The sequence below is a fragment of the Mesorhizobium sp. M0676 genome (genome assembly GCF_040320535.1).
Classification (GTDB): domain Bacteria; phylum Pseudomonadota; class Alphaproteobacteria; order Rhizobiales; family Rhizobiaceae; genus Mesorhizobium.
The window spans coordinates 157501-215171 of sequence record NZ_JAMYPU010000001.1 but is presented as its reverse complement, the minus strand read 5'-3'; the positions used below and the strand labels follow the sequence as shown (position 1 = coordinate 215171).

Sequence of the window (57671 nt, the reverse complement as noted above, 5' to 3'; positions counted from 1 at the left end):
ATCAGCCACACCGAAAAGGACAGGTTGAAGGCGGTATAAAGGATGATCAGCCCGATATGGGAATCGTTGAGGCCGACGGCCCGGTACATCAGGAACATCGGGATCGCGACCACCACCGGCGGCAGCATGCGCGTCGACAGGATGAAGAAGAGCAGATCCGCCTCCCCCTTCACCTTGAAGCGCGAGAAGCCGTAGGCGGTGAAGGTACCCATGCCGACAGCCAGCACCGTCGAGGTGATGGCAATGATCAGCGAGTTCATGAAGCGGCTCGGATAGCCGGACCATTGCACCTGGCCCTTGCCGTCGCGCACGATCTTTTCACCGCCGTCGAACACGACACGTTCCCACCAGGGTGCCGCCGCATACTCTTCCGGCGACGGCGGGTTGCGCATCTGCGAGCGCTTGGTGAACAGCTTGACGAACGGTGATATCTCGGGCTGGAACACCACCGTCGGCGGGATGGTCGTGGCAAGATTGCGCGGCTTGAACGCCGTCGAGGCGATCCAGTAGATCGGCGCCAGGAAGATGATCGTCACCAAAAGGACGGCGACGATGGCGACGCGATTGAAGCCTATTTCGGAAGAAGTGCGGACGGCGGCCATCTCAGCGCTCCTTCACCTTGTTGAGGTACTTGACGTAGATGTTGGTGATGGCCAGCACCATGATCAGCACGATGTAGGCGAGCGCGCAGGAGCGCCCGGTCTGCCATTCCTGGAACGCCATCTTGTACAGCCGGATAGAGATCAGCTCGGCCGTCGGCTGGCTGGTCAGGATATAGGCGAGGTCGAAGGTCTTGAACGCTTCCATGGTGCGGAAGATGACCGCGATCATCAGGATCGGCGCGACCAGCGGCAGCGTGATGCGGAAGAAGGTGTAGAACGGTCCGGCGCGGTCGATCGCCGCTGCTTCGTAGAGATGCTTCGGCACCGCCGAAAGGCCGGCCAGCGACAAAAGCATGACGAAGGGCGACCACATCCAGATGTCGGTCAGCGCAACCGCATAGAGCGCCATCTTGGGATCCGCCAGCCACTCGAAATTGCCGAGGCCAAGCGCATAGTTGATGACCCCCCATGACGGATCATAGAGCAGTTTCCAGAACAGACCGACGACGGCCATCGACAGCATCATCGGCAGCAGCAGCAGCGTTGTGATGAGACCCTTGAGGGGAATATCCCGGTTGAGCAGCATGGCCACGCCGAAGCCGACGAGCAGCTGACCCGCGACCGAGATGATGACGTACTTCGCGGTGATGGCGAAGTTGGACCAGACATAGGGATCGTTGAGCAGGTCGCGATAATTCTGCAGCCCGACGAAATTTGCCGGCGCGTTGGTCGACGCGCGGAAATCGGTGAAGGAATAGCCCAGCGAATAGATCAGCGGGAAAATGTTGAAGACGATCAGGAACAGGATCGTCGGGATTATGAAGAGGTTGCGGATCGACATGTCGCTCAAGCCGCGTGCAGCGGCCCGCGAGGAAGTGTCCAGCGTGGTGATCATCGTGGTCGCCAAGACCCTGCTCCCGTTTCGGAAAAAAGAACGGAGGAGGCACGGATGCCTCCTCCGCGAGAAAAGCTGCTTATTGGCCGCGGCCGTATTTCTTGAACGTCGCGTTCCAGTCGCCTGCGAGCGCGTCCAGCGTTTCCTTGGCGGTGCCTTCGCCGCCGATCATGTAGGGATAGACGCGCTGGTTGAGCTGCTGCAGCAGCTCGGCATATTCCGGCACCGCCCAGAAGTCCTTCACCTTGAACATGGTCTCGTAGAAGGCCTTGTTGTACGGCGTGGCGTTCTGGAACTCCTCCGACTTGAGCACGGCGGCACTGCAGGTGTAGCCGCCGAGCGCCGCCCACTTCTTCTGGGTCTCGTCCTTGATGAACCATTCAAGGAACTTCGTCGCCTCTTCCTGCTTCTTGGAGTAGGAAACGATGGAGATGCCCTGACCGCCGAGTGCGGCGAACTGATCGCCGTTCGGGCCTGGAGGATTGGCGAAGAAGCCGGTGTTCTTGGCGTTCGGGTTCGACGCCTCGTTGATCAGCGAGGGGAAGAACGCGAAGTAGTTCATGCTCATCGCGGCCAGGTTTTCGGTGATCGCCTGATTGTCCTCCACGAAGAACGACTTGGCCCAGCCCGGAGGCGTGAACGTGTAGAGTTCCTTGTAGGCGTCGAGTGCGGCGATTGCCTTGTCGGAGTTGATGAAGCCGTCGACCTTGTAGGTCTTGTAGTCACCCAGTTCGCCGCCGAAGGAGAACAGCGCGTTTTCGAAGCCCATCGCCATCGCGTCATAGGAATTGTCGGTGTAGATGGCGATGCCGTATCGCTTCTGATCCGGCCGGTAGAAGAACTCCGCGATGTCGCGCAGCGCCTTGAAATCCTTCGGCACGTCGAGATCGTAGCCGTACTTGGCCTTGAAGGCTTCCTTTTCCTTCGGGTCCTCGAACCAGTCCTTGCGATAGGACCAGCCGACAGCGTCGCCTTCGAGCGGGATCGCCCAGTACTTGCTGCTGCCGCCCGGATACTCGGCGTAATATTTCACCGTTGCCGGCGCCATCACTTCGCCAAGCTTGTGCTTGTTGAAGAAGTCGGTCAGGTCGACATAGTGGCCGCCGGTCGAGCCGGCGCCGAGCCATTGCGAGTCGCCGACGACCATATCATAGGCGTCGCCATGGGCGTTGAACTCGGTGAAAGCCTTGGTCTGGAAGTCGGACCAGGGCGTGGTTTCTACCGTGATCTTGACGCCGGTTTCCTTCTCGTACTCGTTGCCGAGTTCCTGCAGATAATTGGCCGGATCCCATTCCGCCCAAAAGATGGTGAGTTCCTTGTCCTGCGCGTAGACGGACGTTCCGCAGGCAAGTACTAAGCCGATACCAGCAAGCAGGCTGGTCATTGTCTTGCGCATAATGATTTCCTCCCTTGTGCGCATTCTACCTTGTCATGCGAGCCGGCGGTGAAGCCGGCCCTGGTAGTTCCTCCCGAGATCGCACCTTTCCGGTTCCAAGCCTCCTCGCTTTGCCGGAAAATGGATCGCAGCTCTCACTTTTGATCCGCTTTTTCTGTCCTGATCTGGTATTACCAATTTTGGATAGCCGTCAAGCTCTTTCTTGGATCACCACCGGACCTTGTATAACCGGATTTTTCATGTATCCGACTGTTTTCCCTGAATTTTCCTACTCGTTGATATAGGAGAGCCTTGTTTCGGCACTGCCATCCCGGTTAACATCAATAGTGGGCATCCAAATCTGGTCGAACCAGATTGGCGCTATTTCGCCAATGCCGCTGTCGGGGCCGCATCGATTTCAGCCGTTGATTCCGCCACCGCGGCGCGCACAAGGGCGCCCGCCGCCCATTGCGCGACCGACCGCATGCCGCGGCTATCGAGCCCCCATATATCCTTCAGCACGATCAGCACTTCGACGCCGAACATCATCGACAGCGCCTGCGCCAGGCGCTTGAACTCGCGCGGCGGCAGCCGGCCCTTGAGCGGTGCGATGGCATCCTTCAGCAGCTGGACGCGATGTCCGCGCGTGAATTGCGGCTCGCCGCCCAGCGTGCCCGCCTGCCGCTGCGCCCACTGGTCGAGCGACAGTTTCAGCGCTGCCTTGAAAGTTGCCTCGAAAGCTTCGATGCGCGGCATGGCGGTATCGAACAATTCGGCAACGCGGCGCCCGGCATCGGTGGACGTCGATTGCCAGGTCAGGATCGGCCCAAGCCCCTCGTCAACCACCGCCTGCACCAGGGCTGCCTGGCTGGGGAAATAGCGATAGGCGGTGGCGCGCGACACTTGCGCCGCCTCCGCGACTTCGCTGACCGACGGGGTGACGCCCGCCTGCATCAGCCGCGTCGCCGTCTTCAGCATCAGCCGTTTTGTGCGGGCCCGTGGGCCGCGTTCGGCAGCCTCGTTGGCGTCGTCGCTCCCAGCGGCTTGTTGACGTGAGACATCCATGTCAATACGATACGCGCGTCTCAAAAAATTGCAATGACCTTTGCCCACCGAAAGGCCGGCAAAGGGCGACAGGCGGTCCGGCGCCGGTCGGCCGGTGACGGGAGAAACGCGATGAAGCGCATCTACGTGGTGGGCACAGCCGACACCAAGGGCGAGGAACTTGCCTTCCTGGCCGATGCTATTGCCGCCACCGGCAGTTCGGTTGCCCGCGTCGACATCGGAACGCGCGGTGCCACGGTGCCGGTCGATATCCCGGCCAGCGAGGTCGCGGCGCATCATCCGGGTGGAGCCAGTGGCGTGCTCGGCATCGATGATCGCGGCACGGCAGTGGCCGGCATGGGCGCCGCCTTCACCGGTTTCATTCAGTCGCGCGACGACATATCAGGCGTGATCGGCATTGGGGGCGGCGGCGGCACGTCGATCATCACTGCTGGCATGCGCGCGCTGCCGCTTGGGCTGCCCAAGATCATGGTCTCGACGCTCGCCTCCGGCGACACCGCGCCCTATGTCGACGTCTCCGACATCATCATGATGCCATCGGTCACCGATATGGCGGGACTGAACCGGCTCTCCCGCACGGTGCTGCACAACGCGGCGCAAGCGATCGCCGGCATGGCCGCAAAGCCGGCGCCGACTGCCACCGGCAAGCCGGCACTCGGGCTCACCATGTTCGGCGTCACCACGCCTTGCGTGACCGCCATCGCGGATCAGTTGCGCGCCAACTATGACTGCATGGTTTTCCACGCCACCGGCACCGGCGGCCGCTCGATGGAGAAGCTCGCGGACTCGGGCCTGCTCGCCGGCGTCATCGACATCACCACGACGGAAGTCTGCGACCTGTTGTTCGGCGGCGTGCTGCCGGCGACGGAAGACCGCTTCGGCGCTATCGCCCGCACCAAGCTGCCCTATGTCGGCTCGGTCGGCGCGCTGGACATGGTCAATTTCTGGGCGCCGCCGACCATTCCCGAGAAGTTTAGGGGCCGGCTGTTCTACGAGCACAATCCCAACGTCACGCTTATGCGCACCACGGCGAATGAATGCCGCGGCATAGGCGAGTGGATCGGCACCAGGCTCGCTCGCTGCGAGGGCCCTGTGCATTTCCTGATCCCCGAAAAAGGCGTCTCGGCACTCGACATCGAGGGCGGCGCCTTCTTCGACCTCGAAGCCGACGCCGTGCTGTTCGATGCCATCGAGCGCACCATCAGGCCGAGCGCCACGCGCCGCGTCACACGCCTGCCGTTGCACATCAACGATCCGGAATTTGCCAAAGCCGCAACCGCGGCCTTCCTCGACATCGCCAGATAGTGAGAGCCAACAAATGCCCGCAATACCGCGCAAAGACATATTGAAGAAGTTCAAGGCGATGATCGCCGACGGCGTGCCCATCGTCGGGGGCGGCGCCGGCACCGGCCTGTCGGCCAAGGCCGAGGAAGCCGGCGGCATCGACCTCATCATCATCTACAATTCCGGCCGCTACCGCATGGCCGGGCGCGGCTCGGCTGCCGGCCTGCTCGCCTATGGCAACGCCAACGAGATCGTCAAGGAAATGGCCTACGAGGTGCTGCCGGTGGTCAAAAAGACGCCGGTGCTGGCCGGTGTCAACGGCACCGATCCCTTCGTCATCATGCCGCTGCTGCTTGCCGAGCTGAAGACGATGGGCTTTTCCGGCGTGCAGAATTTCCCGACCATCGGCCTGTTCGATGGCAGCATGCGCCAGAGTTTTGAGGAAACCGGCATGGGCTTCGGGCTGGAGGTCGACATGATCGCCGAGGCGCACAAGCTCGATCTTCTGACCACGCCCTATGTCTTCAACCCCGACGAGGCGCGCGCCATGACAAAAGCCGGCGCCGACATCGTCGTTGCCCATATGGGGGTGACGACCGGCGGCTCGATCGGAGCCACGTCGGCCAAGTCGCTCGACGACTGCGTGGTCGAGATCGACGCCATCGCCAACGCGGCGCGCTCGGTGCGCAAGGATGTCATCCTGCTTTGCCATGGCGGGCCGATCTCGATGCCGGATGATGCCCGCTACATCCTCGACCGCTGCAAGGGCCTGCATGGCTTTTATGGCGCGAGTTCGATGGAACGGCTGCCGGCTGAAGCCGCGATCGCCAGGCAGACGGCGGATTTCAAGGCCGTCACGCTGCACGACCAGAAGAAAAAGAAGGGATGAGATCAATGACCGACAAGAGCAAGGTGTTCGTATACCCGAAGGACGTGAGCGCCTTCGGCTTTGACTGGGGCAAGCTGTCGCTGACAGTCGCGCCGGAAGTAAATGGCGCGACGCGCTTTTCCGGCGGCGTCGTCGACCTGCCGTCAGGCAAGGGCCACTCGCGCCACAACCATCCCGGCGCGGAAGAGATCATCTTCGTCATCTCAGGCAATGGCGAGCAGATGGTGGAGGACGAGGAGGGCAATCCGGTCGTCGCCAAGGTCGGCCCCGGCTGCACCATCTATGTGCCGGAAAGCCGTTTCCATTCGACACTGAACACGGGCGATGGGCCGATGCAGCTCTTCGTCGTCTATTCGCCGGCCGGACCCGAACTGGTGCTGCGGGAGTTGCCGGATTTCAGGTTGATCCCGGCGGGGAAGTAATCGCGAAAGGCCCCCTTCATCCGGCCGCTTCGCGGCCACTTTCTCCCCGAGGGGGAGAAGAGGCAGAAGCCAGCGCCGGCGCAAACTCCTCTCCCCTCGGGGAGAGGTCGGATAGCCCCGAATTGCCCTTCGCAATTCGGATGGCAATCCGGGTGAGGGGGTAGCGCCGAGCTAGGCTATCCCACCTCTATTCCACCCCCGTGCCCGATCCCCAAACATCACATACCCCGCATCCGTCACCGCCAGTGTATCCTCCAGCTTGATGAACCCCCGCGTCGGGTGAAGCATGGTCGTCTCCACCGACAGCACCATGTTCGTCTCCAGCGGCTTGGCCGAATAAGTGCCTTCATAGGTGACCGGGTGGTTGGTCATCAGGAACGGCGCTTCATGGGTGATCAGGCCCATGCCATGGGCGAAGAAATCCGTATAGGGCGCGACCTTCGACGCCTTCAGCACGCCCTCCGCGTGCGAAATCATATCGCCGCCGATGGTGCCTGCCCTCACCTTCGAGAACGCCGCCTGCTGCACCGTCTCGACCTCGGCCAACAGATCTTCCAGCTCGGCATCCGGTTCGCCCAGAATGCCCATGCGGCAGAGATCGCCGATATAGCCGTGATAATTGCCGCCGGAATCGATCGACAGCACCTCGCCCTTTTTCCAAGCCTGCGGTGACGCCGCACGGTTGTGGCTGGAGCCCAGCGTCAGCAGGCAATATTCGAAATGCGCGCCGCGATTGGTCTCCTCGCGCCTGAGCTGCTCGATCATCTCGGCCTTGGTCGTGCCTTCGCGCGCCCACTGGATAGTCGCCAACATGGAATCGGTGATCAGCTCGGAGGCGATGCGCAGCTTCTCCAGCTCGGCGTCTGTCTTGATGGCGCGCATGCGCTCCAGCATGTCGGTCGCGTCGATCAGCTTCGCGTCCGGCAACGCCTTGCGGATCAGCGCATAGGCATCGGACGGCAGGAAGGCCGGCTCGATGCCGATGCGGGCGCCTGCCTTGCCGATCTTGCTGACATGCTCGACCGCAAGATTGGCGGCGTCGAGCGTACCCCAGCAGGCGGCATGCAGCGTCGGCGTCCAGAACGGGTTGTTCTGGTGCTCGGCGCCTTCCATGCGGTTGCCGATATAGGCGGCATGATCCGGCCCGCCCTTCTCATAGACGACGACAGGCAGATAGCGGCTGTGGCCAATCGCATCCATGGCGGCGAAGAAGATGAATTTGTAGCCACCGAGCAGATATTGCGTGTTGTGCTTGGACGTCGCCAGCAGCACATCGATGCCGGCTTCCTCCATCAGCCGGTCGACCCTTGCCTGGTCGAACGGGATATTGCTGACGGCATTCTTGCCCGGGGCAATGTTCATTGTTCTCTCCCTGATTTCCGTGGGATCGCCGGCCGCGCTGCGCCCGATTCCCTTGGCTGTCGTCAAATCTGCATCATTGTCCACTCTGGTCCAGCCAGAAATAGGGTCAAATTGCTTCAGCGGGCGGTCGCCAAGTCGTCTTTGCTGAATATCAAGGCAATCTGGTCCTACCAGAATATCAGAATAAAAGCGCCACCTCTAAACTGGTCCAGCGGACGAAAATTTCAAAGCCAAGCAAGGATGCGCCAATTCCGTCTCTGGCGAAACCCTTGGCAAGGGCCATAATCGCCGCGAGGATGCTGGCGGGTGCCGCCAGCTTCGAGGGGTGCGCCCATCTGGTCGCGGAGAGGACGGAGTTCGGTCATGTCAGATATTTCCAGACGCACGCTGCTTGGCGGCTCAGCTTTGCTGCTGGCCTCCACCGCCCTGCCCACATTCAGCTGGGCGCAGACGCCGAAGAAAGGTGGCCGGCTGGTGCTCGCCGCCGATTCCGAGCCGCGCAATCTCAACCCGGCAATCGTCGCCTCCAACGGCGTTTTCTTCATCTCCAGCAAGATTGTCGAGACGCTGGCCGAAGCCTCGTTCGACGGCAAGGACGGGCTCGAGCCCCGCTTGGCGCTCTCCTGGGAAGGTGCTGCCGACGGGCTCTCGGTAACCTTCAAACTGCGCGATGGCGTCAAATGGCATGACGGCAAGCCGTTCACCTCGGCCGACGTCGCCTTCTCGGCGCTGCAGATATGGAAGCCGCTGCAGAATCTCGGCCGCACCGTGTTCAAGGATCTGGCCAGCGTCGACACCCCCGACGATCTCACCGCCGTGTTCAAATTCGCCAAACCGACCCCGTTCCAGCTGATACGCAATGCCTTGCCGGCGCTGAGCAGCGTGGTGCCGAAACATATCTACGAAGTCGGCAAGATCGAGGACAACCCGGCCAACAATGCCCCCATCGGCACCGGCCCGTTCAAGTTCGGCGAGTACAAGGCCGGCCAATATTACAAGCTGACAAGGAATGCGAACTATTGGGGCAAGGACGAGCCCTATCTCGACGAGATCATCTATCAGGTGCTGCCGGACCGCACGTCCGCCGCGGCCGCACTCGAGGCCGAAGAGATCCAGCTCGCCGCCTTCTCCGCCGTGCCACTGGCCGACCTCGACCGCATCTCGAAAGTGCCGGGCCTGAAGGTCATCTCCAAGGGCTATGAGGGGCTGACCTATCAACTCGTCGTCGAGATCAACCATCGCCGCAAGGAACTGGCCGACGTGAAGGTGCGCCAGGCGATCGCGCATGCCATCGACAAGGATTTCGTCGTCAAGACGGTGTTCCTCGGCTATGCCGCCACCGCTACCGGTCCGGTGCCGAAGAACGACCCGCAATTCTACACCGCCGACGTGCCGACCTATCCCTTCGACGTCGCCAAGGCCAACGCCCTGCTCGATGAGGCCGGCTACACCAAGGCCGATGATGGCAGGCGGTTTGCGCTCAAGCTTTTGCCGGCACCCTATTTCAACGAAACAAAACAGTTCGGCGACTATCTGCGCCAGGCGCTGGCGGCAATCGGCATCGACGCCGTGATCGTCAACAACGACTCGGCCGCGCACATCAAGGCCGTCTACACCGACCACGCCTTCGACCTCGCCGTCGGCCCGCCGGTGTTCCGCGGCGACCCGGCGATCTCGACCACCATCCTGGTGCAGAGCGGCATTCCCGACGGCGTGCCGTTCTCCAACCAGGGCGGCTACAAGAACGCCGCGCTCGACGCGCTGATCGCCAAGGCTTCGGAGACGCTGGATACGTCAGCGCGCACCGACCTCTACAAGGAATTCCAGAAACAGGTCGCGGCGGACCTGCCGCTGATCAACGTCGCCGAATGGAGCTTCATCAGCGTCGCGCGCGATACCGTGGGCAACATCGCCAACAACCCGCGATGGGCGGTGTCGAACTGGGCGGACACCTATCTGGAATCGTGACACATTTGCGCGGATGAAAGTTCGCAAAGAAATTGGTGTGAAGGCATGGCGTAGGGCCGCGTTTCGTCACACCGCACCTCTCCCGACTGGCGCAGCGCTATGCCTTTCCCATGACCCGCGCCCTCACCCTCATCCGCCGTCGCCTCGTCGGCAGCATCTTCGTGCTGCTGATCGTCATCATCGGCACATTCCTCCTCCTGGAAGCTGCCCCCGGTGACGCGGTCGACGCCTACATCGTCTCGACCGGCGGCGACGCCGGCATGATCGAATTGCTGCGTCATCGCTGGGGCCTCGACCAGTCCGAGCTGACACGGCTCGCGAACTATCTCTGGGCGCTGCTGCATTTCGACCTCGGCCAGTCCGTTACCTTCTCGCGGCCAATTCGCGATGTTATCCTGGAACGCCTGCCGACGACACTGCTCCTGATGGTGACCGCCACCGCGCTCTCCTTCGGTTTGGGCTCGGCGCTCGGCATCTACGCCGGCGCCAGACCCGGCAGCTTTCGCGACCGCTTCCTGTCGATCGGCTCGCTGGCGCTTTATGCCGTGCCGGGTTTCTGGCTTGGCCTGGTGCAGATCGTCGTCTTTGCCGTCGACCTGCGCTGGCTGCCGATCGGCGGCATCGAGAGCCTGGCCTCGGACAAGACCGGTTTTGACCGCGCCACCGACATCGCCGTCCACCTCGTCCTGCCGGTTTCCGCGCTCGGCTTCATCTATCTCGCGCTCTATCTGCGCATGATGCGCGCCGGCATGGCCGAGGCGTGGCGGCAGGATTTTGTGCTCGCCGCCCGCGCCAGGGGGCTGTCACGCCGCCGCATCGTGCTCGCCCATGTCGCCCGCAACGCGCTCTTGCCGCTGGTCACCATGCTCGGCCTGCAATCGGCGCAGATGCTGGGCGGCAGCGTCGTCATCGAAAGCGTCTTTGCCGTGCCCGGGCTCGGCCGGCTGGCGCAGGAAGCGGTCGCTTCGCGCGACACGCCGCTGCTGCTCGGCATCATCCTCACCAGCGCCGTCCTCGTCATTGCCGTCAACCTTGCCGTCGACATCGCCTACGCCTTCCTCGACCCGCGCGTCGGCACCGGCGAGGCCAGCACGTGAGCGCGCTGCCGCGGTTCCTGCGCCGGCCGGAAGCGGTCGCCGGCGCGATCATCCTGGCGCTTCTGTTCGCCATGGCGCTGTTTGCGTCGCTGCTCTTCCCCGGCGACCCGCAGGCCATTGCCGGACCAGCACTGCTGCCGCCGTTCCAGGACTGGTCGCTGCCGCTCGGCACCGACCGGCTCGGCCGTGACGTGCTGGCCGAACTGTTCCACGGCGCCCGCACCTCGCTGGCGGTCGGCCTGGCGGCGGCAGCGGCGGCACTCTTCATCGGCGCGGTCGTCGGCACGCTGGCCGGCTTTGCCGGCGGCCTTGTGGACGAGGGGCTGATGCGCATCACCGATGCCTTCCAGACCGTGCCGAGTTTTCTCCTGGCGCTGGCCTTCGTCAGCGTCGTCGGGCCGTCGCTCGGCGTCGTCGTCACGGCAATAGCGCTTGGCGCCTGGACCGGGCCGGCGCGTGTAGCGCGCGCCGAAGTGCTGTCGATCCGCGAGCGCGATTACGTCGCCGGCGCCCGCGTCATCGGCATGCATCCGCTTGAGATCGCTTTTCGCGAGGTGTTGCCCAACGCGTTGCCGCCGGTGCTGGCCTTGTCCTCGGTGATCGTGGCCGCCGCGATCCTCACCGAGGCAGCGCTGTCCTTCCTCGGTCTCGGCGACCCCAATCGCGTCACTTGGGGCGGCATGATTGCCGAGGGCCGCACTGTGCTGCGAACCGCGCCCTTTCTGTCGATCGTTCCGGGCATCGCCTTGGTGCTGACCGTGCTCGGTATCTATCTCGCCGGCGAAGGCGTGGTGGAGACGACGGCGGTGCGGAGGAGCCTGTCGTGACCGCACTGGCTGAGATACGCGATCTGTCAGTGCGCTATCGGCGAGATGGCAGCGAGGTGACGGCGCTGAAGGGGGTCAGCCTGGATGTTATTGCCGGCGAGCGGCTGGCGATCATTGGCGAAAGCGGTTCGGGCAAGAGCACGCTGGCGCTGGCGGTGGCTGGACTGCTGCCGGCGAGCGCCAAGATTGAAGGGCATGTCAAGTGGCAATTTCAGGCGCCGCGATCCTTCCCACCCCCCTCTGTCCTGCCGGACATCTCCCCCGCAAGGGGGGAGATCAGCAGCTTTGCCGACGGCTTCCCTTCTGCAACGTTCGTGGTTGGCGAAGGCGGAGATGAGAGAGCAATCTCCCCCCTTGCGGGGGAGATGTCCGGCAGGACAGAGGGGGGTGTGACGGAACGCCGACCTCTCAAATTAACCGAGCCCAGCACGCTCCCCCTTCCCGGCCGCGACATTGGTTTCGTCTTCCAGGACCCCTCCGCCAGCCTCGACCCCGTCATGACCGTCGGCAAACAGATCGCCGAAGTCGCCTGCACCCACCTCGGCCTCGACTGGCCGCAAGCCTACGCCAAAGCCAAAACCCTGCTCCAACGTGTCCGGCTGCCCGACCCACAAACCGCCATGCGTGCTTTCCCGCACCAGCTCTCCGGCGGCCAGAAGCAGCGCGTTGCTATTGCCGCGGCCCTTGCAGCCGGTCCGAAACTGCTGATCGCCGATGAGGCGACCAGCGCGCTGGACACCATTGTGCAAGCCGAAATCGTCAGCCTCATTCGGCAACTGGTGGCGGAGGACGGCATGACGCTGCTGTTCATCAGCCACGACATCGCGCTGGCCGCCGAACTCGCAGAGCGTATCGCTGTATTCCGGAACGCCGAACTGATCGAACTCGGCCCGACGGAGCAAATCATAAACGCCCCGCGCCATGCCTATACGCGAACGCTGCTCGACGCCCATCTCGGCCTCGACGCCGATCCGCTGCTACGACGGGCGCCGGCATGAACTTGCTCACCGTCTCCGGTCTTACCAAGCGATACCGTCGTGGCGGCAAGGCCATCGCGGCCGTCGACGGTGTCTCCTTCGCCATCGAACCCGGCGAGACGCTGGCGCTGGCCGGGCCCTCCGGCAGCGGCAAGTCGACGATCGCGCGGCTGGTGCTTAGGTTGATCGAGCCCGACGCCGGCACCGTCCAGTTCGAAGGCGATGACTTTCTGCTCTTGAAGGGTGCGGCCCTGCGCACCAAGCGCGCGCGCCTGCAAATGGTGTTCCAGGATCCGCTCGCCGCGTTCAACCCGCGCGCCACGGTGGCTCGCGTGCTTGACGATCCCTTGCGCATCCATGCCATCGCTTCCCGCGCCGAGAGGCCGGCCCGCATTGCTGCCTTGCTGGATCGCGTCGGGCTGGCAGCCGATCTCGCCCCGCGCGCCATTCACGAAATCTCCGGCGGCCAGCGCCAGCGGGTCGCCATCGCCCGAGCCATCGCGACCAAACCGTCGCTGATCGTGCTCGACGAGGCGGTGTCGGCGCTCGACGTTTCGGTCCGCGGACAGATCCTTGAGTTGCTGCTCGACCTGCAAGCCAGGGAACGGATCGCCTATCTCTTCATTTCGCATGATCTCGGCGTCGTACGGGCCATCGCCCACCGCGTCGTTCTTCTCGACGCCGGGCGGATCGCCGAGAGCGGCGACGCCCGCAACGTTATCGACGCGCCGCAGTCGGCAATCGGCAAGGCGCTGGTTGCGGCGGCGCCAAGATTGGACAGAAGCAGCAGGCAAGTACCATGACCGAACCAGAAGCCAGAGCCGAAAAACTCTCGCGCGAACTCGATTCCGCCTTCCGAAACCGCGCCGATCTCTACCGTCTGTTTCTCGACGAGCTGACCGGCGAACTCGGCGCGGAAAAGGCCGAGGCGATCATGATCCGCACCATCGAGCAGCGCGGCAAGGAGGTGGCGGCGGCCGCCTTCGCCCGTTTCGGACCTAACGACGCGCCGGCCATCGGCGAGGCATTTTTGGCCGTCAGCCCGGATGGCGGCCTGATGTATCCGACCGATGTCGAGCGCGGGCCGGACCACATCGCCTTCAAGGTGAAGCGTTGTCCGCTGAAGGACGCCTGGGTCGAGGCCGGTGTCGGTGATGAAAAACTCGCCACGCTCTGCCGCATCGCCGGCGCTTTCGACCGTGGTCTGTTCGAGGCAACGGGCGTGCGCTTCGACAATGTCACCTGGACGCCGGGCCACGGCCCCGGCTGCTGCCACATCGCGCTGACCAACCGGGATGCCGCCGAATAAGCAGTTGCTGATCAGCCGGCGGCAAACACATGCAGCTCCGTGCCCGCCTGTTCGGCAGCAGTGCGCAGGTCGGCCTTCGGTTCGCTGTCGGTGACGATATCGGCAATGTCATCGAGCCCGCAGATGCGTTCGAGACTGCTGCGGCCAAACTTGTCGTGGGTCACCACCAGCACCGTCGACAATGAACGCGATATCATCGCGCGTTTAACGGCTGCGGCGCCCGAGATCATGTCGCTCGGACCATCGGCGCTTATCCCCGATGCCCCGATAATGGCGACGTCGGCATTGTAGCGGCGCAGGAACTCGACGGTGTCTTCGCCCAACACGCTGCCTTCCCGGCTATCATAGGTCCCGGGGCAGAGCAGCACCCGAAAGGTCGGATTGGCGCCGGCCACAGAGGCCACTCCGGTGGAATTGGTGATGATGGTCAGGTCGCGCTTCAGCTGCGAAAGGTTGCGCGCCACCTCATAGGTGGTCGAACCGCCGTCGATCATCACGATCTGGCCCTTCTCGATAAGGCTTGCCGCGCCGCGGCCGATGCGGGCGCGCTCCTCGATCAGGGTCAGGCCACGCTCGGAAATCACCGGTTCTGATGTCACCAGCGAGATCGTCGCACCGCCATAGGTGCGGTTGATCAGTCCGGCATCGCCGAGTTCGATGAGATCGCGGCGGATGGTCTCGCCGGCGACGCCGATGCGCCGTGCGAGCTTGGAGATGCGTATCGACGCCGACCGGCGCACTTCCGAAAGGATAAGCGCGTGCCGCTCCTTCTTCGTCAGTCGGCCTTGGTCCATGACTATTCCATTCCCTTTTCAGCAATCAGCGCGTCGCCAAGCTCGGCAAATCCCTCCGCGCCGCGCCCGCTTGTGACGAAGGCGGGAGACGCAGGAAGCTCGCCGGCGAAGTCCAACACATTAGCGACGCCGACGCTGTTGGGGAAGAAGCCGAACATTGGTGCATCGTTTGGACTATCGCCGACGAAGACAATGCTGTCCTTGTCGTGGTCGATATCTATACCGAAACAGTCCCGCAAGAATAGCCGGCTTGTCGACAGTTTGTCGTATTTGCCGAACCAGCCATTGACGTGGATGGACGAGATTTTCGCCGTCGCGCCATAGCGCTGGAAGATGCCGACGATCTTCAGAACCTCGGTTTTGGGCAGCGGCGCCACGTCCTCGCAAAAATCGATCGCCAGATCGGCCTCGCGATAGGCCTGGTCGGCCGCGACCGCCGCACCCGGAACTTCGCTCAGAACGGTTTGCTCGATCTCCTTGAGGCGTGCGGCATCGGCCTGCCGTTCGGCAGCGCTCTTGGCGTAGTGGCGAACAATCCGCTTTTTGGCCTCGTCGTAGCGGAAATAGAAGGCGCCGTTCTCGCCGATCACGCCGTCCACCGGCCATTGCCGGGCGATCAGGTCGCACCAGCCGGCAGGGCGGCCGGTAACCGGCGCGACAATGAAGCCGGCCTGCTTCAGCCGCTCGAGCGCCGCATAGGCTTTTGCCGGCAACCGCCCCTTGTCGGTCAAGGTGTCGTCTATGTCGGTCAGCACGACAGCGATGTTGCGCCGGTCCGGCGCGGTGAAGTCGGTGAGCGGACGCAGCACCCGCTCAGGCTCCCGCCGCAACCGTTTCGAGCGAGGCAGCAGCGACGTCGAGCATGGTGAACCTGTCGCGGATCAGCCGCGCATTGGCGACCGCCTCGTCGTAGAAGCCAGCCGGTATGGCGACCTCCTGCGGCGTGGTTGGGGCGCCGGCGGCACGCAGTGCTGCCGCGATCTCGCGCGCCGGGCGCGCCACCCGCAGCAGCCTTTCGCGATGCGAGCGCCACTGCCTGGCCAGCATGGTGTTGACAGCGTCCGCCCGTTCGCGGTCCAGCAGCTTGGGCTTGAATGCCGCCCAGCAGGAACGTCCGAGCGTTTCGCCGAAGATTTCGATGAAGCGGTCTGGCGTATCGGCGGACGGCGCGAGCTGCAGCTCCCGCAGCGCCAGCACGCGTTCCTGCAGCCGCGCCATCGTCAACGTCGTCACCGCTATGTGCTCGCCGTGATGCGCCTCGGGCAATCCCTGGCCCCGCATGTCGATATAGTGGGCGATGAGATGTTCGCCCTGACTGGCCGGATAGGAGCCGCCGCACAAAGTCATGCCAAGGCCCGACATGACCAGCGTGCGCACCAGCACTTCCATCGCCTCAAGGTCGCCGGTCCCGAGTTCGCCGGCTTTGGCGATAAGCGCCTCCTCGTCCTCGGCCAGAAGCATGAACGGCGCCTCCCGGTAGGGCGTGCCGAGCAACAGATGCGCCATCAGCCAATCGGTCTGCGCGGTCGGCCGCGCCATCGAATCGCCGAAGCCGGCAGCGATCAGCCGGTGCGGCGCTCGCGCCATGACATCGAGATCGAGGAAGACACCGACCGGCAGGCTCGCCGTCAGCGATTTCTTCAGGCCGTCCTCTGTGATTGCCGCAGACACCGAGGTGTAGCCGTTCATCGACGGCGCGGTGCCGAACACCGCATAGGGCTTTTGGGTCAGATGGGCAGCATATTTGGTGATGTCGTTGATCGAGCCAGATCCGACCGCGACCAGGCCGCTGGCGTCTTTCGTGCGTGCGATCACCGATCGCACCGCGTCCATGTCCGGATGCGGATGGCGCGGCAGGATGATCTTGTCGACATCGCTGCTGCCACGCAGTGCGATCGACACCCTCTCACCCAGCGCCAGCCTTGTGTCGGGATCCATGACCACGGCGAGCTTGCGGCCGAGCGGCAGCGGCTTGACCAGCGCATCGGCCTCGTCGCCGAGACCGCGCCCTATGACGATGGTCTTCAGCGGCACCGACAGCATTCCCTGGCTGTCCGGGTCAGGCAGCGTGCCGGCAATAAGGCGATCGAGCATTTGTCTGGACATAGGATGCAGTCCGGTCAGTCAGCATGAAGCGGGGTCAGGGCATCGAACAAGGTGCGATACCGGCGGTAACTTCTGTCGTAGGCGGCCTTGGCGGAAGGATCAGGGTCGATCGTCTCGACGTGGCCGGCCAGCCTTTCAGCCGCCTGCTGCACTGAGGAGGTAAGGCCGACGGCCGCGGCGGCAAGGATTGCCGCACCGATCGGCGAGGCATCGGCCGCACCCGCGATCTCGACCGGCCTGCCGCTGACATCGGCCCGGATTTGCCCCCATACCTGGCTGCGCGCGCCACCGCCTGAGAGCCGGATGCGCCCGGTTGTTATGCCGAGCTCGTCCAGCCGGTCGACAACGTCGCGCATGGCGAAGGCGCAGCCTTCCAGCACTGCGCGAGCGCAGGCCGCTTTGCCGTGGAAGGATGTCAGGCCGTAGAAAGCGGCACGCGCTTCGGCGATCCAGCGCGGCGCCATGGCACCGGACAACGCGGGCAGGAACAGCAAATCGTCGCTGCCGGCAACCACCGTCGCCGCCAGTTCCGACATCGCCGCCGGCGAATCGACGCCGAAGGTTGTTAGAAACCACGTCACCGCGCCGCCCGAGAGCCATCCGGGATTGGAGATGAAATAGCCGTCGCCGAGAAAGCCATGGGTCTCGACCAGGCCGCCGGGGTCGAGGCGAAGCGTGCCGGACACCGCGCCGACCACTTCGGCCGTGCCGAGATTGCAGGCGACGACACCGGGCACGACGACCCCGGCGCCTATGGCGGCCGAAAAATCATCGCCGGTGCCGACCGCCAGCGGCGTGCCCACAGGAAGACCGGTGAGCTCGGCGCCGGCGTGGGTCAAGGCGCCGGCGATCTCAGATGCATCGTCGATGCCGGGCAATTTATCTGCATCGATGTCGAAGGCCGCCAGCAGATCGCCGGCATAATTGTGCTCCTTCAGCCCATAGAGCATGGTCGTCGAGGCCAGCGCGTGATCGATGACGGCACGACCGCACAACGCTGCGACCACGAACGATACCGGTTGATGCCAGAGCGCCACTCGGCGCGCTTCGGGCAGGTTGCGCGCGGCCCAGCGGATTTTCGCCGCCATATGGGTGGCGTCCAGAACGAGACCGGTGCGCTCACGGATGAAGTCCGGGTCGATGCCGGCGATCTCTCCTGCCGCCCGCCGGTCCATCCAGATGATGCACGGAGCCAGCGCCTCACCATTGCGATCGACCGCGACGCAGCCGTCGACCTGGCCGGCAATGGCAATACCCTTGATGTCGGACGGCGCAAGCCCAGCCTTGTCGAGCGCGCCGGCAATGGCCGGCTTGAGCGCCGCCAGCCACAGCGCCGGGTTCTGTTCGGCCCAGCCGCGCGCCGGGAAGGCCGGCTGGTACAACACAGCGGCCTCGCCACGCAGCCGCAATTCGTCATCGACAACGATCGCCTTCAGGCTTTGTGTGCCGAGATCGATGCCGATGACTGGCATTAGACACGCTCGCAATCCGCGAGGACATCCCGCAGTTGCGAGAGGATAGAACCTTTCGTCGGCGAATAGGAGCCATCGAAAACCGCTGTGCCAATGGTAAAAGCGTTGGCGCCGGCCAGCTTGATTGCCTTGATCCGATCGGCTGATGCCACAGCGCCGGCGACGATCAGATGCCGCGACGGACCAAGCCCGCGCCGGGCTGCGCGCACCAGTTCGGCCGGGTCGGCCTCGGTGGCGCGAAAGGCGAGGATGTCGCATCCCGCACAACCCTTCTCGGCGAAGGCCCGGCAGTCGGCCTCGACATCCTCGGCCGAACCGCCGAGCTTGGTCGGATGGCCGACCGGCCGCCCGGGAAAAGGGTAGTATTCGGTGCCGCTCCCCTCCAGCAACGCCATGATCTCGTCGACCTGGGTACCACCGAGCAGGCGCTGGATGCCGAGATCCCTGGCGATGCGCGCGGAATTAAGGCAGGCCTCAGCCGTCGTCGAGACAACTTCCATGTAAGTGGTGGCGCCTGTCCGGCCAATGGCGACAGCGAGCTTGCGCAGCACATCCGGCGCGACGCCAATATCCTTGAAGCCGACATGCTTCAGGCCGACCGGCTCAATCAAATCGACCAGGTCGAGACAGTCCTCGACCGTGCGATCGTTGCGCGTCAGCATGAAGATGAAGTCCATCCGAAAGGTCCCTCGCCTGGTCGGGAAAGCCGGTTTGCTGCCGGTCTGTTAACACCTCCCAACCATTTGTTGCAAGGTGCCACATTTTGATTTGCAGTACCACACATTTTATGACAAAACGGGCGCCGGCCCGCCAGGCACGACTTCTAGGGAGAGGGAAGAATGCTCAAGCCGCTGAGACGTACCGCGTCCAGACTGCTCGTCGCAGTCGTATTTGTGTGGCCCCTGACGTGGCAAGTGACACAAGCGGCCGCGTGGGATCTGAAAGAGGCGTCGAAACCCTATAGCGGCCAGACCATCCGCATGGTCGGCGAGGCGCTGCCGCCGCTCGAAGCGCTGAAGAAGATGGCGCCGGAGTTTGAAAAACAGACCGGCATCCATGTCGAAGTCGAGATGTACGAGCACTCGGAAGCCGTCAACAAGGTGCAGCTCGATCTCAACTCGCACCGCGGCCGCTACGACGTCATCATCCAGCCGCATCGCGAACTCGGCAAGTTCGCCACCAACAACCATCTGGTCGAAATCGCCAAGATGATGGCCGACCCGGCTTTGCGCGATCCGAGCTTCGAGCCGGAGAAGCAGCTCTACCAGACCGCCTGGCACGAAATCTCCTGGTATGACGGCAAGGAGTACGGCTTCCCCTTCACAGTGCTCAACATGTTCATGTGGTATCGCTCGGACCTGCTCGCCGATCCCAAGGAGCAGGCAGGCTTCAAGGCCAAGTATGGCTACGACCTCGCTCCCGCCAAGGACTGGAAGCAATACCGCGATATCGCCGAATGGTTCTATCGCCCCGACCAGGGTTTTTACGGCACCGCCCTGCAGGGCAAGCGCCATGAGGCACTGTGGTATGAGTGGCTCAATTTCCTTTATTCCTTCGGCGGCGACGTGCTCGAAGTGAAGAGCGGCTCGGCCTGCGGCCCGGTCATCGTCAACAGCCCCAAGGCCGTCGCCTCGCTCGAATATTACAAGAGCCTGCTGCAATTCTCGCCGCCGGACAGCCTCAACTATTTCTGGGATGATGTCATGGCGCTGATGCAGCAAGCCAAGGTCGCCGAGCTGATCATGTGGAACGACGCAACCTATGCCGTGTCGGTCGACACCACGGCCTCCACCGTGGTCGGCAAGGTTGGCTTCGATCTCGTGCCGCAAGGCGACGGCGGGAAGATCGGCCAGGTCGAGGGCTGGACCTATCTGATCCCGGTCTATTCGAAGAACCAGCAGGCCGCCTTCCTCTTCGTCCAGTGGATGATGGGCTATGACCGCCAGCTCGAACAGCATCTCAATGGCGGCGCTTCAGGTCGGCCGGATGTCTATGCCTCCGCCGAGGTGCAGAAGCTGCCCTATGCCAAGGCTTCGATGGAGGCCAACGAGCATGCGGTGCCGAAGGCGACGCTGCCGCAATCGGCCGAGATGACCGACATACTAGTGCGCGAACTGTCATCCTACCTCGCCGGCGAAAAGGAGGCGCAGGCCGCCCTTGACACCGCCGCCACTGACATCTCGACACTGCTCGGTTCTTGCGCACCCATGACCTATCCGGCACGATAGGCCTTGAGATGTCGCGCAGAGGCTACCCGCACAAGCGGGTAGCCGTTCTTGTCCGCAGGAAACGCCCGTGACGAACCGCACTCCATCGCCGCGCGGAATGCCGCTTCTCGACCGTGGGGTGGGGCCGCTCTTGATGCTGCCGGCGACCCTGCTCGTCGTCGTCTTCCTGGTCGGCCCGTTCTACTACATGGTCTACACCGCGCTGACCGACCTCAGCTTCGCCGACGCCAGCCATGCCGGCGCCTTCGTCGGTTTCGACAATTTCCGCAAGCTGATGCGCAACGACCCATTCTTCTGGGCATCGTTCCTGTTGACGCTGAAATTCGTCGTCATCGCCGTCGGCCTTGAGTTCCTGCTCGGCTTTGCGCTGGCCTTCCTGATCTTCCGCTTCGTCGCCAGCCAGCGGCTTCTCACCACACTGCTGCTCATCCCGATGATGATCGCGCCGGTCGCCGTCGGGCTGATCTGGCGGCTGCTGTTGCAGGGCGATTTCGGCATGCTCACCTTCTACATGCGCAAGGTCGGCCTGCTGGCGCAGAATTCGGCGGTGCTTTCGGCACCCGACCTGGTGTTTCCGACCATCGTCGCCATCGATGTCTGGCAGTGGACGCCTTTCGTCACCCTGATCATGCTCGCCGGGATGATGAGCCTGCCGCGCGCGCCGTTCGAGGCGGCGATGATGGATGGCGCCAAACCGTTTCAGATCTTTTGCGATGTCATGCTGCCGCTGCTGCGGCCCGTCATCGCGCTGGTGCTATTGCTGCGCGGCATCGATGCCTTCAAGGAGTTCGACAAGGTTTTCCTGATGACCGGCGGCGGTCCGGGAACGCTGACCGAACTGGTGTCGATCTACGCCTACCGCGTCAACTTCCGCAACTGGGATCTCGGCTACGGCGCCGCGGTCGCCTTCATGATCTATCTCGTCGTGCTGATCCTGTGCTCCGTCTTTTACAAGGCCGTCTATTGGTCGAGCCGCAAGCAGGCGGCGTCGTTTTGAGGGCGCTGCGATGATCGATCAATCCACCAACCGCGCCTGGAGCAGCTTTGCCTGGGCCGTGCTGCTGGTCGCTGTCGTGGTGGCCTTGACGCCCTACGTCTGGATGGTGCTGGCCTCGTTCAAGAACCGCGTCGACCTGTTGTCCTCGGTGCCGAAATGGGTTTTTACGCCGACGTTCTCCAACTATCCGGCGGTCTTCATCGACAAGGAATACTGGCCGCTGGCGATCAATTCGGTGCTGATCTCGGTCTCGTCGACGGTGCTCTGCATCGTCATCGGCGCGCCGGCCGCCTACGGCTTTGCCCGCTCGGATTTTCCAGGCAAGGAAGACCTGTTCTTCTTCTTCCTGACCACGCGCATGGCGCCGCCGATCTCGATCGCCGTGCCGCTGTTCCTGTTCTTCACCTCGCTGGGCCTGATCGACACCATCTACGCCGTGGTGATCGCCCACACCTCCTTCAACCTGTCGCTGGTCGTCTGGATGATGCGCGGCTTCTTCGCCGAAATCCCCAGGGAGATCGACGAAGCCGCGATGATGGACGGCCGCTCGCGGCTCGGCGCCTTCTTCTTCGTCGTCGCGCCGCGGGCCGCGCCCGGCTGCGGCGCGACGGCCGTGCTCTGCTTCATCCTGTCATGGAACGAGTTCCTCTACGCCTTCATCCTCGTCGCTTTCGACGGGCGGCCGCTGACCGTCGGCATACCGGGGCTGGTGACGCCGCATGGCACGCTATGGGGCCAAGTCGCGGCGGTCGCCATCGTGGCGACGCTGCCGATCGTGCTTTTCACTTTCCTTGTCCAGAAACAGCTCGTCCGCGGCCTCACCTTCGGCGCGGTCAAGGGTTGAAGGGATCTCGCATGGCAATTGTTTTCGACGGCGTCACCAAGGCTTTCCCCGATGGGACGGTGGCGCTGCAGGCGCTCGACCTTGCTTTCGAGCCCGGTGAATTCCTCGTGCTGCTCGGGCCCTCCGGCTCGGGCAAGACGACAGCCTGCCGGCTGCTCGCCGGGCTGGAGCGGCCGACCGCCGGGCGCATCATGGTCGAGGGTCGCGATGTCACCGACCTGCCGCCGCGCCTGCGCGGCATGGGCATGGTGTTCCAGAACTATGCGCTCTACAGCCATAAGAGCGTCTACGAGAACATCGCCTATCCCTTGCGCATCCGAAAAATGCCGGCCGCCGCGCTCGACCGCTGCGTCCGCGCCATGGCCGAGCTGCTTGAGATCACCCGTTACCTAGACCGCCGCCCTTCGCAATTGTCGGGCGGCCAGGCGCAGCGCGTGGCTGTGGCCCGCGCCCTGGTCTGGCAACCTAGCCTCTGTCTGATGGATGAGCCGCTGTCCAATCTCGACGCCTTGTTGCGGCTCCACATGCGCACCGAGCTGAAGCGTCTGCATCGTGAGCTGAAAAAGACCTTCGTCTTCGTCACCCACGACCAGGAAGAGGCGATGACGCTGGCGACCAGGGTCGCGGTGTTGCGCGAAGGCGCACTGATCCAGTACGACGACCCGCGCGAGATTTATCGGCGGCCTGCCAATCGCTTCATCGCCGAATTCATCGGCCGTCCAGCGATGAACACGTTCGATGGCGATGTCCGCGCCGGCGTCTTCCACGCCAGCGGTTTCACTTGCCCGCTGCCGGGAAAGCCTGACGGCCCGATCGTGCTCGGCATTCGCCCGGAACAGATCCAGCTGGTCGACGCCTCCGCAAGCGATGCCATCCAGTTTGCCGTCGACGTCGTCGAACCGGTCGAGCCGGACGTCCTGATCTTCGCCAAGAGCGAGGCCAACGCGCTGATCGTCAGGACTGTGAATGACGATCGCGCTTTCGATCCCGGCCAGCCGCTTTATCTACACTTTCCGCCGGCGGCGCTGCACACGTTCGATGCGGTTTCGGGAGCGCGGCTGCCGTGAGCTCGCTACTCGCTTTGGTGCCGCTCGCCGCCGCGGCACTTGTCTGGCGGCTGTTCTACAGCTTCAACCGGTCGCGGCGCTGGTTCTCGATGGGGGAACTCATCTTCTGGGACGCCATTGCACTGGTAATCCTGCAGCTTGTCTGGCTGATCTGGTTCTGAATGCGCATTCCAGTAACGCAGATCAGTAGCCCAGCGCACAACCGTCCTTGCGCGGATCGGAGGCACCGGTGAGCGTGCCCTTTTCCCAATCGATCAGCACCAGCTGGCCGCCGCCATGCGGCTCCTCGGCGATCGAAACCTGATGGCCGCGCTGACGCAGGCCGGCGATCGCCTCAGCCGGAATCCCGCGCTCGGCCAGCACGGCATTGTCCTTGTAGAACACCCGTGGCGCATCCAGTGCCTGCTGCGGGTCCATCCCGAAATCGATCATGTTGGTCAACAGATGGACATGGCCGAACGGCTGGTAGCCGCCGCCCATCACCCCGAACGGCATCACCACCTTACCCCCTCGCGTCGCCATGCCAGGCATGATGGTGTGCATCGGTCGCTTTCGCGGCGCGATACGATTTGGATGGCCTTCCGTGAGGCGAAAACTGCTGCCGCGATTCTGCAGCACGACGCCTGTCTTGGGACCGACGACGCCGCTGCCGAAGGAACCGAAGGTCGAGTTGATGAAGCTGACTGCATTGCGGTCGCGGTCGACCACGGAGATATAGACGGTGTCGCTGCGCGGCAGCTCAAGCCGCGGCAGATGCGTCATGGCGAGAGCCGGATCGATGGCGGCGCGCAGCCGCTCCGCATAAGCTGCCGACAGCAGTTGTTCGACGGGGACCTGGACGAAATCCTGGTCGCCGATGAAAGTATCGCGGTCCTGGTAGGCAAGCCGGCCGGCTTCGATCTCGAGATGCAGCCGCTGGGCACTGTTCGGCTCCAACGAACCAAGGCTGAAGCCCGAAAGCACATTCAGCATGATCAGCGCCGTCATGCCCTGATTGTTCGGTGGCATCTGATGGATATCGTAGCCGCGATAGGACGTATTCACCGACGTGACGTAGTCGCCTTGGGTCTCGGCGAAATCCTCCAATGCATGCAGCCCGCCCAGCGCGCGAAGACGTTCCACCAGATCGTCCGCGACTTCACCTTCATAAAACCCTGCACGGCCTCGGTTGGCGATGATGCGCAAGGTGTCCGCCAAGTGCGGCTGCCGATGCACATCGCCGGCTTGCGGCGCCCTTCCCTCGGGCAGGAATATGCGCGCGGCATGTTCATCGGCTGAGAGCAGGGCGACCTCGTCGGCCCAGTCGAAGGCGACGCGATCATGAACGACATAGCCTTGTTCGGCATAGCGAATGGCTGGCGCCAGCGCGGCGTCGATGCCCTTTTTTCCGTGGTCCTTGAGTAGCCGGCACCATGCATCGATGGCGCCTGGTATGGTGACGGCATGCGGTCCGGCCGCAGGCAGTTCGCTATGGCCCCGCTCCAGATACCAATCGGCATTTGCAGCAGCAGGCGACCGCCCCGAGCCGTTGAAGGCCAGCACCTCGCCCTCGCCTTTGGGACTGTAGAGCACAAAACAGTCGCCGCCGATGCCGGTCGATTGCGGCTCGACCACCCCTTGCACTGCCGCCGCACAGACGGCGGCATCCATGGCGTTGCCGCCAGAGCGCAGCGTGTCGATAGCCGCCAGCGTCGCCAACGGATGCGATGTCGCCGCCATCGCTTCTGTCGCGCGAACCGGCGAGCGTCCGGTGAGTTGAAAATCACGCATGCAATCCTCTGATGATCCACCCGCCGGTAGTAACCTCAATGCTTGATGCGGTCGCGCATGGCGTACCACAACATCCCCAGCACATAGAGCAAGCCCCGCAGCGCCGTACCGCCCGGGAACGGCATCGGCGTCAGCGTCGAGAACAGGTCCAGCCGCGAGGCGTCGCCCATAATCGCTTCGGCCAAGAGCTTGCCCGACAGCGTTGACAGGATGACGCCCTTGCCGGAATAGCCATGCGCGAAATAGACCTCGCCATAGTGCCCGACATGCGGCAGCCGCGACGTGGTCACCGACACCAGACCGCCCCAGGCATGATCGATGCGGCAGCCCTTCAGTTGCGGGAAGGTGGCCTCCATGTGCGGCCGCACGAAACCGGCGATGTCGGCCGGCGGCGATGGCGTGTAGCGCTCGCCGCCGCCGAATAGCAGCCGACCGTCCGCCGACATGCGGTAGTAGTTGACGACGAAGCGTGTATCAGACACCGCCACATTGGCCGGGATCACATTGCGCTTGCCCTCCAGCGGCTCGGTGGCGACGATATAGTTGCCTACCGGCATGATGCGGCTGTTGACGCGCGGCTCCAGCCCATGCAGCAGCGCGTCGCCGGCCAGCACGACATGTTTGGCCCTTACCGACCCCTGCGCCGTCGAGACCCGGATCGAAGGCTCGCGCTCCAGCTTCACCGCGACGGAATTTTCGTGGATGACGACACCGGCCGCCACGGCGGCATGGGCAAGGCCAAGCGTGTAGTTCAGCGGATGCATATGGCCGCCGAGCGGCTCATACATCGCGCCATGATAGGGCGTGTCCACCTTGCCGCGTGCCTGCGCCGCCGACAGGATCTCGACGTCGCGGAACTTCATCACGCTCTCGAGGCATTTGGCCTCGTCTTCGAGATCCCTGAGGTCGGAGCCATTAACGGCACCGACGAGATGGCCGGTCAGCCGCAGATCGCAGTCGATGGTGTGGCGCTCGATGATGTCGAGCACCAGGCCCCGCGCCTCGAAGGCGAGGTGGAACAGCGCCTTCGCCCGCTCGGGGCCGTAGAGCTTGACCAGCCCCTTGGCGCCTTTGCGCAGGCCGGGGATCATCTGGCCGCCATTGCGGCCCGACGCGCCCCAGCCGACCTTGCCGCCTTCGAGCAGCACCACCTTCAGGCCGCGCTCGGCGGCATGAAGGGCGGCCGACAGGCCGGTGCAGCCGCCACCGACCACCACCAGATCGGCGCCGACATCTCCCACCAGCGCCGGATGGTCCGGCGCCGGATTGGCGGTGGCGACATAATAGGAATTGCCGATATCGAGGCTCGAATTGAAACCCGTTGAGCCGGAGGCCATGATCACACCTTCAGCAGCAAATGGTCGCGTTCCCAGCTCGTCACCACGCTCTGGAACAGGTCGAGTTCGACGCTCTTGACGCGCAGATAGGTCTGGAAAAAATCCTCGCCGAGCAATACCCGCACCGGCTCGCAAGCAGTGAAACGATCAAGCGCCTCCTCCATCGTTTTCGGCAGCGTGCTTTTGATCCTGTAGGCATTGCCCGAGGCCTCAGCCGAGCGCGCCAGCTTCTGCTCGACGCCGAGATAGCCGGCAAGCAGCGAACCGGCGATCGCCAGATAGGGATTGCAATCCGCACCCGGCAAGCGGTTCTCTACCCGCCGGGCGGCGCGGCCACCGGCCGGCACGCGCAGGCCGCAGGAGCGGTTGTCGTGCGACCATTCGATGTTGGCCGGCGCGCTGTGGTTTGGACGGATACGGCGGAACGAGTTCACGTTGGGTGCGAATAGCGGCATGATCTCGGGCACATATTTCTGCAGGCCGCCGATGAAATGGCCGAACATTTCGGTGTCTGCATCATCTCTGTCGGCAAACAGCGCGGCGCCTGTCGTTTCATCGACGACAGACATGTGCAGATGCATCGAGCTGCCGGCCTGCGCGGCGATCGGCTTGGCCATGAAGGTGGCGTGCATGCCGCTCTGCTGCGCTGCCTGGCGCGTCAGCCGCTTGAACAGCAGCACCTGGTCGGCGAGTGGCACCGCGTCGCCGTGCAGCAGATTGATCTCCAGCTGCCCGGTGCCCGATTCATGGATCAGCGTGTCGAGCGGCAGGCCGGCGGCTGCGGCATAATCATAGACGCGCCTTATCACCGGCTCGAATTCTTCCAGCGCCACCATGTCATAGGGATGCTGCGAGCCCTCGGCGCGGCCATTGGCGCCAACCGGTGCCGTCAGCGGCTGGTCGGGATTCGGATTGGGCGCGGTCAGATAGAATTCGACTTCCGGCGCCACCACCGCGCGCCAACCGCGCTTCCGGTAGAGATCGAGCACGGCGCGCAGCACATGTCGTGGCGAGGCCATCCAGGGCTTGCCTTCCATGTGGAAGGCGTCGGCGAAGACATAGGCTTTGCCAGCGCCACCGCCCGGCGCCAGGCACAGCGTCGACATATCAGGCACCATGCGCATATCCGGGTCTTGATAGGCAAAGCCTTCGTCGATCGAACCGGAGTAGCGGCCATCGATGCTGACCAGGAAAGCGCTGCTCGGCAGATAGAGCGCGCGGTCTTCCAGCGCCTTGAGGAATTTCACCGTCGGCAGCGCCTTGCCGCGCAGCACGCCATTCATGTCGGGCACCAGGCACTCGACCTCCGTGATGCCGTGCTGGGCGAGCCAGGCCTTGGGATCGTTGCCGGTGAAGAGAGCGGTGTTGGTATTTTTGTCCTGCATTTTGGTTCACGTACCTATGAGAGAGAGTATGGCTTGCGCGGCCACATCCGTTCCAGGGGTCAGCGCCATCTTGGCAGCATTGTCCCTGAGGCGGGCGCGCATCGCATCGTCGGCCAGCAGGCCGAGAATGGCTCTCTCCAATCCCCCTTCGGTCCAGGCGTCGCGGCCGATATGGTCGCCGACACCTGTCTCTCCCGCGCGTTGCGCATTGTCGTGACCGTCCCAGCAATAGGGCATGATCAGCGACGGCACGCCGAAGCGCAGCGCCTCGCAAAAGCTGTTGTTGCCGCCATGGTGGATGAACAGGTCCGACTTCGCCACCACCGAAGGCTGCGGAAACCAGGCGTCGAGATAGACATTGTCCGGCACCGCGCGATAGGCGTCGCGCAGGCCGCCGGCATTGACGATGAAGCGCGCCGGCAGCCTGTCGAAGACGGCGAGCATGCGCTCGATCAGCCCGACATCCATCGCGCCGAGGCTGCCGAAGCTGACATAGACCAGCGGGCCGCCATTGCGCGGAAACACCGGCACCTCGAATGGCCCTTCCGAACGCACGCAGCCTTCGAGATAGACAAAGCGTTTGGGGTCGAGCGGCTCGGCCCGCTCACGCCGTACGATCGCTGGCGTCAGCAGCAGATTGAGGTCGGGTGATGTCTCGAGGAACAGGCCCTTGGGCAACGGCGCCAGGCCGGCATCCGCACGAAAACGGTTGAAGCGCTCATGCGCGGGTGCGGAGGCCGCGAGATAGCGCGCTTCGAACGCCGCACGTTGCGGGTCGTCGGCACCCATCCCCGAGAGATAGGGCGGCACCTCGGCATCCGGCAGTTCCGTCTCGGCACAGGAGACGACGCGCACCCACGGGCAGCCGGCGCCGGCGATCGCCGGGAACATGATGACGTTGTCGAGCACCACCGCGTCCGGCTTCAGCCGCGCCAGCAATTGGCGCAGCGGCGCCTCGGCGTTGACGGCGGTGTCGACGATCGCTTGCCAGGTCGGCGCGACATAGGTCTCGAGCTGGTCGATCGGGCTCAGCCGGAAATGCGGCAGGTGCCGGCGCACGAAGGCCTGCCAATAGCTCTGGCGGTCGCTGTCGCTCAGCGGCTCATCTGTCGGCAGATGGTATTCCTGGAAGCCATAGTCGGTAAAGACGCCGGAGAAGCCGGCATGGCAGATGAAGACGGGGCGAGCGCCCCGTGCGCGCAATGCCTGTGCGATACCGACGCAATTCAACGCGGCGCCGAAACTGGCTTCGGGAAACAGCGCGATGGTCGGGCTGGCTTTACGCGTCAATTATTCCTCTTCAATCCGGCCGGCTGATCATGCCGAACAGTGCGGGAGCTCCGCGGCTGGCTGCTTGCGGTCGCTGGCTGCGGGAGAGCCGCAGGTGGATGCGAAGCAGATCGGCAGCCACCTCATACTGCCGGCTTTCAAGATAGTCGAGTATGCCCGAGTGTTCGCGCAACGATTGCCGCAGCCGAAACACGTTGACGCCGGAATAGATGCCCGGCAGCCGGCGCAGGCGGAGATGATCGGCCAATGCATCCGACACAAAACGGTTGGCGCAGCCCTCGGCGATCATGCCATGAAAATCCATGTCCAGCCGCTGGAACTCGCGCGTGTCGAATGTCTCGTCCGGCAGCGCTGCAAGCGCTTCCATGCCTTGCCGCAACATTGCTGCCCGCGCCCCGTCCAGCCGAAAGCCTGGCGTCAGGATGGCCGCCGGCTCCAGCACCAGGCGGAACTCGTAGCTTTCGCCTTGCGCCTCCGGATCGTCCGGCGCGCGGCGAAACAACCAGGATTGCCCAGGCGCACGATCCAGAAGATTCTCGTCGGTCAGTTTGTTAAGTGCTTTTAGTACCGTCTTGCGATCAGCGTCGTAGCGTCGCATCAGCCCCGCGATGGTCACCGTCTGGTCCAACCGTCGCGCCGAGCGGTCGCGCAGGATGGCTTCGGCGAGCTCGTCTTCCTCCGCACTGGGTAGTTCGGCGGCAATGGCGGGCTGGGCGGCGAGGTCGACCGTCAGATGATAACCGCTGTCGGCCTCCCAGCGCACCACGCCCCGTTCCGCGAGCAGGCCGAGTGCGGCGCGTACGGGCGTGCGCGAGACATTGCACAGCGAGGCGATCTGCTGTTCGGGCAGGCGGGCGCCAGGCTCGAAGCCACGCTGCCGCGCCACATCCAGGATGCGCTGCGCCAGATCGAGATGGTTGGTGCGAGGTCGCCTGGCTACGGCTTGCATGACTTTTCTCGAATGCGAATGTGGCGCATTGGTCTGGCTGATCGCCGGAACAGGGACAATCGGCCAAATTCCTCCGTCGGTTGACAGATTATGGATTGACGTACTTTTTTCTGCAATAGTACTGTCGGCACAATCGGCGAGAAAAGACCGAGGGAACAGGATCGAGGCAGGCGCGCGCGTCGCCGGCCTTGGTCCGGCAAATGATTTCGACGATCAAACCGAATGGGAGACTGCCATGACCGCTACCAGCCTGCGGCGCCGTGCGCTCAATACATCCTCAATCGCTCTCGGTCTCGCCCTGACGCTCTCGGTGCCGGCTGCCGCAGCCGACCTCGTTATTTCGAACTGGGATGGGTACATGGCACCCGACGCCATGGCCGCTTTCAAGACCGCCACCGGCGTTGCCGGCGAAGTGGTGGTGCACGCCACCAATGAAGAGATCATGGGCAAGCTGATTGCCGCCGGCGGCAAGGGCTATGACGTGGTCTTCGTCTCCTCGCCCTTCGCCGAAGTATTAAACAAGCTTGGCCTGACCGAGCCGATCGACCATGCCAAGATCCCCAACCTCGCCAACCTCTATCCCGAAGCGACCAAGCTGCCGCACGATGTCGGCAACGCTTTCTCCGTGCCTTACACCTGGGGCACGACGGGCCTCTGCTACCGCTCTGACCTTGTCAAGACGGCGCCCACGAGCTGGAGCGACCTGCTCGCCCCTTCCGACGAGATGAAAGGCAAGACCACCATGCTGGCGACCGATCGCTGGCTGCTGGCCGCCGGGCAGCTCGACAAGGGCTATTCGGTCAATGAGACCGACCCGGCCAAGATGGCCGAGGTCAAGGACCTCTTGATCTCCGCCAAGAAGACCCTGCTCGCCTATGACGACACCACCTTCTATTCCAAGCTGGTTTCCGGCGAGGCGCTGATGGTGCAGGCCTGGGACGGCTGGTGCAATTACGGCATCGCCGACAAGCCGGAGATCAAATACGTCGTCCCTAAAGAAGGTTCGGACCTGTGGGTCGACACGATGGTGGTGATGAAGGCGTCCGAGCACAAGGACGACGCCTTCAAGTTCATCAACTTCATGCTCGACGCCAAGAACCACGCCTGGGCGGCGCAGAACATCGACTACAAGGTGCCGAACAAGCCGGCGATGGAAAGCCTGCCGGCCGACTTCCTGGCCAAATTCCCCAACATGGCGATGCCGGTGGCCGATCTCGTCAAGTTCGAGCAGTTGCGTGACGTCGGCGAAGCCCAGCGCGACTATTCCAAGATCGTCAGCGAGATCAAGGCCGCGCAGTAAGCGGCGCAGACTTCACGGCCGGCAGCACTTCTGCCGCCGGCCCTGAGCGGTACCCGAGAAATTGTCCCAGACCCGACTTCGTTCCTCTCTGCTGATGGCCCCGGCGCTGGTCTGGCTGACCGCGCTGATGGTTATCCCATGCGCGCTGGTGCTGGCGCTCGCCTTCTTCCGGCGCGGCATCTATGGCGGCATCGACTACACCTTCACGCTGGGGAATTTCTGGCTGGTCTTCGACCCACTCTATGCCAGCATCTTCCTCAACTCAGCACGTATCGCCGGTACCGCGACGCTCATCGCAGTCGTGATCGGCTATGCCGCGGCCTATGCAATTGCCGCCGCACCACGCCGGTGGCAGCCGGTGTTCCTGTTTTTCGCCGTGCTGCCGTTCTGGTCCAACTACCTGATCCGCACCTATGCCTGGATCGTGCTGCTGAACCGCGAAGGGCTGATCACCCAGCTCTTGCGCTGGTTCGGCTACACCGGCGAACCGCCCTCGATGCTCTATACCGAAGGCTCGGTCATCGCAGGCCTCGTCTACAACTATCTGCCCTTCGTCATCCTCGCCTGCTACGCGCCGCTGTCGCGCCTCAACCCGGAACTGGCCGAAGCATCGCGCGATCTCGGCGCTTCGGCCGCCACCACCTTCCGACGTGTCATCCTGCCGCTGACCGTGCCCGGCATCGCTGCGGGCGCCGTCTTCGTCTTCGTGCTGTCGATTGGCAATTTCGTCACCCCGGCGCTGCTTGGCGGCGGCCGCTTCCAGATGATCGGCAACCTCGTCTACGACCAGTTCCTGACCGCCAATGACTGGCCGTTTGGCGCGGCATTGGCGATGGCGCTGATCGCCATCATGCTTCTGGTGCTGATGGCGCAGGCGCTCGCCGCCGACCGCGCCGCGGGGCGTGCGGCTGAGGCAAAGGGTGACGCCGATGGCTGAGCGCTGCGCAATCCTTGCCTTCTCCCCGTTCACCGGGAGAAGGTGCCCCGAAGGGGCGGATGAGGGGCGGCGTCAACCTTTGCGACGCTCAGCGCTGCCCCTCATCTGCCTGCCGGTATCTTCTACCCGTGAACAGGGAGAAGGACTCTGGTCGTTCGCTTGCCTTCCAATTGTCGGAGGCCGGCGATGACCCATTCATTCACCCGTACGCTCGGCATGCGGACGATCCTCACCCTCGTCTTCGCCTTCCTCTACATCCCGATCGCCGTGCTGGTGGCGCTGTCCTTCAACGAAGGCGGATTGCCGACGGCATGGTCGGGCTTTTCGCTGAAATGGTATGCCTCGCTGGCCGGCAATTCCGCCATCCTTTCCGCTGCGCTCAACACGCTGATCGTGGCGTTGGTCTCCACGGCCATCGCCACGCTGCTCGGCACGCTGCTGGCCATCGGCATCGAGATGCGCCGGCAATACGGCAAAGGTCTCGAGGCGCTGATCTTCGCACCGATGATCATCCCCGACATCGTCCTGGCGATCGCTCTGCTGTCGTTCTTCTCCATGCTAAACCTGACCATGGGCCTGCACACCATCATCCTCGCCCATGTCGTCTTCAACCTCGCCTTCGTCTGCTCGGTGGTGCGCGCAAGGCTGAAGAGCTTCGACTGGTCGATCGTCGAGGCCTCCGCCGACCTCGGCGCCTCGGCTCTGACCACCTTCCGGCGTGTGACATTGCCGGTCATCGCGCCGGCAGTGATTGCCGGCGCTCTGCTTGCCTTCACGCTCTCGGTCGACGAGTTCATCATCGCCTTCTTCACCGCCGGTGCCGGCCGCGCCTCGACGACGCTGCCGATGCAGATCTACGCCATGATCCGCTTCGGCATCACGCCGGAGATCAACGCGCTGGCGACCATCGTCATGGCGGTCTCCATTACCGCGCTGACCCTGTCGCAGCGGCTCAACCGTGGGATCATCGGCCAATGAGCCAACCGCGCACGCTGCTGGCTATTGATAAAGTGTCGAAGAAGTTCGGCCGGGTCACCGCGGTCGACGGCATCTCGCTCGACATCCGCGAAAACGAGTTCTTCGCGCTGCTTGGACCCTCCGGTTGCGGCAAGACCACGCTGCTGCGCATGCTGGCCGGCTTCGAGACGCCAACCGACGGCCGCATACTGCTCGATGGCAAGGACATCGCCTGGACCCCGCCCAACAAGCGGCCGGTCAATCTGATGTTCCAGTCCTACGCGCTGTTCCCGCATATGAGCGTGCGCGCCAATGTCTCCTACGGGCTGGAGATGGAGCGCTTGCCGAAAGCTGAAATCCGTTCCCGCGTCGACGCCATTCTGGCCACCACCGAGCTTGTCCCCTTCGCCGACCGTAAGCCTGAGCAATTGTCGGGTGGCCAGAAGCAGCGCGTCGCGCTCGCCCGCGCGCTGGTCAAACGGCCTCGGTTGCTGCTGCTCGACGAACCGCTCGGCGCGCTCGACAAGAAACTGCGCGGCGCCATGCAGCTGGAGCTGAAGCGCCTGCAGCACGAAGTCGGCATCACCTTCGTCATCGTCACCCACGACCAGGAAGAGTCACTCGTCATGGCCGACCGCATGGCGGTGCTCAAGGACGGCCAGTTGCTGCAATGCGACGCGCCGCATGCGATCTACGAGCATCCCGCCGACCGTTTCGTCGCCGACTTCATCGGCGTGATGAATTTCGTACCGGGCAAGGTGTCTGCGGATGGCGTGATCGCCGCGAACGGCGCGCGCATTGCCGGCAAGGTTCCCGCCGCGCTTTCACCCGGCGCTTCCGCCGTGGCCTCGGTGCGACCCGAACGCATCCGGCTGTTCCCGTCACCCGAGACCGCCAACCGCACCGCCGGCATGGTCGAGGCGCTGGCCTATCACGGGCTGGACCTGCAACTGCATATCCGCACGCCTCTGTCGCCAAAACCATTTCTGGTGCGCGTCACCGCCGATGCCGCCGACCGCCGGCCGGTCTCGTCGGGCGATCAGGTCGAACTCGGCTGGGACGCCGCCGATGTCAGAATTTTTCAGGAATAGGAGAAGCCTTATGGCGCAGAAGACGATCGCGTTTTTTCCCGAAGCGGCCTACGGCCCGGCGCTCAATTCGGTCGGCATCGCGCAAGCCGTCGAGGCGCTCGGCCATAAGGCAGTGTTCCTGTCCGACCCCGGCTTTGTCGATGTCTACAAGGGTTACGGCTTCGAAGCGCATCCGGTGAACCTGTCGGAGCCGATGCCGCCCGAGCAGATGGCGAAATTCTGGGAAGACTTCATCAACAGCCACATCCCGAACTTCCGCAAATCGCCCTACGATCAGGTCGACAATTACGTGAAGGATTGCTGGACCGCGATCGTCGACAGCGCCAAATGGGCGCAGAAGGATTTGCCGCGAGTCCTGGCCGGCATCAAGCCTGATGTCATTTGCGTCGACAATGTCATCCTGTTTCCGGCCATCAAACAGTTCGGCAAGCCTTGGGTGCGCGTCATCTCCTGCTCGGAAAACGAGATCGAGGATGAGGACATCCCGCCGCATCTCTCCGGTTGCGGCGAGAACGACCATGTCGGCCACCAGCGCTATCGCGATCATTTCAATGCGGTGATCAAGCCCATCCACGACGACTTCAACGCCTTCCTCACCGCAAACAATGAAGCGCCCTACCCAGTCGGCCAATTCTTCGAGGCCTCGCCCTATCTCAATCTGCTGCTCTATCCCGAAGCGGCAAAGTTCAAGCGCCGCCATCCGCTCGACCCGGCAAAGTTCCAGTATCTGGAAGGCTGCGTGCGGCAGGAAAAGCCCTATACCGTGCCGACCTTCCCCGAGAACAATGACGGGCCGCTGCTCTATGTCTCCTTCGGCAGCCTCGGCGCCGGCGATGTCGATTTGTTGAAGCGCATAATCGCAACACTGGGCAAGACCCGTTACCGCGCGCTGGTCAATGTCGGCGGCTACAAGGACCAGTACACGGATGTGCCGGACAACGTCATCGTCGAGAGCTGGTTTCCGCAGCCTTCAGTTATCCCGCAGGCCGATGCCGCAATCCACCATGGCGGCAACAACTCGTTCACAGAGTGCCTCTATTTCGGCAAGCCGGCCATCATCATGCCCTATGTCTGGGACGGCCACGACAACGCCACCCGCGTCCAGGAAACCGGCCACGGCTTCGGCATGCCGCGCTACGACTGGAGCGACGCCCAGCTGATCAGCAGGATCGAAGCCTGCCTGACTGACCCCAAGATGAAGATCAGGCTGGCGAAGACCTCGGCGCAGATGCAGGCCCAGAACGGGCCTGAGAAGGCAGCCGGGCTGCTGGAGGCGCTGCTGTGAACTCCTCCGCCCCGCATCTCTACCAAGCCTCCACCCGCACCGACCTCGTCGACTGGGGCGCCCAGTCCGACGCGCTGGACGGCGCGTCGCACTCGACCGGCAGGCTTGTCCACAAAGGACCCAACAACCAGCCGGAATCCGGCATCTGGGTCTGCACGCCCGGCCGCTGGCGGCTCTCGATTCCGCGCGACGAATTGTGCCATTTCGTCGCCGGCCGCGCGAGCTACCGGTCGGATGCCGGGGAGGTGGTAGAAGTCGCAGCCGGGACCGTGGTCATGTTCCCTGCCGGCTGGACAGGCGAATGCACCGTGCATGAGACCATGCGCAACGTCTACATGCTGGCCTGAACAGCAACGGAGCTTCGCAATATGCCGACACCGCACTGGCCAAAGGCCTCGACCGTGAAACTGGAGGACTGGGGCGGGGGCAGCAACACGCTTGCCGGCTCGCCGCGCGCCTCGGGCAGGATCCTCTCGCAAAACCCGGACGGATCGAGCGAATGCGGCCTGTGGTCGTGCACGCCGGGCAGCCGCAAGGTCACCTTTGCCGCCGACGAGTTCTGCCATTTCCTGTCGGGCCGCGGGACCTATGTCCGCGAGAATGGCGAAGAGATCCCGGTCGAGGCCGGCATGCTGGTGTTCTTCCCCGCTGGCTGGGCCGGCACCTCCACCATCACGCAAACACTGACCAAGGCCTTCATGTGCCGCTGAGCACTTTTTTCAAGGAAATCGCCATGACCACGCCCATCATGCAATCCCCGCTTGCCATCACCGACCTCGTCGACTGGGGCGTCATCCCAACCATGATCGAGGGCGAGTCCCACACCTCGGGCAAGCTGCTCTACAAGGGGCCGGAGGGCCGTTCGGAATGCGGCCTGTGGGTCTGCACCCCCGGCAAATGGCACTGCCATGTCACCCGCGACGAGTTCTGCCACTTCCTCGAGGGCCGCTGCACCTATGTGCACGAATCGGGCGAGGTCATCCAGATCGAGCCGGACACGGCGGCGTTCTTTCCTCAGAATTGGAAAGGCGTCTGCACCGTCCATGAGACCATCAAGAAGGTCTACATGATCCGCTGAGCGGACCTGAAAGGACGACCATGCAATTCTCCGCTGAACGGCCGGCTTTCTTCGTCAATCCGGACTACCGGCCGATGACCGGCACGGCAAAACCGGTGATCGATCCGGCGACGCTGGAGACCGTCGGCTCGATCTCCGCCGCAACGGACGGTGAGGTCGATGCGGTGCTGTGTGCCGCAACCACGGCACAAGCCGCCTGGAAGCAGCTCGATGCCAAGAGCCGGGCAAAGCATCTGCATGCGGTCGCCAACGCCATCGAGGCGGCGGACTTCACGCGCTGCGCCGAGCTGATGGTGCGCGAGATGGGCAAGCCCTATCCCGAAGCGATCGGCGAGATCGCCAATTGCGCGCCGATCTTCCGCTACTATGCCGAGATGGCGCGCGACGACGCCGGCAAGATCGCCGGTACGACGCAGGCCGGGTCGTTCCAGTATGCGCGCTACGAGCCGTATGGCGTCTCCGTGCACATCATGCCTTACAACTTCCCGATCCTGCTGATGTGCTGGACCGTCGCGGCCTCGCTTGCCGCCGGCAACGGCTGCGTCATCAAGCCGGCCGAAGCGACGACGCTGTCGACGCTGGACTACATGACGGTGTTCCGTTCACTGCCGGAAGGGCTGGTCGCCTGCCTGCCTGGCACGGCCGCCACCGCGCAGGCGCTGATCGCCTCCGAACGCATCCACGCTGTCGCCTTCACCGGCTCGGTCGCCGCCGGCAAAGCCGTGGCAGTCGCCTGCGCCGAGCGCATGAAGCCTTGCGTCATCGAAGCCGGCGGCAGCGATCCGCTGATCATCAGCGAGCACGCGCCGCTCGACGTGGCGGCTGCCGGCAGCGTCACCGCCGCCTTCCACCTGACCGGCCAGGTCTGCACCTCGGCCGAACGCTTCTTTGTCGTCGACTCGGTTCACGATCGCTTCGTCGAGCTGTTCGCCGAGAAGACGCGGGCGCTGCGCATCGGCAATGGCATGGACAAGACCGAGATCGGCCCGCTGGTCAGCGAAGCCGCCCGGGCGAAAGTGATGCGGCTGGTCGATGATGCTATCAGCAACGGCGCTATAGCCGTTGCCGGCGGGCGCATTCCGCCGGCGCACAACACTGGCTGGTTCTACGAGCCAACGATCCTGACCGGCGTCACCCCCGATATGGCGATCGTGCGCGAAGAGTGTTTCGGACCGGTCGCCGCGATCTGCCGCGTCAAGGATTTCGACGAGGCGATCCGGCTTGCCAATGACAGCCCGTTCGGCCTCGGCGCCTCGGTGTTCACCACCGACCTCGCCGAGGCGCATGAGGCGGCCGAGCGGCTCGAGGCCGGCATGGTCTGGGTCAACAACCCGCTGATCGACAATGACGCCTTGCCCTTCGGCGGCTGGAAGGCATCAGGCCTTGGCCGCGAGCTGGGACGCCAGGGACTCGACGCCTTCCGACGCTCCAAGATGGTCATCATCGACCACAGACCGGCGATCCAGGACTGGTGGTATCCTTACCCCGACAGCTGGTTCCGCGAGACAGGCGGCCGCAAGCACGTGTGAGTCCGGCCAGTCCAAAACGTAAGCTGATGCTTACGCATCTGCCGAGATAGGCCGGCTATTTCAACGCTTGAAGCTTGTCGATCGCGGCAGTGAATCCGGCAAGCGAGACCGGAATGGTCACCGGCTTGCGCGTCACCGACTCCATGCCGATGTTCAGGTTGGTTCCCGATTTCATCGCCTTGACGAGGTCCGCCGACAAAGGGGTCGCGGCATAGGCGCCGTTCTGGTCGCTGGTCTGGATGGCAATGGTCGTCTTCTGCCCCTGGTCGATCTGGTACGAGGCGCCGGAAGGCAGGAACAGCCCGTGCGGCAAGGCCAGCAGCATGGCGAGGTTGCCATTGCCGTTGTCGCGGCGAACCGTAACGGTAAGAACGCGCTGCCCCGTCTTGGCCTCGGTAAGGTTTTGGGAGACCTGGCATTGAAGCTCGATGCCGGCCGATCCGCTGGCGCAGTTTAGCGCCCACGGATTGCCTTCTGCAGGCTTGGTCTCGGCAGATGTGGTTGACTTCGGCTCTTCGGCAAGCGCCGACCCTGCCGTCACGACCAGCCATAGCGCGCCGACCCAGGCGGCCCGGCCACAAACGGTTCTCAGCAATGAAGCCACCCGATCCTCGTCGTGTCAGGGTTTCGCCGAGCGCGTTGATACAACAGCCGAGCCTGGCGGGGAAGCCAATACGGTACATGAGCTCGGGCTAAATTACTGTTGCTGAATTGTCACAATAAGCAACTTTGAAATCTTGTACGTGTAAAGCAAACAATCATGCTCGCTATACACTGGGATTCGGATAGTATTAGCGACGGAGCGTGTACTCGTCGGGGTTCGCAAGGGATGGAGACGACCGAGAAAACTCGGCAGATCAATGACATGGCGACGCACGGAAGAAGCTTCCGGGCGAATAGCAAGTATCGCCGGTCAGGTTTCTCCAGGCATCTCTGGAAGACGACTGCGTTGTCCACTCTGGCACTTGCCCTTTCCGGCATAGCCGCCCATGCCGGCGACACCGGACTGTGGCAGCCGCAGGTCCGCGCCATCATCGGCGCCAACAACAATGGCGGCAACACGGCGATCGAGGGTTTCCTGCCGCTGAAGCAGAACCTCGAATCCGTTCTCTTTCTCGATGTGCGCTCGAAATACGATTTCGACGACGGCTTCGGCCAGGACGTCGGCCTCGGCGTTCGCCGCATCGTGAATCCGGATCTGATGATCGGCGGCTACGCCTATCTCAACATCCAGAACCACGACAGTCACCAGTTCGTCGCCTCGACGCTCGGCCTCGAGGCCATCACCTCAAAATACGATGCGCACGTAAACGTCTATCTGCCGATCAGCGGCGACCGCAGCACGGCCGGGCAAGAGTCGAGCCTGTCGCTGGTCGGGCATCAGCTGATCGAGCAGATATCGGCCATCGCCCACCGCGACTACGCGGCCTGGGGCATCGAGGGCGAGGTCGGCGTTCAGGTGCCGCTCAACCTGCCCGAGAACCATTCACTGCGTTTCGATGTCGGCGCCTACCATTTCGGCGATCCCGACGGCGACGACGGCAGCATCACCGGCGCCAAGGCCGGCCTGGAATATTCGATCGGCGACGTCATCGGCAAAGGCACGTCGCTGACCTTCACCGGCGAGGTGCGCAACGACAACCGCGATGACACCCAGTTCGCCGGCAGCATCCGGCTAACGGTGCCGCTCAACGCTTTCGACAAGGGCTCGTCTTCGGCCGATGACGGCGCCGAGCCGGTCTATCCGGTCAGCCCCGGCCTGCGCAAACGCGTCAACGAGCGCGTGCGTGGCGACATCGGCGTTCGCATCGAGAGCCAGGACAAAGTTACCGGCACGTCGACGCGGGTGGCGATCAATGCCGCCACCAACACGGCATTCGGCCAGTTCTTCTTTGCCGATGGTGACAACGACGCGCTCGGCCTCGGCACGATCGGCGACCCGACCACGCTCGACAATGCGGTCGCCGGCGCCGGCGCGAACGGCGTCGTCGTCGCGCTCGGCGGCAAGGGCAACATTACGACAGCCGGTGTGACGCTCGCCAACGGCCAGACCGTCATCGGCGGTGGCGGGGGCGTCCAGGCGCGGCTCGTCGACGGCAGCATCGGCACCTACAATTTCGGCGGATCCAACGGCACCCTCCAGGGCACCAACCCCGCCAACAACGTCCTGACGCTCGCCAACGGCAACACGCTGAGCGGCATCATCATCACAGGCGGCAAGGACGGCATCTTCGGCAACAACATCACCGGCGCCACGTTGACCAACGTCACGGTCACCGGCACCGGCGGCCACGGCGCCGACTTCACCGGTACATCGACCGGCGTCAATGGCTCGAACTTCACCGCGACCGGCAACGGCCTCGACGGACTGCACATCGAAGGCGACGGCACCTATAACTTCACCGGCACGACGCTGCTGCAGGGCAATGGCGACGACGGCCTGGATATAACCGGCCACGGCACCTACACTTTCGCCACCCTCAACTCGCTCGACAACAACGATGCCGGCATTACCGTGAAGGGCACCGGGGTCGCCGGCTCGATCACCATCACCGGTGGCCAGGTGTCGGGCAACAAGGCACTCGGCGACGACGGCGTCGGTGTCTTCATCGATCCGATCACCGCCCATATCGTGCTGGATTCGATCACCCAGACCGGCGGCGCATCGGGCGTCGTGCTCGAGAATCTTTCGGGCAGCTTCACCGTCAACGGCGCGACGACGATCTCGAACACGACCGGACCGGCCATCGCGATCACGGATTCGCCGGCCGCGATCCGCTTCGGCGACATCAACATCACCGATCCCGGCACCGACGGCATGGTGTTTACCGGCGTCAATGCGTCCGTCATCGCCGGCAACATCATCATCTCCGGGCTCGGCTCCGGCATCGGCCTCGACTTCTCCGGCAGCCAGACTAATTTCACGGCGCAGTCGCTGAACATAAACGGCACCGGCGGCACGACGTCCATCGGGATCGACCTTGTCCAGACCAACGGCGGCACGATCATCATCACCAATGGCGGCACCATCGCCAATGTCGGCACCGGCGTGCGGCTCGGCATTGCCGGCTCGCCGGCCGACGCCGCCAACGCCCAATTCACCTTCGGTGGCGGCTCGATCGGCGGCAACCTCGCCTCGCTCGACGCACGCGGCCTCAATTCCGGTTCGGGCCAATACGCATTCGGCACGACGACGTTCAACGGGCCGCAACTGTTCGACCAGACGCAGCTGATCTTTGTCGCCGCAGGCGGCACAGGCGACGGTACCTCGCTTTCGGACCTGGCTTCGATCACCGACGCCGACAACAATACCGACGGCACCGCGATTTTCGTGCTGGTCAATCGCGGTGTCATCGACGACACCGACGGCTTTACGCTCGAAGCGGGGCAGACCCTGGCCTCTTTCGGCAACGGCCGCACCTTCTCGCTCGGCGGCCTGCCGATCAATGTGACCGGCGACAACGTCGATCACGGCAGCACCATCTCGGATGCGGCCGGTGCCGCAACGCTGACCGCTTCGGGCAGCGGCGACGTCGTCACGCTGGCCAACAATACCTCGCTCCAGGACTTCAACATCTCCGGCGGTACTGCCAACGGCATCCATGGCAGCGGCGTCAGCAATGTCACGATGTCGGGGCTGAATGTTTCAGGCGCCAGCCTGAACGGCGTGCTGTTCGATGGCGCCATCAACAATGTTTCCGCCGACAATTTGAACTCAAGCGGCAATACCGGCAGCGGCCTGCTCATCGACAATGGTGGCGGAACTTACAGTTTCACCGGCACGACGACACTCTCGAACAATACCGGCCACGGCCTGTTCATCGTCAGCGGCGGAAACTATGGATTCGAGACGCTCGATGCAAAGGACAATGGCGGCTTAGGCATCTTCGTCAACTCGACGGGCGGCGGAAGCCTGACGACGACCGGCGGCACGGTTTCGGGCAACGGCCTCCAGGCCGTCTATGTCGTCACTTTCGGGCTTATCAACCCGATGGCGCTCAATGTCACGCTGGACATGGTGAGCCAGTCCGGCGGACAGAGTGGAATCTGCCTGGGCAACGTCGGCGGCAATTTCTCCGTTACCGGCACGACGACGACCTCCAACACCCTTTTCGACGGCATTTTCATCACAAACAGCGCCGCCACGGTTGATTTCGGCGGCGCGGCCACCATCACCCAGCCATCGCGCGACGGCGTCTCGATCAACAACAGTTCCGGCGCCACCACGTTCGGCACGGTGACGATCAACCAGGCCGGCGTGAACGGGATCCTCCTCAATGGCAATTCCGGCGCGGTAACGTTCGGCGACGCCAGCATCGGCCAGCCGACCCAGAGCGGCATCGACGTCCAGGGCGCCAACGGCACGATCAGCTTCGCCAACATCGACATCACCGGCCTGCCCACAGGCAAGACCGGGCTCGACCTGTCGGGCAGCCAGTCGACCTTCACCGCCACGTCGCTCGACATTGCCGGAGCTGGCACTTCCACGGGCATCGACCTTTCCGGCACCACCGGCGGCTCGGTGACGATCGGCACCGGTGTGATCTCCGCCGGCACCGGCGTCCAGATGGGCACCAACGGCGCGGCAGGCACCAGCGCAAACACGACCTTCTCGTTCGGCGCCGGTGTCGGCACCAGTTCGATCACCGGGACGACCGCCTCGCTCGACATGCGCGGCCTGCTAGCCGGCAACGGCACCTATGCCTTCAACGCCACCCATCTGGTCGGCCCGCAGCTGTTCGACACCGCCAACGTCATCTTCGTCGGCGCAGCAAACACCGGGACCGGCTCCGGCGCGAGCGTTGGCGACCTTATCAACGCCGACGCCGCCGACGGTCTGACGACCGACGCCAACACCATCTTCGTCCTTGTCAACAACGGCGCTGGAACCATCAACACCGATGCCGACGGCTTCACGCTTGCCGACGGCCAGCAGATCGTCTCCTTCGCCAACGGCAACACCGTCGCTCTCGGCGGGCCGCCGGCCAACGTCACCGGCGCCGAGGTGGTTACTTCGGGCACCCAGGTCGATCCGTTCGGCAATGGCGCCGCCACTCTCAACAACTCGGCCGGCAGCACCATCGATCTCGCCAACGGCAACCGCGTCGCCGACCTCAGCGTCAGCAATGCGGGTTCGGGCTCGGCGATCAACGGATCGAATGTAAACGCGGCCACCATCACCGGGGTGACGATCAGCAGCGCCGTAACCGGCATCGACCTGACCGGCGCAACGGGTGCGATCAACATCACCAACACGACGATGGGCGGCGTCAGCGGCACCGGCCTGCTGGCCAGCAACTTCGGCGGCACCGGCACCTTCAACAATTTGGATATCACCGGCGCCGGTATCGGCGTCAGCGTCACGGGCGGTTCCACGGGCACGCTGACCTTCGACAATGCGAGTTCGATCGCCGGCACGACGGGCACGGCGCTCAGCATTCTTGGAGCAACGCCTAACCTCACCTACAACGGCACCATCAATCAGACGAGTGCCGCGAGCGCGGTCATGATCAGCGGCATGACCGGCGGCTCCGCCACCTTCGCCGGCCAAATCACCGCCAGCACCGGCGCGGCCAACGCCATCGACCTGACCGGCAATGCCGGCGGCACGATCAATTTCACCGGCGGGCTCGACCTCACCACCGATGGCGGCCTTGCCTTCAGCGCCATCAATGGCGGCACGCTCACCGTCACCGGCACCAACACGACCGCATCTGGGCTCGGCCCTGTCGAAAACGGCATCCATCTCGGTGGCGCCGGCGGTTTGACCATCGGCGCAGGCGGCGTCATTTTCGACAGCGTCACCGTCGACGGCTCAGGCGGCGCCGTGCAGACCGGCATCCTCATCGAAAACACCAGCGGCGGCAGCGTCACCTTCGGCGCTGTCGACATCAATCGCGTCAATGGCGACGCCATCCGCCTCACCAACGTGGCCAACGCCGTTACCTTCAATGGCACGACGACGATCGACACGGTTGTTGGCGGTGGCCCCGGCTTCGTGGTGCAAGGCAGCGCCGCGACGGTCAATGTCAACAATCTGGTGACGACGCTGGTTTCGGGCGACGACGTCAGCCTGACCAACAACACCGGCACGATCAACATCGGCGGCACCATCACCGGTTCCGGCACCGGCAACGGCGTCGTGGTTTTTGGCGGCAGCGCCGCGATCACGGTCTCGGCCAACATCTCCAGCTCGGCAACAGCACCAGGCACGGCGGTCAAGATCGACGGCACCATCGGCGGCTCGGCCCAGTTCAGCGGCAGCGTCACGTCGACCGGCACCGGAAATCTGTTCGCCATCGGCTCGACATTGCCCCCGGCAGGCGGTGCGTTCAGCTTCACCGGCCCGACCCTGTCGGCGAGCGGTGGCGGCGGCGCGGTGGTCGGTGGCCTGATCGGCACCGCAACGTTGAATGTTACCACCCCGCTATCGATCACCAATGCCTTGGGCACCGGCCTGTCCGTCTCCGGTGTCGCGAGCACCGCATCGGCAACCTTCGGGGCGGTGACCGTGACGGGCGCCGGCGGCATCGGCATCAACATTGTCGGCAATGCCGGCCCGGTGACCTTCGGCACGACCCAGGTCACGCTGGGCACCACGAGCGGCACTGCCGGCATCAACTTCGCTGGCACCAACAACGATGTCAGCTTCGGCACGACCACCATCGACGATGTCGGCGCCAACCAGACCGGCATCGACTTCAGCGGCTCCTCGACGACGGCCGATTTCGGCCTGACGACGATCACCGGCCTGGGCGACCTGACCTCGCGCGGCATCGACCTGTCGTCGACCACCGGCAACAAGGTCATCACCTTCCTGCAGGGCTCGAAGATCGACAATGTCGGCATCGGCGTCGAATTGTCGTCCGGCCAGACCACGGCGACCTCCGCCAATGCCAACTTCACCTTCGGCGACGGCGATTCGACCGACGGGCTGGAATCCTTCATCATCGCCGCCGCCGGCGGCTTCACCGTCAACACGGTCGGTCTCGATCCGACGCTCGGCAACTACGATTTCGACGACGTGTTCTTCACCGGCAGCGCCAACCTCGCCACCGCGCCCGGTTCGATCACGCTGGTCTCGCAGTCGGGCGGCTTCATCGCCGCCGGCACGACCGGCAATCTCAGCATGGGCGTCAACACCATTTCGCTCGCCGCCGCCGATGCGCTGACCGGCACGCAGAACTTCGCCTTCGTCGGCACGATCAATCTCGGCGCCACCGCCTTCACGCTCGATTCCGGCCAGACGATCACCGGCTTCGGCAACAGCAATGTGGTTTCGACCGGCACGATCCAGCCGGCCAACGTCCAGGGCAATTTCGGCGCCACCGGCGGCAACATCACCGGCGACGAGGCCGTGGTCAGCGGGACGGCCAACCTGATGCAATTGCTCGGCGACAACGCCGTGCGCCACACCGCTTTCGACTTCAGCAGCGCGACCGGTGCCGCCTTCCTCATCGATCAGAGCGCGGTCGGCTTCAGCAATGCCAGCGGCATCACCATCGAAGGCGTGACGATCAGCAACGTCGCCGCTGGTCAGACGGCCATCCAGGTCGCCGGCCTCAACGGCAATCTGTCGATCATCAACAACAACATCAACGTTGCCGGCACGCTGCTCGACGTCAACGGCGGCACCGGCACCATTTCGGTGTCGCGCGGCATCCTGCCCAACAGCGCCACTCCGGGAACGCTGACCGGTGGCGGCATCAATATCGCCAACCGCACCGGCGGCGCGGTGACCTTCACCGACCAGGTGACGATCACCGGCGGCAACGGCGTTTCGATTTCGGGCGGCAGCGCGGCAGCTGCGGTCAACTTCAATGGCGGCCTCGACATCACGACATCGTTGGCCACCGGCCTCAGCCTTTCGGGACTGAATGGCCTCACCGTCGCCAATGCCGGTTCGACGACGATCAACGCCACGGGCCAGACCGCGCTGTCGCTGCAAGGCACACTCGGCGCCGGCGGCGTCAATTTCGACAGCATCACCTCGAGCGGCGCCACCAGCGGCATCATCCTCAACGGCGTCACCGGGGCGGTGAATGTCTCCGGCGCAACCAGCATCACCGGCACCGGCAGCTTCGGCATCGACGTCACCGGCGCCAACACCGGCACGTTTACCTTCAACACGGTGACGGTGAACAACGTCGCGACGACCGGCGGCGGCATCAACTGGGTCAGCGGCAACCTCAACATCGCCGGCCTCGCCAACATCGACACGAGCAGCGGCGTCGGCTTCTCGCAAAGCGCCGGCACGGTGAACTTCCTCAACGGCCTGACCATCGATACCACCAGCGGCACCGGCATTGTCGGGACCGGTGGCGTTATGGGCATCACCGCTTCCGCTGCAGCCCAGACGGTAAATTCGACCAGCGGCCAGGCGATCAACCTCATCAACGTCGCCGCCAGCATTGCGCTCGACTCGACCTCGTCGGGCGGCGGCACCAACAATGTTGGCCTGGCCAATGTCACCGGAACAGTCAGCCTCGGATCCGGCGCATTGAGCGGCGCTTCGGGCGTCGCATTCCTGCTCAATGGCAGTGCTGCGACCGTCAGCTATGGCGGCACGGTCACCAAGACCACCGCCGGCAAGATCGTCGACATCTCCGGCGTCACCGGCGGCACGGTCACACTGTCCGGCGCGCTCAGCGCCACCGGCGGTTTCGACAATGGTATTTATGTCCACGGCAACTCCGGCGGGACCATCACTCTCAGCGGTGGCACGAAGACGCTGACCACTGGCGCCAATACGGCGGTCGACTTGACGACTAACACCAGCGCGACGATCAACTTCGATACGGGTGGCCTGGTGATTACCACCACCTCCGGCACGGGCTTCAACGCCAGCGGCGGTGGCACGGTCAGCGTCGGCGCGCTCCTCAGCGACAACAGCATCACCACGACGGCCGGCGGCACCGCGTTGAACCTCAATGGCGTTACGATTGGCGCTGCGGGCATGAATTTCGACAGTGTTTCGGCCACTGCCGCCGCAACCGGCATCTCGCTGACCAATATCGCCTCGTCGGGCGGCGGCGCCATCATTCTCGGCACGGTCAACCTGCAAGGCATCACCACGCGTGGTGTCGATGTTTCCGGCGCGCTTGGCGCGGCGCTGTCCTTCAACGATCTCGACATCGGCCTGAACAGCACCACGGGCGTGGCCTTCGACCTCAACGGTGCCACCATCAATGCGGCGGTGACGGCCAATGACTTCGATGTCACCAATGCCGCCGCCGCCGGCACCTCGATAGGCGTCGACCTGCGTGGCGCCACTGGCGGCCAGACGGTACGCCTCGGCGATGCCGTTGTCGGCGGCGCCAGCTCCAGCATTGCCGGCGTCAACACCGGCGTGTTCCTCAACAGCGCCACCAACCTCGCTTTCACCTATGGCGACGGCGAATCGGCGACCGACCAGCTCTCGACCATCGGCGCCAATGTAGGCATCGACGCATCCAGTGCGCCGGTTGCCGGCACCTACAATTTCCAGGATGTGAACTTCCAGTCGGCTCCCGGCCTGGGCTTCGGAGTCGGCAAGGTCTATTTCGTCGGCGCGTCCGCGACCGGTGACGGCAGCGGTCGCGACCAGAACAATCTCGCGACGCTGGCCACCGCCGAAGCAGCAGCCGTGGCGACGGACATCCTGGTTCTCGTCAACGATGGCGGCACCATCACCGCGGCAGGCAGCAATGGCAACGACACGCTGGCTCTCGCCACCGGCGAGCAGGTGCGCGGCTTCGGCAACGGCAACATCAATCTGGCGCTGACGGTGCCCTCCACCATCCAGCTCGCCAGCAACAGCATCTCGATCATCGACCAGACGCCCAATGGCGCCGCGACGCTGACGACGAGCGCCGGCAACAATGTCATCACGCTCGGCGCCAGCGGCAACATCATCGACAGCTTCATCCTGAATGGCAGCCCGGCGGGTGCCGCGCGTGGCGTCAAGGACAATGGCGCGGGTGCTGCGAATACCGTCATCAGCAACATGACCATCAGCAATTTCGCCACGCAGGGTATCGAGATTACCCCGTCGAACAGCACGACGATCAACAACGTTACTTTCTCCGGCAACGCCAGCGATGTGTGGCTGAACGCGTCCAACACCACCATCACCAACGTCACCAGCACCGGCGCCACCGGCATTGCTTTCAAACTCGACAACACCACCGGCACGACGACGCTGACCAACGTCAACATCACCACGGCGGCGAGCGGAACCGGCATCGCCTTCGGCGGCGCGTCGGGCGCTGGCGGCACGATTGCCGGTACCAATGTCGATATATCGGGCGGCAGCGGCCTTTCGGTGACCAGCGGCAACGCGGTGATCAGCTTCGACGGCGCCAGCTCCATCATCAGCACGTCGGGCGCGGCGGCCACGATCTCGACCCGCGCTGGCGGCAGCTTCACCTTCGCCGGCTCGGTGATCGCCAACGGCGCTGCGAGCGGCATTAGTATTTCCGGCGCGACGGCGGCCAATACGGTGAGCTTCACCGGTACGGTCGATCTCGGCACCACGACGCCGATGACCGGCACCGCAGTCGCAATCAACAACGGCGCCACGGCCTCGACCGTCAGCTTCGCAAACCTCGACATCGTCACCAACGGCACCACCGGATTCAGCGCCATCAATGGCGGCACGGTCAATGTGACGACCGGCACGGTGAGCTCCACTTCCGCGCAGGCGGTCAACCTCAACGGCATCGCCACCACCACCGGCATCAATTTCACCTCGACCAATTCGACCGGCGGCACCAACAACGTGTCGCTGACCAATGTCACCGGCGCCGGCACTGTCAGCCTCGGCTCCGGTGCGCTCGGCGGCGCGACCGGCGCGGCCTTCCTGGTCACCGGCGGCTCGGCCAATGTCAGCTATGCCGGCTCGGTCACCAAGACCACGGCCGGAAACGTCGTCAGCATCTCCACCCGCACCGCCGGCACCACGACATTGTCGGGCACTCTCAGCGCCACCGGCGGCGTGGCCAACGGGATCCTCGTCAACGCCAACACCGGCGGCACGATCAACTTCTCCGGCGCCAGCAAGATACTGACCACCGGAGCCAACAATGCCGTCGACCTGACGGCGAACACCAACACCGCGGTCAACTTCACCGGCGGCGGCCTAGCCATCACCACCACCTCCGGCACCGGCTTCAACGCCACGAGCAACGGTACTGGCACCGTGACCGTTATCGGCTCGGGCAACACGATTTCGACCGGCAGCGGCGTCGCGGTCAACCTTGACAGCGTTGCCATCGCGGCGGGCGGCGTGACCTTCGCTTCCACGAACAAAGGCGCCGGCGGCACCAGCGCCGTCATCCTCGATACCGTCACCGGTTCGGGAGCGATCGACCTCGGCACCGGCGCGCTGGTGGGCGGAACAAGCGCCGTGATCCGTATCGGCGATGGCCTAGGCACCGCCAACAGCGGCGGCACGGCGGCCTTCACCTATGCCGGCGCGATCACCAGCGGCAGCACCGGCCAGGCGGTCAACATCCAGGATCGCGCCCTGACCGCCGGCAACATCACCCTGTCGGGCAACATCACGCATAATGCGGCGGGCCAGATCGGCATCCTGCTGGACGACAATGTCGCCGGCATCATCACCTTCTCCGGCGCGTCGAAATCGATCACCTCGACCACGGCGGCTGGCGTCAGCCTGAGCGACAATGCCGGCGCGACGATCAACTTCACCAATGGCGGGCTGGTCATCGCCACGACCAGCGGCGCCGGTTTCAGCGCCACCGGCCCCGGTCCGGCAGCCACCACCGGCGGCACGATGACGGTGCAGGGCACCGGCAACACCATCGTGTCCGGCACGGGCACGGCCCTTAATGTCGCCAACACGACGATCGGCGCCGGCGACGTGACGTTCAGGAGCATTGCGTCCAATGGTGCAGCCAACGGCATCGTGCTCAACAACACCGGCACCAGCGGCAATCTGGTGGTGACCGGCACCGGCGCGACGGGGGGCAGCGGCGGCACGATCCAGAACTCGACCGGCGATGGCGTCAGCCTGACCGACACTCAGGATGTCAGCCTGAGCAACATGATTATCAGCGACAATGCGGGCAACGGCATAAAGGGCCTGCGCGTCAACGGTGTGGTGCTCAACGGTCTGACCCTGAACAGCAATGCCGATGCCAACACCGAGTCCGGAATCCTGTTCAACGAACTTACCGGCAACGCCTCGCACGTCACCACGTTCACCAACCTCACGGTCTCCAACTCATTCACCCATAACGTGCAGGTCATCAATTCCGGCGGCACGTTGGCGAACCTGGTGGTGAGCGGCGGCACGTTCTCGAACAACGGCGCCTCGAACAATGCCGGCAGCGACTTCATCTTCGAGGCGGACGGCGCCGGTGTCGCCGGCGCGCCGACGATGACGCTGACCGTCGACGGCGCAACCTTCACCGGCAACAACGCCTATCCCGGACCGGGAGTCATCCCTGGAACCGGTCTGTTCGTCATTGCCAATGACGGCACCGTCAACGCTCACATCGGCGAGACCACGGGAAATCTATTCAACAATCTGAACAACGGCATCAACCTTACCCAGAGCAGCAATTCCGGCGCCGGCACGGGCGGCAATCTGAATTTCACCGTCCGGAACAACACCGTCACCAACAGCGACTCGACGGCCATCAACGTGTTCAGCAGCGGCGACCTCGCACGGACGCTTGACGGCACAATCGCCAACAACGTCATCGGTACGCAAGGCGTAGCAACCTCGGGATCGCGAACCGGCAACGGCATCAGGGTTGGGCATGAAAGCCTCGGCGTCGCCAAGGTGCTGATCGACAACAACATTATCCAGAGCATCGGCGTCAACGGCATAAGCGGTGGCGACAGCGTCTCGATCACGCAGCTCGTGCAGCCGGGCACCGTGCACGCGACGGTCACCAACAACACCATTCGCGACAATGCCGACAGCCGCGGCATCACGGTCACCGCCACATTTGCCGGCGCTATCATCAATGCCGACGTTCATGCCAACACCATCACCAACGTCAACAACGCCAATGCCATCCGCTTCCTCGCGGACGGCCTCGGCGGCGCCGACGGCACGATCAACGTACCGCAGGCGAGCGAGGCCGGTATCGAAACCGTCAATGGCGGGGCAACGGCACTGACGGACACCCGGACGTTCTTCAACCAGCCGCTGCCACTGCTGCCTGCCGCGACACCGTAGTCAGCACCTTGGATTCGTCCTAGGAAATATATTTTATGAATCTGATATCGACTTGTTGTCTTACTTAGGCATAATACAAGAATTCAGACAGTAAGCGGCCAACGGAGGGGACGGGGATGAGTGAGCCTTATTTAGGTGAAGTCAAGATCATTTCCTGGAACTATGCACCGCGCGGCTGGGCATTTTGTAACGGCCAGTTGTTGCCGCTTAACCAGAACCAGCCATTGTTCTCACTTCTTGGCACCAGGTACGGCGGCAACGGCCAGACAAATTTTGCCCTTCCGGATATGAGGGGACGTGCGCCGGTTCATACGGGCGGCCCTATCGGTGCAATTGTCGGCGGCCAGGGCGGCGAAGAGTTTCACACGCTCACGCTCGGCGAAATGCCGACACACAACCATTTCGTCAACGCATCGAACACTGCCGGCAACGTCAACAATCCATCCGGCGCGCTGTTGGGGGCGAACGCCAGCCCGATCTATCAGCCGCCTGGCAGCGCGGTGGCTATGGCGAAGGAAAACATCACTTTCGTCGGTGGCGGCCAGCCGCATGAGAACAGATCGCCCTATCTCGTCTTGAATTTCATCATTGCCCTGCAAGGCATATTCCCGTCGCGAAATTAAGAGGACGCTTCGATGAGCCAACCTTTTGTCGGCGAGATCAGGATGTTCGGTGGCAATTTCCCTCCGAATGGCTGGGCGTTCTGCCAAGGCCAGTTGATGCCGATCTCCGAGAACGAAACTTTGTTCAATCTGATCGGTACGACTTATGGCGGCGACGGGGAGGAAACATTCGCCCTGCCCAACCTCGCATCCCGCATCCCCGTCCATGCTGGCAAGGGCCCGCTGGTCAGCCAGACCTATATCATCGGAGAACTGGGCGGGGTCGAATCCGTCACTGTTTCAACCCAACAAATGCCGAACCATTCCCATACCTGGACCGGTTCGTCGAATATCGCCAAGAATCCGGGTCCGTCCGGCGGTGTCCTGGCGACATCGAGCCTGCTGACGCCCTATGTGGGTATCGCACCTGATGGCAACATGGCCGCCGGAGCCATTTCGCCGGCCGGCGGCAGCCAGCCTCACGACAATATGGTGCCGTTCCTCGCCGTCAGTTTCATCATCTCGCTATTTGGCATCTTCCCCCAGCAAAGCTAGAGACTTGCCATGACCAATCCGTTCGTCGCCGAAATTCGAATTTTTGCCGGAGATTTCGCCCCGACGGGGTGGGCGACCTGCGATGGCCAGCTCCTGCCAATCTCGCAGAATACGGCGCTGTTTTCGCTGCTGGGCACAGTTTACGGCGGCGACGGCAAGTCGACCTTCGCGTTGCCGAATATGGCTGGCTCCGCGCCCATGGGGCAAGGACAGGGCAATGGCTTGTCGGAGCGGTTTCTCGGCGAGACGGGTGGCGAAACGTCCGTCACCCTTCTGCAAACGGAAATGCCGCAACATAATCATTTTGTCGCGATATCCACCGAGAGTGGCGCCCAGGGAACTCTTACCGATGCGGTTGTTCTGGGGAAGTCGGGGGGCGGAACGCTTTATCAGAACAACACTTCGCAAAATCTGGTCCAGATGGACCCCCAGGCACTGAGCATAACGGGCAGTACGTTGCCTCACAACAACCTGCCTCCCTATCTGGCGATGACGTTCATCATTGCCATGCAAGGCGTTTATCCGGCGCGTCCGTAAGCGCCACTCCATGATCCAGCTTCCGATTGTGGACAACGGGCCTGTTATATTTTGCTGGGTGCGCGCGGCGCGGATTGATCTGACGTTCCGCCCGATGGCGGACGCCGATCTGCCGTTCCTGTCGGCGCTCTACGCCTCGACCCGCGCCGAAGAACTTGCCGTCACGCCGTGGAGCGACGCGCAGAAAACGGCGTTCCTCGACATGCAGTTTCAAGCGCAGCACGCGCATTACCAGAAATACTATCCCAACGCCGACTGGCTGGTGATCGAGCAGGCAAGGCAAGATATCGGTCGCCTGTATATTGAGCGCTCGGCGAGCGAGCATTGCATCATAGATATCGCCTTCCTGCCGGCGCATCGCGGCAAGGGGTCTGGCGGTGCGTTGCTCGCCGATCTCATTGATGAGGCCGCCGCCGTCGGCAAGTCGGTCTCGATCCATGTCGAGAAGAACAATCCAGCGCGGCGGCTCTACAAGCGCCTCGGCTTCACCGTTGCCGAGGACAAGGGCGTCTACGACCTGATGATCCGTTCGCCGTAAGGGCCGTGCCGGTCGTCACGTGCCGCGATACCAGGAGACGATGGTGAAACGTTCGTTGCACGTGACCGGGGTGACTTCATGCGTCGTTTCCGAGCGAAAGGCGACGAGAGAGCCCGGCAATGCCGGCATGGCAATGCGCAGGTCCGGGCCGCTGTAAGGCCCATGCAGGACCAGCGAGCCGCCTGCATAGCTTTCTGGCGAAGGGTTGTCCGATTGACGGTTGAGAAAGATCACCACCGAGATCTTTCGGAACCGCGACTCGTCGTGAATGAGCGGCGTGTTGCCATCCTGGTGCGGCACAAAGAAATCGCCTTGCCGATAGTGAAGGAACTGAGGTTTCTCGACCTGGCCGAGCAGCAGCCCGAAATGCCGCTCCAGAGCCGCCTTCTGCTGCGCCAACAGGGCACTCACCCGCTCTTCAGTGGCCTGCGAAACCTCGGCGCGCACGGTCTTGCGGATCTCCGGCCATGCCGTCTTCTGGTCGGCACGCCGCAGCAGGCCGGCCGGACGGCTCACGGCCGCCCGAATTTCCGCGCACAGTGCGCTACACGCCGCTCCGTCAAATACGTCCGCAATCTCGATATAGTCGATCATATGTCGAGCCGCCGCGCTGCCAAATCGCCCTGATGGCCGGAGCGTCCCCGTGGCCGATCCGGTCGAAAAAAATCAGTTGAATACCGCCTCGTAAAGCCGCCCTGCCTCATCGGCAGCGATCGGCACGATGAAGATCTCATGGGCGCCGCTTTTGCCGTTGAACCGATAGATAGCCTGCGGCAGCGCCGCGTCGCGCGGCCCCCTGAACAGCAGCGTGAAGCCACCGCCGTCGCGCGGGCTGTTGGCAATGGGCTGCACCGCGCTCAGTTCCATCGTGTGCGTCTGACCGCCGGCTTCGACGGAAAAGCTCTGCCCCTGCTCGAAATCCGAAAGCGATGCCATGCGCCTGCCCTGGTTCGTCTGTCTTTCAGACGGCTCTCTTGAGATGTCTATCCCGTCAGCCAATCTCGCCGCTTCATGGCGTGCTGTCTATAGAGCTCGATCTCCAGAAGTACAAAAGAGCACGATCAAACAAACAGATAGATTTATCTTGGCCACGTAGGGTGAAGCAGCCGTCAACGCGTTGCGCACCGGCAGCCACTGGCCTAAACCGGAATGGTATTAGAGGAGAACACTAGGGATGACTGACGCGAAAACAGACACGGCCCCGGCCGGAAGCACCGCGACCAACGCGCTGCCGCTGTTCTACAAAAAACCCGAGGCGCTCAATCCGCTGCGGCACGGCTCACTCGGCCTTACGGCGCGGGCCGATTTCTCCTTTGCCCGCACCGCGCACGCCATCCCCGTCGTCGCATCGGAAATGCCGGCGGCGATGCGCTCCTATCCGATCGTTTTCATTGCCGACGCCAAGGCGCCTGTCATCATCACCGGTCTGCGCCAGGACCAGAACCTGTTCGTAGGCGCCGACGGCAAATGGGCGGAGCCGCATTACATTCCCGCCTATGTCCGCCGGTACCCCTTCATCCTGGCCGATGAATCGAAAACGACCGGCCGCCTGAGGTTGTGCATCGACCGCGCCAGCGAACGCGTCGTCGAGCAGACGCCTTCGTCCAAGGGCGGCGACGAGACCGCGCCCTTCTTCGACGGCAACGAGCCGGCCGAGGCCTCGAGGCAGGCGCTCGCCTTCTGCAGCCAGTTCCAGACCGACTTCAATGCGACTCGCGCCATGATCGACAAGATCGACGCGCACGGCCTGTTCGCGCCGCGGCAGAGCAAGGTGATGCTGGAGGGCGGCGAGACCCTCAACCTCACCGACTTTCAGGTGATCGACGAGCCGGCCTTCAACAAATTGAGCGACGAGGCGTTTCTTGATCTCAGGAAATCCGGCGCGCTTGCGCTGCTCTATTGCCATCTCGCCTCGAGCAACAGCTGGACCTCGCTGGCCTTCCAGGCGTCATTGCGGCGAGCTGGCTGACGCGGCCCGCGACGAAAAGCTTCGGCAAGGCGCGGGTTGTTTAAATCAACGGTTCGCGCCTTCGCACGACGATCTCTCCGCGGCTCGAATCATGCTGTTGTCGTGCAGATCGATTGCCATGACGGGTTGGCGAACTTCCTAATGCTCGACGTATCTCTCGCGAAATGCGCCGAGGCGGCATCAATCCCCCGGTTCGCGGACCTCTCAGCACGCCAACCTTGCTGCCCTCCTCAATCGTTGAATAGCCGGTCGTCGCCATCGATCACGGTCCGAACGCAAAAAGCCCGCGTGAAGCGGGCTGTTTTTGATGTTGGTTGCGGGGACAGGATTTGAACCTGTGACCTTCAGGTTATGAGCCTGACGAGCTACCGGGCTGCTCCACCCCGCGTCACCTCCAGGGCAAGCTCTTGCTTGCTCCGGACTCTCCAGGGCAAGCTCTTGCCTGCTCCGGATCTGAAGCAAGCGTTTGCTTGCTTATCTGGACGTAAGCCTGGGCCTATGAACAGGATGGCTTACAGATAGGTATATGGCTGACCAAATGAAAGGGCCGCTTGCGCGGCCCGTGATCCCTTGGCGGGCCTTTTCGTAGAGAGAAGATTTCAGTTTCATCCGGTTTGCGGATGAGAGTTCAACGTGCGTTTTGCAGACCTGGCAGCGACCTACTCTCCCGCGTCTTGAGACGAAGTACCATCAGCGCTGGAGCGTTTCACGGCCGAGTTCGGAATGGGATCGGGTGCAGCCGCTCCGCCATAACCACCAGGTCGGCAAAACGCACGTTATATCGAGAAGCTGTTTTTTTCGTGCCAAGGCGACGTTTGTGTTTTGCTTACGGGCGTAAGCCCGCAAGCGCGACTGCGCGTCGCCGGTTTTCCGGCGCCCTCGCGGAGCATAGGCCCTGTAAGGGCCGCTCATGCGTGAGCGCTGGTCAGATCATCGTGTTTCACGATGAGCATAAGGAATGAGAACGATCAAGCCGATCGAACTATTAGTACCGGTAAGCTTCAAGCGTTGCCGCTCTTCCACACCCGGCCTATCAACGTGGTCGTCTTCCACGGTTCTCAGGGAATACTCGTTTTAAGGTGGGTTTCCCGCTTAGATGCCTTCAGCGGTTATCCCGTCCGGATATAGCTACCCTGCTATGCGGCTGGCGCCACAACAGGTCCACCAGAGATCCGTCCATCCCGGTCCTCTCGTACTAGGGACAGATCCTTTCAATATTCCTACACCCACGGCAGATAGGGACCGAACTGTCTCACGACGTTCTGAACCCAACTCACGTACCGCTTTAAATGGCGAACAGCCATACCCTTGGGACCTGCTCCAGCCCCAGGATGCGATGAGTCGACATCGAGGTGCCAAACAACCCCGTCGATATGGACTCTTGGGGGTCATCAGCCTGTTATCCCCGGCGTACCTTTTATCCGTTGAGCGATGGCCCTTCCACGCGGGACCACCGGATCACTATGACCGACTTTCGTCTCTGCTCGACTTGTCAGTCTCGCAGTCAGGCAGGCTTATGCCATTGCACTCAGCGAACGATTTCCGACCGTTCTGAGCCCACCATCGCGCGCCTCCGTTACTCTTTAGGAGGCGACCGCCCCAGTCAAACTACCCACCATACATTGTCCCGGACCCGGATAACGGGCCGCGGTTAGACATCCATAGTAATAAGGGTGGTATTTCAAGGGTGGCTCCACCTGAGCTGGCGCCCAGGTTTCAAAGCCTACCACCTATCCTACACATGCCACTACGAATGCCAATGTAAAGCTATAGTAAAGGTGCACGGGGTC

At 63.4% G+C, this 57671-nt stretch carries 47 protein-coding genes, 1 tRNA gene and 2 rRNA genes (2 of these 50 only partly in view); 29 read left to right on the top strand and 21 right to left on the bottom strand.

The window, feature by feature from the left end:
* From NKI35_RS01020 to NKI35_RS01005, 4 genes are all read right to left on the bottom strand, one after another.
* A protein-coding gene (locus NKI35_RS01020) for a carbohydrate ABC transporter permease (RefSeq protein WP_023682998.1) crosses the window boundary here: on the bottom strand, positions 1-602 show its 5' portion. Its footprint begins 358 nt before the window's first position; only the first 602 of its 960 coding nucleotides appear in the window; it begins with the start codon at positions 600-602; its stop codon lies off the left edge, out of view.
* A 1-nt stretch (position 603) separates the two neighbouring features.
* Entirely contained in the window at positions 604-1509 is a 906-nt protein-coding gene (locus NKI35_RS01015; protein WP_023682997.1) for a carbohydrate ABC transporter permease, read from the bottom strand.
* Between the two features lie 67 nt (positions 1510-1576).
* Positions 1577-2893, bottom strand: coding sequence for an ABC transporter substrate-binding protein (locus NKI35_RS01010; protein ID WP_023669849.1), 1317 nt, complete (start codon positions 2891-2893; stop codon positions 1577-1579).
* 360 nt (positions 2894-3253) lie between these two features.
* Positions 3254-3937, bottom strand: coding sequence for a TetR/AcrR family transcriptional regulator (locus tag NKI35_RS01005; RefSeq protein ID WP_023828301.1), 684 nt, complete (start codon positions 3935-3937; stop codon positions 3254-3256).
* Positions 3938-4048: 111 nt separating this feature from the next.
* Here NKI35_RS01005 and NKI35_RS01000 point away from each other — a divergent pair, with 111 nt between their 5' ends.
* From NKI35_RS01000 to NKI35_RS00990, 3 genes are read left to right on the top strand one after another with little or no spacing between them, the layout of a single operon-like run.
* A complete protein-coding gene (locus NKI35_RS01000; protein WP_352738105.1) occupies positions 4049-5242 on the top strand; it encodes a Tm-1-like ATP-binding domain-containing protein in 1194 nt (397 codons plus the stop codon).
* Positions 5243-5255: 13 nt separating this feature from the next.
* Positions 5256-6110: a phosphoenolpyruvate hydrolase family protein gene (locus NKI35_RS00995; protein ID WP_023712290.1), complete on the top strand. Its 855-nt coding sequence runs from the start codon at positions 5256-5258 to the stop codon at positions 6108-6110.
* Positions 6111-6115: 5 nt separating this feature from the next.
* The gene (locus NKI35_RS00990; RefSeq protein WP_352738103.1) at positions 6116-6532 is read left to right on the top strand and encodes a cupin domain-containing protein; all 417 of its coding nucleotides are present in this window, start codon (positions 6116-6118) and stop codon (positions 6530-6532) included.
* A 171-nt stretch (positions 6533-6703) separates the two neighbouring features.
* Here the strand turns inward: NKI35_RS00990 and NKI35_RS00985 are convergent, their stop codons facing one another.
* Entirely contained in the window at positions 6704-7894 is a 1191-nt protein-coding gene (locus NKI35_RS00985) for a M24 family metallopeptidase (protein ID WP_023712289.1), read from the bottom strand.
* Between the two features lie 363 nt (positions 7895-8257).
* Between NKI35_RS00985 and NKI35_RS00980 the strand changes: the two genes are divergently transcribed.
* The 6 genes from NKI35_RS00980 (at position 8258) to NKI35_RS00955 (ending at position 14072) form a co-directional block, all read left to right on the top strand.
* Positions 8258-9862 carry an ABC transporter substrate-binding protein gene (locus tag NKI35_RS00980; RefSeq protein WP_352738101.1) on the top strand — a complete coding sequence of 535 codons (1605 nt, stop codon included), beginning with the start codon at positions 8258-8260 and terminating at the stop codon, positions 9860-9862.
* 110 nt (positions 9863-9972) lie between these two features.
* Complete coding sequence (locus NKI35_RS00975) at positions 9973-10959, top strand: ABC transporter permease (protein ID WP_352738099.1); 987 nt, start codon at positions 9973-9975, stop codon at positions 10957-10959.
* On the top strand, positions 10956-11786 hold the full coding sequence (locus NKI35_RS00970) for an ABC transporter permease (protein ID WP_023728582.1): 831 nt from the start codon (positions 10956-10958) through the stop codon (positions 11784-11786). Before NKI35_RS00975 ends, NKI35_RS00970 begins: the two co-directional genes overlap by 4 nt.
* Positions 11783-12784: an ABC transporter ATP-binding protein gene (locus NKI35_RS00965; protein ID WP_352738097.1), complete on the top strand. Its 1002-nt coding sequence runs from the start codon at positions 11783-11785 to the stop codon at positions 12782-12784. Before NKI35_RS00970 ends, NKI35_RS00965 begins: the two co-directional genes overlap by 4 nt.
* On the top strand, positions 12781-13566 hold the full coding sequence (locus tag NKI35_RS00960) for an ATP-binding cassette domain-containing protein (RefSeq protein WP_023728584.1): 786 nt from the start codon (positions 12781-12783) through the stop codon (positions 13564-13566). Before NKI35_RS00965 ends, NKI35_RS00960 begins: the two co-directional genes overlap by 4 nt.
* The gene (locus NKI35_RS00955) at positions 13563-14072 is read left to right on the top strand and encodes an L-2-amino-thiazoline-4-carboxylic acid hydrolase (RefSeq protein ID WP_352738095.1); all 510 of its coding nucleotides are present in this window, start codon (positions 13563-13565) and stop codon (positions 14070-14072) included. The genes NKI35_RS00960 and NKI35_RS00955 overlap by 4 nt, the downstream gene beginning before the upstream one ends.
* Positions 14073-14083: 11 nt before the next feature.
* Here the strand turns inward: NKI35_RS00955 and NKI35_RS00950 are convergent, their stop codons facing one another.
* From NKI35_RS00950 to NKI35_RS00930, 5 genes are read right to left on the bottom strand one after another with little or no spacing between them, the layout of a single operon-like run.
* On the bottom strand, positions 14084-14866 hold the full coding sequence (locus NKI35_RS00950) for a DeoR/GlpR family DNA-binding transcription regulator (protein ID WP_352738093.1): 783 nt from the start codon (positions 14864-14866) through the stop codon (positions 14084-14086).
* Between the two features lie 2 nt (positions 14867-14868).
* Positions 14869-15672: an HAD-IIB family hydrolase gene (locus tag NKI35_RS00945; protein WP_352738281.1), complete on the bottom strand. Its 804-nt coding sequence runs from the start codon at positions 15670-15672 to the stop codon at positions 14869-14871.
* Between the two features lie 7 nt (positions 15673-15679).
* Positions 15680-16972: an iron-containing alcohol dehydrogenase gene (locus tag NKI35_RS00940; protein WP_352738091.1), complete on the bottom strand. Its 1293-nt coding sequence runs from the start codon at positions 16970-16972 to the stop codon at positions 15680-15682.
* 14 nt (positions 16973-16986) lie between these two features.
* Positions 16987-18444: a xylulokinase gene (locus NKI35_RS00935; protein WP_352738089.1), complete on the bottom strand. Its 1458-nt coding sequence runs from the start codon at positions 18442-18444 to the stop codon at positions 16987-16989.
* Positions 18444-19121 (bottom strand): beta/alpha barrel domain-containing protein, encoded by a 678-nt coding sequence (locus tag NKI35_RS00930; protein WP_352738087.1) that lies wholly within the window; start codon positions 19119-19121, stop codon positions 18444-18446. Before NKI35_RS00930 ends, NKI35_RS00935 begins: the two co-directional genes overlap by 1 nt.
* A 237-nt stretch (positions 19122-19358) precedes the next feature.
* On the opposite strand from NKI35_RS00930, the gene NKI35_RS00925 reads away from it, so the two are divergent.
* The 5 genes from NKI35_RS00925 (at position 19359) to NKI35_RS00905 (ending at position 23741) form a co-directional block, all read left to right on the top strand.
* Entirely contained in the window at positions 19359-20672 is a 1314-nt protein-coding gene (locus tag NKI35_RS00925) for an ABC transporter substrate-binding protein (RefSeq protein ID WP_198025808.1), read from the top strand.
* 67 nt (positions 20673-20739) lie between these two features.
* Positions 20740-21669 (top strand): carbohydrate ABC transporter permease, encoded by a 930-nt coding sequence (locus NKI35_RS00920; protein WP_352666178.1) that lies wholly within the window; start codon positions 20740-20742, stop codon positions 21667-21669.
* 10 nt (positions 21670-21679) lie between these two features.
* Positions 21680-22513 (top strand): carbohydrate ABC transporter permease, encoded by an 834-nt coding sequence (locus NKI35_RS00915; RefSeq protein ID WP_352738085.1) that lies wholly within the window; start codon positions 21680-21682, stop codon positions 22511-22513.
* 11 nt (positions 22514-22524) lie between these two features.
* On the top strand, positions 22525-23580 hold the full coding sequence (locus NKI35_RS00910; protein WP_023819655.1) for an ABC transporter ATP-binding protein: 1056 nt from the start codon (positions 22525-22527) through the stop codon (positions 23578-23580).
* Complete coding sequence (locus tag NKI35_RS00905) at positions 23577-23741, top strand: hypothetical protein (protein WP_023726413.1); 165 nt, start codon at positions 23577-23579, stop codon at positions 23739-23741. The genes NKI35_RS00910 and NKI35_RS00905 overlap by 4 nt, the downstream gene beginning before the upstream one ends.
* Before the next feature lie 22 nt (positions 23742-23763).
* On the opposite strand, the gene ggt is transcribed toward NKI35_RS00905, so the two are convergent.
* Genes ggt through NKI35_RS00880 form a run of 5 tightly spaced genes read right to left on the bottom strand, consistent with a single transcriptional unit; the run spans position 23764 to position 30311 of the window.
* On the bottom strand, positions 23764-25350 hold the full coding sequence (gene ggt, locus NKI35_RS00900; RefSeq protein WP_023819654.1) for a gamma-glutamyltransferase: 1587 nt from the start codon (positions 25348-25350) through the stop codon (positions 23764-23766).
* Positions 25351-25385: 35 nt separating this feature from the next.
* Positions 25386-26687, bottom strand: coding sequence for an NAD(P)/FAD-dependent oxidoreductase (locus tag NKI35_RS00895; protein ID WP_031193832.1), 1302 nt, complete (start codon positions 26685-26687; stop codon positions 25386-25388).
* Positions 26688-26689: 2 nt separating this feature from the next.
* A complete protein-coding gene (locus NKI35_RS00890; protein WP_023819652.1) occupies positions 26690-28072 on the bottom strand; it encodes a glutamine synthetase family protein in 1383 nt (460 codons plus the stop codon).
* A gap of 6 nt (positions 28073-28078) precedes the next feature.
* Positions 28079-29362, bottom strand: coding sequence for a nucleotide disphospho-sugar-binding domain-containing protein (locus NKI35_RS00885; RefSeq protein WP_023819651.1), 1284 nt, complete (start codon positions 29360-29362; stop codon positions 28079-28081).
* Positions 29363-29372: 10 nt separating this feature from the next.
* Positions 29373-30311 carry a GntR family transcriptional regulator gene (locus NKI35_RS00880; protein WP_023685712.1) on the bottom strand — a complete coding sequence of 313 codons (939 nt, stop codon included), beginning with the start codon at positions 30309-30311 and terminating at the stop codon, positions 29373-29375.
* 235 nt (positions 30312-30546) lie between these two features.
* Between NKI35_RS00880 and NKI35_RS00875 the strand changes: the two genes are divergently transcribed.
* From NKI35_RS00875 to NKI35_RS00835, 9 genes are all read left to right on the top strand, one after another.
* The gene (locus NKI35_RS00875) at positions 30547-31611 is read left to right on the top strand and encodes a polyamine ABC transporter substrate-binding protein (protein WP_023701454.1); all 1065 of its coding nucleotides are present in this window, start codon (positions 30547-30549) and stop codon (positions 31609-31611) included.
* A gap of 94 nt (positions 31612-31705) precedes the next feature.
* A complete protein-coding gene (locus NKI35_RS00870) occupies positions 31706-32548 on the top strand; it encodes an ABC transporter permease (RefSeq protein ID WP_023819650.1) in 843 nt (280 codons plus the stop codon).
* Between the two features lie 186 nt (positions 32549-32734).
* A complete protein-coding gene (locus NKI35_RS00865; protein ID WP_023819649.1) occupies positions 32735-33526 on the top strand; it encodes an ABC transporter permease in 792 nt (263 codons plus the stop codon).
* Complete coding sequence (locus tag NKI35_RS00860) at positions 33523-34596, top strand: ABC transporter ATP-binding protein (RefSeq protein WP_023819648.1); 1074 nt, start codon at positions 33523-33525, stop codon at positions 34594-34596. The genes NKI35_RS00865 and NKI35_RS00860 overlap by 4 nt, the downstream gene beginning before the upstream one ends.
* Positions 34597-34606: 10 nt before the next feature.
* The gene (locus NKI35_RS00855) at positions 34607-35881 is read left to right on the top strand and encodes a nucleotide disphospho-sugar-binding domain-containing protein (protein ID WP_023819647.1); all 1275 of its coding nucleotides are present in this window, start codon (positions 34607-34609) and stop codon (positions 35879-35881) included.
* Positions 35878-36228, top strand: a complete 351-nt coding sequence (locus NKI35_RS00850) for a cupin domain-containing protein (protein ID WP_023819646.1) — start codon at positions 35878-35880, stop codon at positions 36226-36228. The genes NKI35_RS00855 and NKI35_RS00850 overlap by 4 nt, the downstream gene beginning before the upstream one ends.
* A gap of 21 nt (positions 36229-36249) precedes the next feature.
* Entirely contained in the window at positions 36250-36591 is a 342-nt protein-coding gene (locus NKI35_RS00845; RefSeq protein WP_023672950.1) for a cupin domain-containing protein, read from the top strand.
* Between the two features lie 23 nt (positions 36592-36614).
* Entirely contained in the window at positions 36615-36959 is a 345-nt protein-coding gene (locus NKI35_RS00840; RefSeq protein WP_023737483.1) for a cupin domain-containing protein, read from the top strand.
* A gap of 20 nt (positions 36960-36979) precedes the next feature.
* On the top strand, positions 36980-38488 hold the full coding sequence (locus tag NKI35_RS00835; RefSeq protein WP_352738079.1) for an aldehyde dehydrogenase family protein: 1509 nt from the start codon (positions 36980-36982) through the stop codon (positions 38486-38488).
* Between the two features lie 55 nt (positions 38489-38543).
* Here NKI35_RS00835 and NKI35_RS00830 read toward each other — a convergent pair whose 3' ends face one another.
* Positions 38544-39092, bottom strand: coding sequence for an invasion associated locus B family protein (locus NKI35_RS00830; RefSeq protein ID WP_031196023.1), 549 nt, complete (start codon positions 39090-39092; stop codon positions 38544-38546).
* Positions 39093-39437: 345 nt separating this feature from the next.
* Here NKI35_RS00830 and NKI35_RS00825 point away from each other — a divergent pair, with 345 nt between their 5' ends.
* From NKI35_RS00825 to NKI35_RS00805, 5 genes are all read left to right on the top strand, one after another.
* Positions 39438-51680: a beta strand repeat-containing protein gene (locus tag NKI35_RS00825; protein ID WP_352738077.1), complete on the top strand. Its 12243-nt coding sequence runs from the start codon at positions 39438-39440 to the stop codon at positions 51678-51680.
* Positions 51681-51796: 116 nt separating this feature from the next.
* Positions 51797-52303, top strand: coding sequence for a phage tail protein (locus tag NKI35_RS00820; protein WP_023672955.1), 507 nt, complete (start codon positions 51797-51799; stop codon positions 52301-52303).
* 12 nt (positions 52304-52315) lie between these two features.
* Positions 52316-52837, top strand: a complete 522-nt coding sequence (locus NKI35_RS00815) for a phage tail protein (protein WP_023672956.1) — start codon at positions 52316-52318, stop codon at positions 52835-52837.
* A 9-nt stretch (positions 52838-52846) separates the two neighbouring features.
* Positions 52847-53374 (top strand): phage tail protein, encoded by a 528-nt coding sequence (locus NKI35_RS00810; RefSeq protein WP_023686661.1) that lies wholly within the window; start codon positions 52847-52849, stop codon positions 53372-53374.
* Between the two features lie 10 nt (positions 53375-53384).
* Entirely contained in the window at positions 53385-53912 is a 528-nt protein-coding gene (locus tag NKI35_RS00805) for a GNAT family N-acetyltransferase (protein WP_023833000.1), read from the top strand.
* Positions 53913-53927: 15 nt separating this feature from the next.
* Here the strand turns inward: NKI35_RS00805 and NKI35_RS00800 are convergent, their stop codons facing one another.
* Positions 53928-54506 (bottom strand): 2OG-Fe(II) oxygenase, encoded by a 579-nt coding sequence (locus NKI35_RS00800; RefSeq protein ID WP_352738074.1) that lies wholly within the window; start codon positions 54504-54506, stop codon positions 53928-53930.
* A 72-nt stretch (positions 54507-54578) separates the two neighbouring features.
* Positions 54579-54848, bottom strand: coding sequence for a DUF6916 family protein (locus NKI35_RS00795; protein WP_352537054.1), 270 nt, complete (start codon positions 54846-54848; stop codon positions 54579-54581).
* 238 nt (positions 54849-55086) lie between these two features.
* Between NKI35_RS00795 and NKI35_RS00790 the strand changes: the two genes are divergently transcribed.
* Positions 55087-55881, top strand: a complete 795-nt coding sequence (locus NKI35_RS00790) for a SapC family protein (protein ID WP_352738071.1) — start codon at positions 55087-55089, stop codon at positions 55879-55881.
* A 311-nt stretch (positions 55882-56192) separates the two neighbouring features.
* Here NKI35_RS00790 and NKI35_RS00785 read toward each other — a convergent pair.
* The 3 genes from NKI35_RS00785 to NKI35_RS00775 all read right to left on the bottom strand — a co-directional run.
* Positions 56193-56269, bottom strand: a tRNA-Met gene (locus NKI35_RS00785).
* A gap of 258 nt (positions 56270-56527) precedes the next feature.
* Positions 56528-56642 (bottom strand): 5S ribosomal RNA (gene rrf, locus NKI35_RS00780).
* Between the two features lie 203 nt (positions 56643-56845).
* A 23S ribosomal RNA gene (locus tag NKI35_RS00775) occupies positions 56846-57671 on the bottom strand; it runs 1975 nt beyond the window's last position.

What these genes read in the sequence shown, in the direction of transcription:
- NKI35_RS01010 (WP_023669849.1), bottom strand. Translation starts at nt 2,893, where the DNA reads ATGCGCAAGACAATGACCAGCCTGCTTGCTGGTATCGGCTTAGTACTT.
- NKI35_RS01005 (WP_023828301.1), bottom strand. Translation starts at nt 3,937, where the DNA reads ATGGATGTCTCACGTCAACAAGCCGCTGGGAGCGACGACGCCAACGAG.
- NKI35_RS01000 (WP_352738105.1), top strand. Translation starts at nt 4,049, where the DNA reads ATGAAGCGCATCTACGTGGTGGGCACAGCCGACACCAAGGGCGAGGAA.
- NKI35_RS00995 (WP_023712290.1), top strand. Translation starts at nt 5,256, where the DNA reads ATGCCCGCAATACCGCGCAAAGACATATTGAAGAAGTTCAAGGCGATG.
- NKI35_RS00990 (WP_352738103.1), top strand. Translation starts at nt 6,116, where the DNA reads ATGACCGACAAGAGCAAGGTGTTCGTATACCCGAAGGACGTGAGCGCC.
- NKI35_RS00985 (WP_023712289.1), bottom strand. Translation starts at nt 7,894, where the DNA reads ATGAACATTGCCCCGGGCAAGAATGCCGTCAGCAATATCCCGTTCGAC.
- NKI35_RS00980 (WP_352738101.1), top strand. Translation starts at nt 8,258, where the DNA reads ATGTCAGATATTTCCAGACGCACGCTGCTTGGCGGCTCAGCTTTGCTG.
- NKI35_RS00975 (WP_352738099.1), top strand. Translation starts at nt 9,973, where the DNA reads ATGACCCGCGCCCTCACCCTCATCCGCCGTCGCCTCGTCGGCAGCATC.
- NKI35_RS00960 (WP_023728584.1), top strand. Translation starts at nt 12,781, where the DNA reads ATGAACTTGCTCACCGTCTCCGGTCTTACCAAGCGATACCGTCGTGGC.
- NKI35_RS00955 (WP_352738095.1), top strand. Translation starts at nt 13,563, where the DNA reads ATGACCGAACCAGAAGCCAGAGCCGAAAAACTCTCGCGCGAACTCGAT.
- NKI35_RS00950 (WP_352738093.1), bottom strand. Translation starts at nt 14,866, where the DNA reads ATGGACCAAGGCCGACTGACGAAGAAGGAGCGGCACGCGCTTATCCTT.
- NKI35_RS00940 (WP_352738091.1), bottom strand. Translation starts at nt 16,972, where the DNA reads ATGTCCAGACAAATGCTCGATCGCCTTATTGCCGGCACGCTGCCTGAC.
- NKI35_RS00935 (WP_352738089.1), bottom strand. Translation starts at nt 18,444, where the DNA reads ATGCCAGTCATCGGCATCGATCTCGGCACACAAAGCCTGAAGGCGATC.
- NKI35_RS00930 (WP_352738087.1), bottom strand. Translation starts at nt 19,121, where the DNA reads ATGGACTTCATCTTCATGCTGACGCGCAACGATCGCACGGTCGAGGAC.
- NKI35_RS00915 (WP_352738085.1), top strand. Translation starts at nt 21,680, where the DNA reads ATGATCGATCAATCCACCAACCGCGCCTGGAGCAGCTTTGCCTGGGCC.
- NKI35_RS00910 (WP_023819655.1), top strand. Translation starts at nt 22,525, where the DNA reads ATGGCAATTGTTTTCGACGGCGTCACCAAGGCTTTCCCCGATGGGACG.
- ggt (WP_023819654.1), bottom strand. Translation starts at nt 25,350, where the DNA reads ATGCGTGATTTTCAACTCACCGGACGCTCGCCGGTTCGCGCGACAGAA.
- NKI35_RS00895 (WP_031193832.1), bottom strand. Translation starts at nt 26,687, where the DNA reads ATGGCCTCCGGCTCAACGGGTTTCAATTCGAGCCTCGATATCGGCAAT.
- NKI35_RS00890 (WP_023819652.1), bottom strand. Translation starts at nt 28,072, where the DNA reads ATGCAGGACAAAAATACCAACACCGCTCTCTTCACCGGCAACGATCCC.
- NKI35_RS00880 (WP_023685712.1), bottom strand. Translation starts at nt 30,311, where the DNA reads ATGCAAGCCGTAGCCAGGCGACCTCGCACCAACCATCTCGATCTGGCG.
- NKI35_RS00875 (WP_023701454.1), top strand. Translation starts at nt 30,547, where the DNA reads ATGACCGCTACCAGCCTGCGGCGCCGTGCGCTCAATACATCCTCAATC.
- NKI35_RS00870 (WP_023819650.1), top strand. Translation starts at nt 31,706, where the DNA reads ATGGCCCCGGCGCTGGTCTGGCTGACCGCGCTGATGGTTATCCCATGC.
- NKI35_RS00865 (WP_023819649.1), top strand. Translation starts at nt 32,735, where the DNA reads ATGACCCATTCATTCACCCGTACGCTCGGCATGCGGACGATCCTCACC.
- NKI35_RS00860 (WP_023819648.1), top strand. Translation starts at nt 33,523, where the DNA reads ATGAGCCAACCGCGCACGCTGCTGGCTATTGATAAAGTGTCGAAGAAG.
- NKI35_RS00855 (WP_023819647.1), top strand. Translation starts at nt 34,607, where the DNA reads ATGGCGCAGAAGACGATCGCGTTTTTTCCCGAAGCGGCCTACGGCCCG.
- NKI35_RS00845 (WP_023672950.1), top strand. Translation starts at nt 36,250, where the DNA reads ATGCCGACACCGCACTGGCCAAAGGCCTCGACCGTGAAACTGGAGGAC.
- NKI35_RS00840 (WP_023737483.1), top strand. Translation starts at nt 36,615, where the DNA reads ATGACCACGCCCATCATGCAATCCCCGCTTGCCATCACCGACCTCGTC.
- NKI35_RS00835 (WP_352738079.1), top strand. Translation starts at nt 36,980, where the DNA reads ATGCAATTCTCCGCTGAACGGCCGGCTTTCTTCGTCAATCCGGACTAC.
- NKI35_RS00820 (WP_023672955.1), top strand. Translation starts at nt 51,797, where the DNA reads ATGAGTGAGCCTTATTTAGGTGAAGTCAAGATCATTTCCTGGAACTAT.
- NKI35_RS00815 (WP_023672956.1), top strand. Translation starts at nt 52,316, where the DNA reads ATGAGCCAACCTTTTGTCGGCGAGATCAGGATGTTCGGTGGCAATTTC.
- NKI35_RS00810 (WP_023686661.1), top strand. Translation starts at nt 52,847, where the DNA reads ATGACCAATCCGTTCGTCGCCGAAATTCGAATTTTTGCCGGAGATTTC.
- NKI35_RS00805 (WP_023833000.1), top strand. Translation starts at nt 53,385, where the DNA reads ATGATCCAGCTTCCGATTGTGGACAACGGGCCTGTTATATTTTGCTGG.
- NKI35_RS00800 (WP_352738074.1), bottom strand. Translation starts at nt 54,506, where the DNA reads ATGATCGACTATATCGAGATTGCGGACGTATTTGACGGAGCGGCGTGT.
- NKI35_RS00795 (WP_352537054.1), bottom strand. Translation starts at nt 54,848, where the DNA reads ATGGCATCGCTTTCGGATTTCGAGCAGGGGCAGAGCTTTTCCGTCGAA.
- NKI35_RS00790 (WP_352738071.1), top strand. Translation starts at nt 55,087, where the DNA reads ATGACTGACGCGAAAACAGACACGGCCCCGGCCGGAAGCACCGCGACC.